The sequence below is a fragment of the Caballeronia sp. LZ033 genome, from assembly GCF_031451265.1.
Classification (GTDB): domain Bacteria; phylum Pseudomonadota; class Gammaproteobacteria; order Burkholderiales; family Burkholderiaceae; genus Caballeronia.
The window spans coordinates 1,238,405-1,296,075 of sequence record NZ_JARUXQ010000003.1; the positions used below are offsets into that span (position 1 = coordinate 1,238,405).

The following is a 57,671-nucleotide window of genomic DNA, read 5'->3' on the forward strand; positions in this document are numbered from 1 at the left end:
GCGGGATGACGGGCGTGATGCTCGCGATTCCCGGCGCGGACTTCGTGCTGCACAACAGCCTGTTCCTGATCGCGCACTTCCATAACGCGATCATCGGCGGCGTGGTGTTCGGCTACTTCGCGGGCGTGTCGTACTGGTGGCCGAAGGTCTTCGGCTTCAAGCTCGACGAGAAGCTCGGCAAGAAGGCCTTCTGGTGCTGGTTCGTGGGCTTCTTCGTGGCTTTCGTGCCCATCTACATTCTCGGCTTCATGGGCGCGACGCGCCGCCTGAATCACTACGACAACCCCGCCTGGCAGCCTTACTTCACGGTGGCGGCGATCGGCGTGGGCATCATCGCGCTGGGCGTGGTGTTCCAGGTCGCGCAGATCGTCGTCAGTGTCTTGCGCCGCAATCAGCCCGCCTATCGCGACGTCACCGGCGACCCCTGGGATGGCCGCACGCTCGAATGGACCATGAGTTCGCCGCCGCCCGCGTACAACTTCGCGCGCGTTCCGGCAGTGCGCGCGCTGGACGACTTCGCTCAAGCGAAGGAAACCCGACGCGTCGATACCCGTCCGTACGCCGACATCCACATGCCGTCGAACACGAGCGCGGGCTTGTTCATTGGCCTCTTCTCGCTGATGTTCGGCTTCGCGGCGGTCTGGCAGATCGCCTGGCTGGCGGCGGCGGGCCTCGTGGGCGCGGTGGCGGTGGTGATCGGCTACAGCTTCCGCGACAACGCCGGCTTCATCATTCCGGCGGCCACGGTCAGGTCGATCGAAGAACCGAACGCGCCGCGACCGCCCGTCAAGGCCGGCGCGGAACGGGAACTGGAAATGGAGGTGCTGTAAATGTCGCAATCGACACTGTCCGCGCACGGCGCGCACGACCACGGGCACGAACATCAGTCGCACTCGGTGTTCGGCTTCTGGGCTTACCTGATGACCGATTGCGTGCTGTTCGCGTCGCTCTTCGCTACCTTCGCGATGTTCGCGATGCAGACCGTGGGCGGGCCTACCGGCAAGGACCTGTTCAACCTGCGCGACGTGGCGCTCGAAACCAGCCTGCTCCTGACGAGCAGCCTGACTTTCGGTTTCGCGATGATCGCCGCGATGCGCCAGCGCACCGGCGCGGTGCTCGGCTGGCTGTTCGTCACGTTCGCGCTCGGCGCGGGCTTCCTGTGGCTTGAGCTTAACGAGTTCGCGCACCTCGTCGCGGAAGGCGCGGGGCCGCAGCGCAGCGCGTTCTGGTCGGCGTTCTTTACGCTCGTCGGCACGCACGGCCTGCATGTGACGGTCGGCTTGCTCTGGCTGGTGGTGCTCGTGATTCAGATGGTGGGCAAGCGCAAGCTGAGCGAACGCGACCTGCGCCGGCTCGCCTGCCTGAGTCTCTTCTGGCACTTCCTGGACATCGTCTGGATCTGCGTGTTTTCCTTCGTCTATCTCGGGAGCATCGTCTGATGGCTCATTCGCACGGCAATTCAAGCGATTTCCCGCACGTCACCGCGCGCGGGTATCTGATCGGCTTCGCGCTGGCGGTCGTGCTGACCGTGGCGTCGTTCTGGGCCGCGACGTCAGGCGCGTTCAGCGGGGAGAAGGCGATCGTCATGCTGGCGGTGCTGGCCGCCGCTCAGGTCATCGTGCATGTGGTGTTCTTCCTGCACGTGAATGCGTCGACGGGGCAACGCTGGCATGCGTTGTCCTTTGCCTACACCATTCTGATGTCGCTGATCCTGATCGTCGGCACAGTGTGGGTGCTGCATAACGTGCATGCGTTGATGATGGCGCGTTGATTCAGCGCACGACAGCGTTTTCCGAGACATTGTCCCGGAAATCGCTGTTCACAAACCGCTCCGCAACTCCGCGATAAACGCCCCGATCACCTCCTCGTTGCGCGACACGATGATGAACTGGCCCACGTGCCGCGCCACGAGCAAGCCGGCCTCGATCATCGCGGCAACGTGCGCGGAAATGGTCGACTGCGACAGACCGCTGCGCGCCTGAATCGCCTTGATTGGCAGGCCGCTGCCGAACGCGCCTTCCGGCTCCTTCAGCCACGTCAGAATCTCGCGCCGCACCGGACTGGCGAGCGCCTTGTGGATCAGATCCGCATTCATCATGTCCCTCGCTCCGCGTCAGAACATGTCGCTGGGAGCGCCAGCCGCGATGCTCCCGGAACGCGCCTCCGGATCCGAGCGCGACGGAATGAACGGGCCCGTAATCATGGCTTCATAGGTCTGCCCTGGACCGACCATCGGAAACACATCGGCATTTTCGTCGATCATCACTTCGAGGAACGCGGGACCGTCGAAGGTCACGAAGGCTCTGAGCCTGTCTTCCAATTCATCCTCCCGCTCGACGCGACACGCAAACTCGAAGCCATCCGCCTGCGCCGCCAGCACGAAGTCCTTGCGATGCAGCGCCTTGTCGCTCACGGACATTCGACCGTCGTAGAACAGGCGTTGCCACTGCCGAATCATGCCGTCGCCGCGATTGTTGAGCAGCAGCACCTTCACCGGCACGCCATAAGTGCTCGCCGTCTCCAGTTCGCCCATGTTCATGCGGATGCTGCCGTCGCCGTCGATATCGATCACCAGCGCGTCCGGCCGCGCAAACTGGGCGCCGATGGCAGCAGGCAGGCCGAAGCCCATCGTCCCCATGCTGCCCGAGGTGAGGAAACTGCGCGGCTTGACGAAGTCAAAGAACTGCGCAGCCCACATCTGATGCTGCCCGACACCCGTGCTGATGATCGCGCGCCCGCCCGTGATCTCGCCGAGCATTTCGATCACGCGCTGCGGTTGGAGCGCCGGATTGCTCCTGTCGTAGTTCATTCCGTGCTCGCGCCGCAGCGCATCAACGTGCGCGGCCCAGGCGGACGCCGGACGCGTAGCCGGACCGCCCGACATGAGGGCCAGCAGCGCATCCTTCGCGTCGCCGACGTGACTCCATTCCACGCGCCTGACCTTGTTGATCTCGGCTTCATCGATATCGATATGCGCGACTGCATGCGCCTTCGACGCGAATGCTTCCGGCCGCCCACCCGCCACGCGGTCATCGAAACGCGCGCCCACGGCGATCAGGAAATCGCAGTCCTCGACCGCATAGTTGGCGCACGCCGCACCGTGCATGCCGAGCATGCCGAGGTTCAGCTCATGGCGCGCCGGCAGGTTTCCGAGGCCCATCAACGTGGTGACGACAGGAATGCGGTAACGCTCGGCGAACTGGCGCAGTTCGGCGCTCGCACCCGACGCGATGACGCCGCCGCCCGCATACAACAGCGGCCGCTGGCTGCGCGCGAGAAGCGCGAAGAACGCGGCGCGCTTTTCATCGTCGAGCCGCGCGCCCTTCGCGACCAGCCGAAGCCGGTCCGAATAGCCGCGATAGTGCAAGGTGCCGTGTCCGCGCCAGGCGCCCTTCCAGTTCTGCACGTCCTTCGGCACGTCGATCACGACGGGCCCGGGTCTGCCCGCGCGCGCAATTTCGAAGGCCGTCCGCAGGGTTTCTTCCAGCTTCGCCGGATCGGTGACGAGGAAGACCTGCTTCGCACACGCCGACATGATGTTGAACACCGGCGCTTCCTGAAACGCGTCCGTGCCGATGGCCGCGCGCGGCACCTGTCCGCAGATCAGCACGACGGGCACGGAGTCGCCGTTGCAATCGGCGATCGGTGTGACGGCGTTGGTCGCGCCCGGCCCGGACGTCACCATGAAGACGCCCACCTTCCCGCTGGCCCGTGCATAGCCCGCGGCCATGAAGCCGGCGGCCTGTTCGTTGGCGGGCACGACGAGCTTGATCTGCCGCTCGGGTTGGTCCGCATGCGTTTCGTTGAAGCGAAACACCGCGTCATAGGTCGGAAGGATCGCGCCGCCGCTGTAGCCGAACAAGGTATCGACACCTTCTTCAGCGAGCACGCGCAGGATGATGTCGGCGCCTGATATGAGTTCGCCGTCGCCTTGCACGGGCTCGATCGGGCGCTTCACTGCTGGATTACGAGTCATGTCAGTCTCACTTCGTGAATGCGTGGGTCAGCGCATCCGCTTGTCTTGCCACGTGCGTGGCGTGATGCCCCGGCGCGGTCGATGCCGACGCGTCCGGCCCGACATACGACAGTGCAGCGCCCGAAGGCAGAAGCTCGCGCAACTGCGGTTCGGCATAGCTCCATGCGCCCTGATTGCGCGCTTCTTCCTGACACCAGAACACGCGCTTCACGTTCGGGTAACGCGCAAGCTGCGCGGCGATCGCTGCGGCTGGAAACGGATACAGCTGTTCGACGCGTATCACGCGTGCATCGTCGATGCCGTGCTTGCGGCGATAATCGATCAGGTCGTAGTAGAACTTTCCCGACGTCACGATGACGCGTTCGACCTGTGCGTCATGCGCTGCATCGGCATGGGCGTGGGCGTCAGGCAGCACTTCCCGGAACTTGCCTTGCGACAACTCATCCAGCGTGCTCACGGCTTCCGCATGCCTGAGCAGCGACTTGGGCGTCATCACGACCAGCGGCCTGGCGTCGAACGCAAGCGCCTGCATGCGCAGCAGATGGAACAACTGCGCGGGGGTCGTCGGCTGAACTACGCGCATGTTGTCCTGTGCGCTCAGTTGCAGGTAGCGTTCGAGCCGCGCCGATGCATGCTCCGGCCCGGCGCCTTCCTGACCATGCGGCAGGAACAGCGTCAGTCGGCTGCGTTGCCCCCACTTCGCCGCGGCCGCCGCGATGAACTGATCAATCACCACCTGCGCGCCGTTCGCGAAATCGCCGAACTGCGCTTCCCAGATCACGAGCGCATCGCGCTTCACCGTCGAGTAGCCGTATTCGAACGCAAGCACGGCCGCCTCGGACAGGATGCTGTTCGTTACCGTGAAGCGGCCTTGCACGTCGTGCACGTGATCGAGCGGAATGAACACGCCATCGGCGCGTTGCGTGCGCTTCTGGTTATGCAGCACCGCATGCCGATGATTGAACGTACCGCGCGCGCTGTCCTGTCCGCTCAGGCGCACGTCGATCCCCTTTCCGAGCAGCGACGCGAAGGCAAGATGCTCTCCCATGCCCCAGTCGACGCCCTTCTTGCCGCTCGCCATGTCACGCCGCGCGGCCATCATCTTGTTGACGAGCGGATGAAGCTCGTAACCCTCCGGCACGCTGGCGATGCGCCGTGCCCAGACGCCCACTAGCTCTCGCGTCGGGGCCTGGTAGCGGTCGAGCTTGCCCACGCCCGCTTCAGCTTCAACAGGAAGCGAATCGCCGCCACGCGCGCCGTCGAACGACGCGCGCTGCGCATCGACATAGGCATCGACCTGCTCGGGCGTCATCACGTGTTGCCGGATCAGCGTCTGCGCATAGAGCGTCCGCACGCCCGGATGCGCGGCGATCGCGCGATACATCAGCGGCTGCGTGATGGCCGGCGTGTCCTGTTCCTGATGCCCATGCTTGCGGAAACACACGAGATCGATCACGACACTGCGCCTGAACTGCGTCCGATAGTCGAGCGCAAGATGCACGGCCAGCGCCACAGCTTCGGGATCGTCGCCGTTGACGTGAAGCACCGGCGCCTCGATCATCTTGACGATATCCGTCGCGTAGAACGACGAACGCGTATCACGCGGATCGGACGTCGTGAAGCCGATCTGATTGTTCACCACGACATGCACCGTTCCGCCCGTGCCGTGGCCGCGCGTGTAAGACAGGCTCAAGGTTTCCATCACCACGCCTTGTCCCGACATCGCCGCGTCGCCGTGGATTTCCACCGGCAGCACGCTGCCGGTGTGGTTCGGGCCGAGTGCGTCGGCCTTGGCGCGCGCCATGCCCTGCACCACCGGATTGACGATCTCCAGATGCGACGGATTGAACGCCAGCACGACTTCCACCGGACCCTGCGCGGTTTGCGTCACGGTGCTGTAACCCTTGTGATACTTGACGTCGCCTTCGGGGAGCGGGTCCGCGTGCTTGCCGTCGAATTCATCGAACAACGCATGCACGGGCTTGCCCGCGATGTTCACCAGCACGTTCAGCCGTCCGCGATGCGCCATGCCCATGACGACCGAATGCACGTTCTTCGCGGCGCCATAGCGGACGAGTTCGTCGAGCAAGACGATCAACGCTTCGCCGCCTTCCAGCGAGAAGCGCTTCTGTCCGACGAACTGCGTGTGCAGATACTTTTCGAGTCCTTCCGCCGCGGTGAGGCGTTCGAGAAAGCGGTGTTTCTCCTCGCGCGAAAACGAGGGCGCGGCGCGCGACGATTCGAGCCGCATCTGCCACCAACGCCGCTCGTTGGCATCGGAAAGATGCATGAACTCCGCGCCCAGCGTGCCCGTATAGGTTTGCTCCAGCGCCGTCACGATCTCGGCGAGGGTCGCGTCTTCGTCGAAGAAGTACGTGTCCGCGGTGCTGAAGCGCGTGGACATGTCGGCCGCCGTGAGACCGTAGTATGCAGGCGTGAGCTCCGGCAGCGCGCGCTGCGGCTCCCGTCGCAACGGGTCGAGACTGGCGCGGCGCGTCCCGATGGTCCGGAACGCAGTGACCAGCGATTGCACGGCCACCTGTTTCCGCGCGAGCGCGAGCGCGCCGTCGGCTTGCACGGCAACCGGCTGCGGATGCCGCGCGAGTTCGACGAAGCCGGAAACGACCGGCGCATGCGGTTCGTCATCGCGGTCGCTGCCGTCGACGGCGGGCGTTTCGCGCAAAGCGTCGAAATAGCCGCGCCATTCGTCCGTCACCGAGGCCGGCTCGGCAAGATAGCGTTCATACTGCTCTTCCACGTAAGGCGCGTTGGCGCCGAACAGGAACGAGTTCTGGCGTTGTTCGATCAACATGATGGATGTCCTTCTTGCCTCTACGGCGTGGGGGCGCTCAAGCCGCTGCACGCCGTGGTTCATCGGAGACAGACCTGTCTACCTCATGAGATGAAGTCTAGTCAGCCGCGTCGTCAAGAGGACGCGCTTCTGGCGCCGTGGCGGGCCAAACGGCGTCGAATTCGGGCCACGCCGGCGCGAGCGCCTTGCGGAAGGCATGAAACGCGCTTGTTACACGGACGCAAAAGTCATTTACCGGACAAGGTGTCACTCGCGCGCGAGGGCTGGGATAGAGTGGGGCAATCGGTCTAAGTTGATCGCTTTTCCTCAGGAAGGTCAGGGCATGAAAGTCGCCATAGTTCTGTTCGACGGTGTGCAGGCACTCGACGTTGCCGGCCCGCTCGACGTGTTCGCGGAAGCCACTACGCATCTCCCCGCGGACCAGCAATATGAAGTCTCGCTGGTCGGACGCGAGGCGGGCCTGGTCACCTGTTCCAATGGCATGCAACTGGTCGTGCCGGTCGGCTATCTCGACTCGGATGTCCAATACGACCTGTTGCTCGTGGCCGGCGGCCCGCAGCTGCCCGACTGGAATCCGCCTGCCGACTTCCTCGCCTGGCTGCGCAGGCAGACGCGGGGCGCGGCCCGCTTCGGCGCCGTGTGTAACGGCGCTTTCGTGCTGGGCCATGCCGGCCTGCTCGACGGCAAGCAGGTCACCACGCATTGGGCCGACGCGGGACGCCTCGCCCGAACCTTCCCGCAAGCGCGCGTGCAGCAGGACAAGATCTTCATGCGCGACGAACAGCTCTTCACATCGGCGGGTGTGTCGGCGGGCATCGACCTGTGTCTTGCGCTGGTCGCCGAAGACTGGGGCCACGAACACGCGATGCGCGTGGCGCGACGCCTCGTCGTCTATATCCAGCGCGAAGGCGGACAGTCGCAGTACAGCCCGTATCTCGCCGAGGTCACGGAGGAAGCGCCGATCATCGCCCGGGTGCATCGTTATGTGACCGAGCATATCGCCGATGCGCTTTCCATCGAGCAACTGGCCAACGCGGTATCGGTGAGCCGCCGGACTTTTTCCCGCGTGTTCGCCCGGTATGCGCAGGTCACGCCTTCGGCGTTTGTTGAACAGGTGCGCGTCGATACCGCGAGAAAGCGTCTCGAATCGAGCGACGCACCCCTCAAGACCATCGCGTTCGAATGCGGCTTCCATAGCGCGACGCACATGCGCACCACCTTCGCCCGTCGTCTGAACGTCACGCCGAAGCAGTATCGTGCGCGCTTCCGGGACGCGCCCATGGCTCAGCACATATCGGCCCGTTCCGATGTGACCGGCTCGGTCTCGTTGCCCGAACTGGAAGAACTGGCGGAGGCCGCATAAGCTTGCCAACGATCCAGCCGCTCCCGGACATACTCGAACCCGGACTGAACGTCGTGTTCTGCGGCATCAATCCGGGCATGCTCGCCGCAGCGACGGGACAGCACTTCGCCGGCCGGGGCAACCGCTTCTGGCGCACGCTTCATCTCGCCGGCTTCACGCCCGAGTTGCTGCGCCCCGAAGACGGGCGCGCGATCCTTCAATACGGATACGGACTCACGACCGCTGTCGAGCGCCCGACTGCGCGTGCAGACGGTTTGTCGCGCGCCGAGATCGCAAGTGCGGCGGCATCGTTCGAACTGAAGATGCGCAGCCTCGCTCCCCAAACCATCGCGTTCCTCGGCAAGATGGCGCTGTCCGCCATGACCGGTCAGCGTGATATCTCGTGGGGCTCGCAACAGCACGGTATCGGCGGCGCACGCGTCTGGGTGCTGCCCAATCCCAGCGGCCTGAATCGCGCATTCAGCCTCGATGCGCTCGTGCGCGCCTATCGCGAGCTGCGTCTCGCCGTGGAATAGCCGAGGGACGTTCAGCGTCGCGCGGCCATCGTCCTGGCCACGCATTGCAGATGCGCGTTGCCGCGCAACTCGTCGGTCACGAATTCGAGGAACGCGCGAATCTTTCCGCTCGCGCCCCGGCGCTCCACATGCAGCAGACTCACCGGCACCGGATCGGGCTCGAAGGCCGACAGGACCGGTGCCAGCGTATGGCCGAGCACTTCCGGCGCCGCCTGATAGGAAAAGAGTTGCGTGATGCCCACGCCGTCGCTGGCAGCAGCGATGGCGGCGGGCGCGAGATCGACGATCATGCGCGGCTGGAGACGCACCGGCAGGCGTGCGCCGCGCTCGGCGAACACCCATTCCAGAGGATGCGTCACACCGGTATAGGACACGCAGTCGTGCTGCGTCAGTTCGCGCGGATGCAGCGGTTCTCCGCGCTCCTTCAGATAAGCAGGCGACGCATAAGTCCTGCGCCTCACGAAACCGAGCGGCACGGCAAACGTCGTCGAGTCGCCGAGATGTCCGATGCGAATCGCGACATCGACGCCTTCTTCCAGCAGCCGCGTCGTGCGGTCGACATACACCGCGTTGATGGTGATGTCCGGATAGCGCTTCGCAAACGCGTTGATCAGCGGCGCCACGAAGCGCTGGCCGAACAGCACGGGTGCCGACACGGTCAACGTGCCGACCGGCCTGACGTGCCACGCACCGAGGCGCGCTTCCGCATCCGCGAGGGCATCGAGCACCTGGCGGCATGCATCGAGGTAGTCGATGCCCGCATCGGTGGGACGCACCGAGCGCGTCGTGCGCGCGAGCAGTTGCGCGCCGGTGCGCGCCTCGAGTGAATTCAGCGCCCGCGATACCGCGGCCGTCGACAACCCCAACCGTTCCGACGCACTGGTAAAGCCACCGCTATCCACGATGGCGACAAAGACTTCCATCTCACGCAACCTGTCCATTTCATTTCCTACGCCGCGAACATCCGCTTCTGAATTCTAGGCGGCGATGCACGACGCGTGAGCGCCCTTGCAGCGCGTTGGCCTGATTCAAGAACGGATTGGCCTATGGAGAGCACAGGACGTGAGCGGATATTCGACGCCGGTCGCCATGGCCCGAGCCGCACACTCATTGTCCCGATTCCGGCGCAGCCCGGACTTCAACCACGCAAGTTGCTCGCCGACAATTCAGCCACCCCTAAGCACATCGCAACCGAACCAAGGAAGAGCCGTCATGTTCTCTGCAATGCTGGAAGTCAATCCCTATCGCGATCAGTTCGACGCCTATCTCGGCATGGCGAACATGCTGCGCCCCGAACTGCAGAAGATCGACGGCTTCGTCGACAACACACGTTACGCAAGCCTCACGCGCGAGGGCTGGCTGCTGTCGCTGTCGAGCTGGCGCGATGAAAAGGCGCTGGTGCGCTGGCGCACGACGAGCCGCCATCACAAGATCCAGGAAGCGGCGCGCGACCGGGTGTTCGAGGACTATCGGCTGCGCATCGGCCAGACGGTCGCGGACTCGCAGATTCCGGACGGACACGTTCTGCTCGAACAACGTCTGGATGTGACCGAGGTCGGCGCGAAGGCAGTGACGCTGCACGATGCAAGCCGCAAGCCGGACTGGGTCAAGGAAGCCGGTGCGCAGGCGGTCGCGGCATCGCTGGGCCTCGATATCGCCGCGCCCGGTCTCATCACATGGGATGTCTTCGATGCGCTGCTCACGCCGGGCGATGTCATCGCGATAGCAACATGGCGCGACCAGGCCGCCGCCGATGCCTACGCACGCGAAGCCGCGCTCCCGAGCGACGTTCGTTCCCGCCAGATTCGCGTGATTCGTGAATACGGCATGTTCGACCGCCGCGAGGCGCCGCAATATTTCGAAGAGGCGCATCGAAAGGCATGAGCACGGCAGAGCATTCCATCGCCGCCGCACAGCCGCATGCAAAGAGTGCCGCGCTCTCGCCTCGTCTCGCCACGGGGCTGGCCGGCATGCTGCTCGCGTCCCTGCTGGCGATCCTGAACGAACAGGTCACGGCGATCGCCATGATTGACGTTCAGGGCGCGCTGTCCATCGGTCACGACGACGGCACATGGCTCACCACGCTCTTCGAAGCGGCCAACGTTGCCACGATGGTTTTCGCGCCCTGGTTCGGCATGACCTTCACGCTCAAGCGCTTCACGATCGGCGCGGTGCTGGCCACGATGTTCTTCGGCGTGCTGTGTCCGTTCGCACCGAACCTGGCTTCGTTGTACGCGTTGCGCGTGTTGCAGGGGATTGCGGGCGGCTGTCTGCCGCCGATGCTGATCATCGTCGCGCTGCGCTATCTGCCGCCGAAGGTCAAGCTGTACGGCCTCGCCGGCTATGCGATGACGGCGACCTTCGGGCCGGCCTTGGGCACCCCGCTCGCCGCGCTGTGGACCGAGTACGTCAACTGGAAGATGGCGTTCTGGCAGATCGTCCCGCTGGGCGCGCTCGCGTGCACGGCAATCCAGTACGGCCTTCCCGCCGATGCACTGAAACTCGACCGTCTGCGCGCCTTCAACTGGACCGGCTTCTTCACCGGCGCCCCCGCCGTTGCGATGCTCGTAACGGGTCTGCTGCAAGGCGAGCGGCTGGACTGGTTCGAATCGGATGTGATCTGCGCGATGTTCATCGGCGGCGGTGCGCTGCTTGCCGTGTTCCTCGTGAACGAATGGTTTCATCCGCTTCCGTTCTTCAAGCTCCAGCTTCTGTCGCGCCGGAACTTCATGCACGGTCTTTCGACGCTCGCCGGCGCGGTGATCCTGCTGGTCGGCGTCGCCGCGATCCCGGGGCAGTACCTCGCGCGCATCCATGCTTACCGGCCGCTGCAAACCGCGCCGCTTTCCCTGCTGGTGGCGTTGCCGCTGCTGGTCGCGTTGCCGTTGACGGCGGCGGTGCTGAACATGAAGCGGGTCGATTCCCGCTGGGTCATGGCGACCGGACTCACGCTGATGGCCGCAACCTGCCTGATGGGCAGCTCGATGACCTCCGAATGGATCCGCGACAACTTCTACCTGCTGCAAGCCTTGCAGATCGCCGCGCAGCCCATGCTGATCCTCGCCATCCTGATGGGCGTCACCACCGGCCTGCCGCCGACGGAAGGCCCGTTCGCCTCGGCCATGTTCAACTCGCTGAAGACCTTCTCCGCCGCCGTGGCGACCGCGCTCATCGAAGGGCTCGGCACCGCGCGCGAACACTATCACTCGAACGTGCTGGTGGATCAGATCGGCAATCGTTCGCTGGTCGCGAATCAGGGCCTCGATGCCGCCGGCGGCCTCGGCGCACTCGCGCATCGCGTGCATGAGCAGGCGCAGGTGCTGACGTCCGCCGATCTTTATCGCGTCATGGCCTGCATTGCCATTGCGTTGCTGTTACTCATTCCGGTGTTACCCGTGCGCATCTATCCGCCGTGGAGCGCGACACCGCCCTCTCCACGCTAAGGGACGTCTGTCATGTCATCCTCAACCCTTTCCCAAACCCGTTCCCGTTCCGTTCGTATCGCCGTGCCGGTGGTTGCGCTCGCGGTTGTCGCAGGCCTGGGCTTCCGGCTGTCGTCTGATTCAAACACCGAATCCACCAACGATGCCTATGTGCAGGCCGATTTCACCCTCGTCGCGCCGCGTATCGCCGGTCAGATCGCCGATGTCCTGGTGCAGGACAATCAGACCGTCAAGGCGGGGCAACTGCTGCTGCGTATCGACGACCGTGATTTCCACGCCGCCCTGATGAGCGCCCAGGCGGATGTCGTCGCGGCCCACGCCGCCGTTGCGAACTTCGATGCCGAAATCGCGCGGCATCCCTCGCTGGTCGACCAGGCGCGCGCCACGCTGCGCTCCGATCACGCCGCCATCGACTTCGCGCGCGCCAATGCATCGCGCTATCAGAGCCTTTCGGAAAACGGCGCGGGCACGACGCAGGAACAGCAGCGCGCATCGAGCACGCTGGCGCAGCAACTCGCGCAACAGGCCCGCGACCGCGCCGCGCTCAGCACGACCGAGCAGAATCTCGCCGTACTGCATTCGCAGCGCGACAAGGCAGCCGGTGCGCTCGCGCGTGCCGAAGCCGCGCTGGAACAGGCCACGCTGAACCTGTCGTACGCGGAGATCCACGCGCCCGTCGATGGCAAGGTGGGACGCCGCTCGGCGCGCGTCGGCGCGTTCGTGACGCCCGGCGCGCCGGTGCTGGCCATCGTGCCGTTGCGGGACGCCTATGTCGTCGCCAACTTCCAGGAGAACCAGATCACGCGGATGCGGCCCGGCGAGAGCGTGCGCATCAAGGTGGACAGCGTTCCGGGCCGCGTCATCACGGGCCATGTGGAGAGCCTTGCGCCCGCGACCGGCGTGAGCTTCGCGCCCATCGCGCCCGACAACGCCACCGGCAACTTCACGAAGATCGTCCAGCGGGTGCCGGTCAGGATCGCGATCGATCGTCCGCAGGAAGCCGCCGATGCGTTGAGCGTGGGCTTGTCGGTGGAAGCGGAGGTGTCGGTGGGCAGGCAGCGTGAAGCGCTCGCTCTTGGAGGTGACGCCAGATGAACCCGAATGACATGCCGCTGCGCACGCTGGCGCTCGCCGTCCTTGCAAGCTTCGTGATAACAGGATGCACGGTTGGCCCTGATTTCGAAGCGCCGAAAACCACTACACCTGACGTGTTGGAACGAACGCACAACGCACAGGCCCCAAGCAAGCCCGTGCAGGCCGACTTCAATCCCGACTGGTGGACGCTGTTCGACGACCCGGTGCTGAACGCACTGCAACAGCGTCTCGCCGATGCCAACCTCGACGTGGCCGCGGCATCCGCGCGCTTGCGGCAGAGTCGCGCCGCACAGCGCGTGGCCGGCGCGGCCGCGCTGCCGACCCTCGATGGCGCGGCGTCTTACAACCGCGAGCGCGGCAGCGAGACCGGCGTGCTGTCGCTGCTGGGCGTCACGCCGACGCAAACCCAGCCGCAATCGGCATCGGGCAGCGCGCCGCTCGGCGTGGCGGGCATGCCCGGGTCGAAAGGCTCGCCTGCCTACGATCTCTATCAGGCAGGTTTCGATGCATCGTGGGAACTCGACATCTGGGGCCGCGTGCGGCGCGGCGTCGAAGCGGCGGGTGCGTTGTCGGAGGCGTCGTTCGAGGACCGCAATGCCATCCTGCTGTCGGCGCGCGCGGAACTGGCGCGCGATTACATCGACTTGCGCGACACCGAGTCGCTGCTCGACATCGCCCGGCAGAATCTGAACATTGCCCGCGATGCAGTCAGGCTCACGCAGATCCGGGTGCGCGAGGGCGTCACGACGGACCTCGATGTCGCCAATGCATCGGCGCAGATGGAGACCATCGAAAGCCTGATTCCGACGCTCGAAGCACGGCGCGATACCACCATCAACGCAATCGGCGTACTGCTCGGCGAACAGCCCGGCGCCTTGCGCGACGTACTCGCCGAAGCGCGGGACTTGCCGAAGCTGCCTGAACAGGTGCCGGTCGGCTTTCCGTCGGAACTTGCGCGACGGCGTCCGGACATCAGGAAGGCCGAGGCGCAACTGCATGCGGCGACCGCTTCCATCGGCATGGCGAAAGCGGACTTCTATCCGCGCATTTCGCTCAATGGCAGCGCGGGTTTCCAGAGCCTGCAACTCTCCAGTCTCGCCGATTGGGCGTCGGGACAATTTGTTGTCGGGCCGTCGATCACGTTTCCGATCTTCGAGGGCGGACGGCTCAAAGGCACCTTGCAATTGCGCGAAGCGCAACAGGCGGAAGCCGCAATCGTCTTCAAGCGCACCGTGCTCGAAGCCTGGCGCGAAGTGGACGATGCACTACTGGTCTACGATGCCGAGCAGCGCCGGCGCGAACGGCTCGCGTCCGTGGTGAGCCTCAACCAGCGCGCGCTTTCCGTGGCGGAGCAGCGTTACAAGGCCGGCGCGCTCGACTATCTCGACGTGCTCAACGTGCAGAAGCAATTGCTGGACGCGCAGAGCAATCTGGAACGCAGCAAGGCGACGGCCGCCGAGAATCTGATCACGCTGTGCAAGTCGCTGGGCGGCGGGTGGGAAACGACTTACGATCATCGTTTCGCCAGTCGTTGAGGGATCTGGCACGCCGCGCGTGCCATCCTTGTTGCTTCGTGCGCCCGGGCGGATCGCACCGCCACGCTACGCCTCAAGAATCTTCACGTCATAGTCTTCGTCCACAAACGCGACGATGAACTCCTCCGGCATCAGCCACGAATCGACGCTGACCGTCTTCGCGCCGATATCGACCTGGACCTGCGCGTCGGCATCGACGGTACGCATCGCGCGTTCGAGTGCGGCGATGTCTTCGGAATGGATCTCCTGCTTGACCGAGAATTTCATGATGTTGCTCCAGTGTTGGAAGGATCAGTTGAATCGTCCGCATGGCGGATCCTTGAATCGAAACCGGGAACTCAGTGACCACCTGCGCCCGCGGCGCCCGCGCCCGCGCCCTTGCCCGGCTTCGTCAGCCAGATCAGCGGCACGATCGTGATGAAGATCACCCCGGACAACCAGAAGATGTCGTTCAGGCCGAGCATCGCGGCTTGCGTCGTCAGCGAGCGTTCGAAGAACGCCAGCGCCTGCACTGGGCTTCCGCCCAGCGCGCGTTGGACCGAACTGATCGCATCGACGAACGTCGGGTTGTGGACGCTCGCCTGCTCGGCGAGTTGCGAGTGATGCAGGATCGTGCGGTCGTTCCAGCCCGTGGTCGCGAGCGAGGTACCGACCGCGCCCGCGAACACGCGCGCGAAGTTCGACAGACCCGCCGCCGCCGGAATCTTCGAAGGCGGCAAGCCCGACAGGATGATGGCCGTCAGCGGCACGAAGAACAGCGCGGTGGGAATGCCTTGCAGCAGGGTCGGCACAACGAGCGTCCAGGTATCGACGCCGGTCGTGTAGTGCGAACGCATGAAGAACACGGCGGCGAAGCCGAGGAACGCCAGCGTGGCGAGCACGCGCGCGTCGGAGCGCGGCATCAGCTTGCCCATGACCGGCGCGAGGATCACCGCGAAGATGCCGAGCGGCGCGGTGGCAAGGCCGGCATCCACGGAACGGTAGTCGAGATATTCCTGCATCCATTGCGGCAGCAGCACGAGGTTCGAGAAGAACACCGCATAGGCGACGGAAATCGCCACCGTCCCGCCCAGGAAATTGCGCCCCATGAAGAGCGTGATGTCGACCACCGGGTTCTTCTCCGTCAGTTCCCAGATGAGGAAGAACACGAAGCTGATAAGCGCGAACACGCCGAGCGCAACAATCACCGGCGAATTGAACCAGTCCAGATCCTTGCCCTTGTCGAGCATGATCTGCAAGGAGGCAACCCATGCGATCAGCGACAGCAGCCCGACCTTGTCGATGGGTATGCGCTTCACCGGCGTCTCGCGTTCGCGATAGATCGCCCAGGTCACGCCCGCCGCGAACAGCCCGACCGGAATGTTGATGTAGAAGATCCACGACCACGAATAGCTGTCCGTGATCCAGCCGCCGAGCGCTGGTCCGGCAATGGGCCCGACCGTTGCCGTCATCGCCCAGAGCGCGAGCGCGGTCGAGCTCTTCTCCTTCGGATAGGAGGCCAGCAGGATGGCCTGCGACATCGGGATCAGCGGGCCGGCCACGGCGCCTTGCAGAATGCGCGCGGCAAGCAGCACCGGCAGGTTCGGCGCGATGCCGCACAACCACGACGAAATGACGAACAGGACGATCGCCCAGACGAACAGCCTGATCTGTCCGACGCGCTGCGTGAGCCAGCCGGTCAGCGGAATCGAGATGGCATTGGCCGCGGCGAACAGCGTGATGACCCACGTGCCTTCATCGACGGACACGCCGAGATTGCCCGCGATGGTCGGAATCGCCACATTGGCGATCGACGAGTCGAGCACGTTCATGAAGGTCGCGAGCGCCACCGCGAGTGTGGCGAGGACGAGCTTGCCGCCTTGCAGCGGAGCGGGTTGAGATGTCGGGTTCATTGCATAACCTGTCTTGTCTGTCACTGACCTGTCAGATAACTAGCTACAGAAAAGTGCGTCAGCGCGACGTCACGTTGTCCGCGATGATCCGCTCGATCTCCGCGTCCGCTTCCTCGCCGTAGCGGCTGAAGACATCGGTCTTGTATGACGTCGTCGTGGCCGCGCCGAGTTGCGTACCGGACCGGTCGCGCGTTTCGACTTCCGTCTGCATCGAGAGGCCGATGCGCAGCGGGTGGGCGTTCAGTTCACGCTGATCGAGCCGGATCCGCACCGGCAGGCGTTGCACGACCTTGATCCAGTTGCCGGTCGCGTTCTGCGCAGGCAGCACTGCGAAGGCCGCGCCCGTGCCCGCCGAGAACCCTTCGACGTGACCGTGGTACTTCACTTTCGAGCCGTAGGCGTCCGCCGTGAGCGTCACCGGCTGGCCGATGCGCATGTGCGCGAGCTGCACTTCCTTGAAGTTGGCATCGACCCAGACGCCGTCGAGCGGCACGATCGCCATCAGCGGCGCGCCGGGCGCGACGCGTTGACCCACTTGCACCGAACGGCGCGCGACATAGCCGGTGACCGGCGCGGGCAGTGTGTTGCGTGCGTACGCCAGCCACGCGTCGCGCACTTTCGTGGCTGCGGCCTGCACGTTCGGATGTTGCGCGATGGAGGTGCGGTCGGTCAGCGCGTGATTTGCTTCGGATTGCTGGCGCGCGGCGTCGAGCGCAGCCTGTGCGGCGCTCACTGCATCGCGCGCATGGGCGACGTCTTCGCCCGACACTGCACCGGTTTCGGCAATCGAGATACGCCGCTTCAGGTCCGCCTGCGCGCGCGTGAGATCGGACTGGCGCTGGGCAATCGTCGCCCCGTAGTACGCGTTGTTGACGTACAGACTGCTCACTTGCCGCACCGTCTGTGCAAGGTTCGCCTCGGCGTTGCCGAGCGCGACCTTGGCGTCGGCGGCGTCGAGCGTGACGACGGGCGCGCCCTGATGCACGATCTGCGTGTCGTCTGCGTTCACGGCGATCACGGTGCCGCTCACTTCAGGCGTCAGTTGCACGAGATTGCCGCTGACATAGGCGTCGTCGGTGGCTTCGAAGAAGCGGCCCGTGGTGACGTAATAGCCGCCCCACCCTGCACCCGCCACGGTCACCGTCGCGGCAAGCAGCGTGAGCAGCAGCTTGCGCTTGCTGCGCGGTGTTGTGTCGGCGGCGGAGGCGGATCGTTCCGTCTCGCCGCGTTCCTTGATGATGGTGTCGCTCATGTCCCTGCTCCTCTACTGTTCAAGATCTCGCTCAGCGTGCGGCGATGGCGTCCGCCTGCGTGTCCGTATAGCCGCCGCCCAATGCGGCCGCGAGTGCGATCTGCTGATCGCGCCGGTCCATCTTCAGGTCGGCGACCGCGCGTTCGGCCGCGAGCGCGTTGGTTTCGGCGTTCAGCACGGTCAGCTGGTTCGTCAGCCCCGCGCGGTACTGCGTGAGCGCAAGCTGCTGCGCACTGCGCGCCGCCTCTTGTGCATGAGTGGCGTCGATAAGTTGCGCATCGGTCGAGCGAATCTGCGACAGATCGGTCGCGACATCGCTCAGCGCCGTGACGAGCGTCTGGTTATAAGTGGCCACCGCGTAGTCGAAGTCGGCATAACGGCCCTTCAACTGCGCGCGCAAAGCGCCGCCGTCGAAGATGGGCAGATGAATCGCCGGTCCCGCCGACATCGTGCGGCTCGCCGCCGTCAGCAGTCGGCCGAAGCCGAACGCATCAAGCCCGAGCGACGCGCTCAGGTTGATGTCCGGATAGAACTCGGCCTTTGCTTCCTTGATGTCGTGCGTCATCGAGTCGACACGCCAGCGCGCCGCGACGAGATCGGGGCGACGGCTCACCAGGTCGGCGGGCAGATTACCGGGCAAACGCACTTCATCGCCGATGCCGAGACGCGGACGTTCGATCGACAGCCCGCGATCCGGACCCTTCCCCAGCAGCGCCGCAATCTGATAGCGCGTGGCGAGGATACGGCCATCGAGCGCCGAGAGCGTGGCGCGACTGGTCGCGAGATCGGCGTCCGCCGTCTTGCGCTCGACTTCGGTATCGAGCCCGTTGGCAATGCGGCCCGCCGTGATCCGCACGATCTGCTCGCGCTGAAGCACCTCGCCCTTCACGATGTCACGCAACGCATAGAGCCGCGCAAGCTGGTTGTAAGCGCGTGCAATCGACGTATCGAGCGCGAGTCGCACCGCCTCGGCGTCCGCCTGGCTGGCCTGCACCTGCGATACGGCGGCGCGCAAAGCCTCACGATTCTTGCCCCACAGATCGAGTTCGTAGGAGGCGGACAGCAGCCCCTTGTTCTCGGATTGCCACGACCCCGCATATGGTGGCGGCACGAGCGCGTTCTCCGAATAGCGTTGACGCGTCCACGAATACGACGCGCCGACTTGCGGCAGCGTGTTGGCCTTCGCGGTTTCGCTATACGCCGATGCCGCCGCGATGCGCGCACGCGCCTGTTCCAGTGTCGGACTGCCTGCAAGCGCTTCGGCGAGCAACGCATGCAATTGCGCGTCGCCGAATTGATCGGCCCAGTCGGGCGCGGGCCAGCGGCCATTGTCGGCGGGAAGGCTCTGCTCCGTCGCGTAGCTCTGCGGCTTTGCCATCTCCTCGTCGCCATGGATGCCCGCGTAATTCGCGCACGCCGCCAGCATGGCAGCGAACGTCAGCGTGATACTGGTCTGCACTGCCCGCGAAACAAAGCGGGCACGATTCGATTGCATGAACATTTTCTGACCTGTCAGATAATTGCGCAAAAAAAAGCACGAACGCACAGCGTCGCGTGTTCAGTCTTCAAGAAACTTGCTCAACAGACGGCGCAGTTCGTTGAATTCGGCGCGCGTGAATTTTCTCAGACGTTTATTGAGGACGGCCGGCGCGATATGCGGCAGTTCATCGGCGATCTTTTCGCCCTCGGGCGTCAGCGTGAGATTGACGACGCGACGGTCTTCCAGACTGCGCGAGCGTTGCAGCAACTCCCGCGCTTCGAGCTTGTCGAGCATGCGCGTCATCAGGCCGGTGTCGATGCCCAGCAGTTTTGAAAGTTCGAACGGCGTCTGCGTCACGCCGCCGCGCATGGACATGAGAATGCCCATTTGCTGCGTGGTGATGCCGAGGTCTTTCAACGCCGCGTCCAACTCCGCGACCAGCAGGTTGCGCGCCTTGTTGACGGCAAAGCCGACGCTCTGGGTCAGCGTGAAGTTCTTGTGCGAGTAGTGGTCCATGGAGATGCTCCGCTGCAGCCAACGTCATTGGACTCTACTTTACTGCAAAGTCAGATTTTGAATAAGTCTGTTTTTGGAATGCTCTTTTGCAGAAGCGCCATGGGCCGGGCGCGACGCGCTTACGGTTGTAGTGAACCGCCGAAGGTAATGCGACCCGCTGGAAGAAAGGTCAGCGAGATCACCGCGCCGCCCTTGACCTCCGGGAAATGGCGGCTTCCAGGGTCCGGCGAGGTCCAGCCGCCGTGACACCAGCCGTCGAGACCGCGGAGCGCGGCGCCTTCGTTAAGCGGGAACACCATGTTGAACTCGCCGTAGGGATGCGCGTGATAGTGCCCTCGGACGCTGTCTTCCGGATTGCCCTGCGTGTTGCCGGTGCTGTCCATCAGCACGACCGTCACACTGAAGAAGAAAGTCTTCTCGCAAGGCGCACTGAGCAAGGAACGGCGATAGCGCGGCCCATCGATCTCGAGGTTTGCTGCCCAGCCCTCTTGTACGCCGCGCTTCACTCCTTGCGCGATCTCCTGATAAAGCGCGCTCTGCACGCTCAATTCGCCGTTGAGCCAATGCTCGACCTCCGCGCTTGCGGTCTTGTCCTTGATTCTCTCGAGCAAGGTGATGAGTCGCGCGAGCAATGCTTCCTGCGGCGGGGGCGCATCGTGTCTTGTTCCGGGCATGGCGATCGGGTTCTCATTCGAAGTCGGCTCCGGATGAAAGCACGGATCGTCTTCGACAGGTACACGATGGCCAGAAGCTGCACGCGATTGGCCAGGAAACACCCTGTCCTTACGGATGACGAAGGTCTGCACGCAAACTGCAACCGCAATTTTCCGCGCGTACACTCGACGCAGCCGAGCCTGACAAGCACGCGTCAGCGCAATATTGCGCGCTCGACCGGGTGCATTAGCAGCATGAAAAAGAGGTTTCGTTCTCCCGGACCCACGATGCCGTGATGCGTGGTCCCGGCATGCGATGTCTGACCGAGCACGCGCAACAGGTCAACCTTCATGATTACCACCGACGTCCACGACAACAGCCGCGCCATCGCGGCCGCCCCCGCGCCGCAAGCTCCGGGGCTGTCGTTGCGCGTTGCGGTGGGGCTGATCGGCATGCTGCTGGCTTCATTGCTCGCGATCCTGAACGAACAGGTCACGGCGGTCGCCATGGTGGATGTCCAGGGCGCCTTGTCCATCGGATATGACGACGGCACCTGGCTCACCACCTTGTTCGAAGCGGCCAACGTCGCCACGATGATCTTCGCACCGTGGTTCGGCATCACGTTCACGCTCAAGCGCTTCACGACAGGCGCCGTGCTCGCCACGATGCTCTTCGGCTTCCTGTGTCCGTTCGCCCCGTCGCTGACGGCGCTATACGTTCTGCGCATCCTGCAGGGGATCTCGGGCGGCTGCCTGCCGCCCATGCTGATCATCGTCGCGTTGCGCTATCTTCCGCCGCAAATCAAGCTATACGGACTCGCCGGCTACGCGCTGACCGCGACCTTCGGACCGGCGCTCGGCACACCGCTCGCCGCGCTGTGGACCGAGTACGTCAGCTGGCAGATGGTGTTCTGGCAGATCCTGCCGCTGGGCCTGGTGAGCTGCATCGCGATCGTGTGGGGACTTCCCGAAGATGCGCCGAAGCTCGAACGCTTCCGCTCATTCAACTGGATCGGCCTGCTCACAGGGTTGCCGGCAGCGGCCATGCTCGTGATCGCGCTCTTGCAGGGCGATCGTCTCGACTGGCTCGAATCCGGTTTTATCTGCGCAATGTTTATCGGCGGCAGCGTGCTGCTCGTGGCGTTCCTGATCAACGAGTATTTCCAGCCGATGCCCTTCTTCAAGCTGCAACTCCTTCAACGCCGCAACTTTACACATGGTCTGGTCACGCTCGCCGGCGCCGTCACGCTGCTGGTCGGCGTGGCAGCGATTCCCGGGCAGTTCCTGGCCCGCGTGCACGACTATCGCGCGTTGCAGTCCGCGCCGCTCTCGCTGCTCGTGGCGCTGCCCTTGTTGATCGTGCTCCCGCTCACGGCTGCCACACTCAATCTGCGGCGCGTCGACGTGCGCTGGGTGTTGTCGCTCGGCCTGCTGTTCATGATCGCCACATGCGCGATGGGCAGCGCCATGACGTCCGAATGGATCCGCGACAACTTCTACTGGTTGCAGTCGCTGCAGATCATGGCCCAGCCGATGGTCATTCTCTCCATCCTGATGGGCGTCACCACCGGCTTGCCGCCGACGGAAGGCCCCTTCGCGTCCGCGATGTTCAACACCGTCAAGACCTTTTCAGCCGCCGTGGCGACCGGTCTCATAGAAGGGCTGGGCACCGCCCGCGAGCGCTTTCATTCGAACCTCCTCGTGGATCAGCTCGGCAATCGCGCGCTCGTGACCAGCCAGAGCATCGACGCGACGCACGGCATCGGCGAACTCGCGCATCGCGTGCATGAGCAGGCGCTCGTGCTGGCATCGGCCGATCTGTATCGCGTCATGGCGTGCGTCGCCGTCGCGTTGCTCGTGCTGGTTCCCATCTTGCCCGTGCGAATACACCCGCCCTGGTACGTGAAGCCGACACCCTCCCAATAAGGGACGTCATCATGTTTTCCACTATCCGCGCTCATTCCAGGCTGATCGTCGTTGCGGGACTGGTCGTCGCATTGCTTATCGTGGCCTGGATCTCGTTCAGGCTGCTGGCGAACCCGGACGTCGAGTCCACCAACGATGCCTACGTACAGGCCGATTTCACGCTCGTCGCACCGCGCATCCCCGGCCAGATCTCCGAGGTGCTGGTCAACGACAATCAGACGGTGAAAACCGGGCAGGTGCTGGTGCGCATCGACGACCGGGACTATCGCGCCGCGCTGATGAGCGCCGAAGCCGATGTCAGCGCAGCCCGCGCGGCCGTGGCCAACTTCGATGCCGAGATCGCGCGACAGCCTTCACTCGTCGATCAGGCGCGCGCGACCTTGCGTTCCGACGACGCCGCTATCGAATTCGCACGGGCCAACGCCTCGCGCTATCGAAATCTTTCGGATGCGGGCGCGGGCACCACGCAGGAGCAACAGAGCTCGTCGAGCACGCTGGCGCAACAACTCGCGCAGCAAGCGCATGACCGCGCCGCACTGAAGACCACGGAGCAAAACCTGCAAGTGCTGCGTACGCAACGCGACCGGGCCGCCGGTACGCAAGCCCGTGCGGAAGCGGCGCTGGAGCAGGCGAAGCTCAACCTTTCGTACACGGAGATCCTCACGCCCGTCGATGGCAAGATCGGCCGACGGTCCGCGCGCGTGGGCGCGTTCGTGACGCCGGGTGCGCCGGTGCTTGCCGTCGTGCCGCTCGCGCAGGCGTACGTGGTCGCGAATTTCCAGGAAAACCAGATCGCGAAGATGCGGCCCGGCGCAAGGGCGCGCATCCGGGTGGACAGCTTTCCCGGCGTCGTGATCCGCGGGCGTGTCGATAGCCTCGCGCCCGCCACGGGCGTCAGCTTCGCGCCCATCGCACCCGACAATGCAACCGGCAACTTCACGAAGATCGTCCAGCGCGTGCCGGTCAAGATCATCATCGATCCGGGACAGGAAGCGGCATCGGACCTGAGCGTGGGTCTTTCAGTCGAGGCGCAAGTCGTCACGGGCCGGCGCAGCGAAACCGTCGCGCAGGGAGTCGAGTCGAAATGAACGCGAAGATTGTGCTTGCCTTGCCCGCATGCCTTGCGATCGCCGGCTGCATGGTCGGACCGGACTTCGAGCGCCCCGCCGCCGTTAAGCCCAAGGTCTTCGACCGCACGCAAACCGCGCAGGCGCCGAGCAAGGCTGTCGAAGCTTCTTTCGTGCAGGACTGGTGGACCCTCTTCGACGATCCCGTGCTGAACGCACTCGAACAGCGTCTCGCCGACGCGAACCTCGACGTGGCCGCTGCATCCGCGCGGCTGCTTCAGAGCCGCGCGCAACGGCGCATCGCGGGCGCCGCGGAACTACCGACGCTCGATGCCGCCGCCTCGTATAACCGCGAGCGCGGCAGCGAGAACGGCATTCTTTCGCTGCTCGGCGTGACGCCCTCGCAGAGTCAGCCGGAATCGGCATCGGGCGGCGCGCCATTGGGTGTATCGGCGATGCCGGGCGCCAAGGGATCGCCGGCCTATAACCTGTTTCAAGCGGGCTTCGATGCATCGTGGGAACTCGACATCTGGGGCCGCGTGCGGCGCACTGTCGAAGCGGCCAACGCGTTGAGCCTTGCGTCGTACGAAGATCGAAGCGCGATCCTTTTGTCCGCGCGCGCGGAACTCGCACGCGACTATATCGATTTGCGCAGCACGCAATCGCTGCTGGAAATCGCACGGCAGAACCTTGCCATCGCACGGGACTCGGTGAAGCTGACGCAAGTGCGCGTGCGGGAAGGCGTCACCACCGACCTCGACGTCGCCAACGCGAGGGCGCAGAGCGAGACCATCGAAAGCCTGATCCCCACGCTCGAATCGCATCGTGATACGGACATCAACGCCATCGGCCTGTTGCTTGCCGAGCAACCAGGCGCGTTGCAATCCATGCTCGCCGACACGCACGCGACGCCAACCTTGCCGCGTCAGGTTCCCGTAGGCTTCCCGTCCGAACTCGCGCAGCGCCGTCCTGACATCAGGAAGGCCGAGGCGCAGCTGCATGCCGCGACCGCGTCCATCGGCATGGCGAAAGCCGATTTTTATCCGCGCATTGCCTTGAACGGCAGCGCCGGATTTCAAAGCCTTCAGCTTTCCAACTTCGCCGATTGGACCTCGGGACAGTTCGTGGTCGGGCCTTCCATTACGTTTCCCATCTTCGAAGGCGGAAGGCTCAAGGGCACGCTGCAACTTCGTGAGGCACAGCAGCAGGAAGCAGCCATCGTCTACAAGCACACCGTGCTCGACGCATGGCGTGAAGTCGACGATGCACTGCTCGTCTACGACGCCGAACAGCGGCGGCATGCGCGCCTGACGAACGTCGTGAGCCTGAATCAGCGCGCCCTCGGCATTGCGCAACAACGCTACAAGGCGGGGGCGCTCGACTATCTCGACGTGCTCAACGTACAGAAGCAGTTACTGGATGCGCAAAGCAAGCTGGAAGAAAGCAAGGCGACGGCTGCGGAGAATCTCATCACGCTGTGCAAGTCGCTTGGCGGTGGCTGGGAATCGAGCTACGCGGCGTCGCTTACGGTCTTCGGGGAATGAAACCGGGGCTGCCGGTCTTGACGACTTCGTTGAAGCGCAGCCTCGTCTGGATGCCATCGATTTCAGCGAACGCTTCGTCCGGCAGCGCGGAGACATTGAAGTTCTCGCGGGCGCGTGCTTCGCTTTTGGGCGTCGTCAGTAACGCGGTGCCGCGTTGCACGGCCCAGGCGAGCAACAATTGCGCGGGCGTCCGGTTCAGTTGCGTGGCAAGCCTGGCGATGACCGGATCATCCAGCGGTCCAGGCTTGATGCCATGTCCCAGAGGCGCGAAGGCCAGAAACACGATGCCGTGTCCTTGGCAGAACTCCAGCAACTCGCGTTCGGGCAGATACGGATGGGCTTCGACCTGCACGACCGCCGGCTTGAGGCGCGCGGCTTCGTAGAGCGGGCGCAGCTCATCCAGCCCGATATCCGACAAGCCAATGGCGCGGCATTTGCCGTCATCGACGAGGCGCTCCATCGCCTTCCAGGTATCCAGCAGCGTCACGCCTTCATCGTAAATGACGTCACCGTTGGCATCGCGCGGATCCTGTTCGTCGCCCGCCTGGAACGCGAACGGCGTGTGGATGAGATACAGGTCGATATAGTCGACCTGGAGCCTTGCGCAGCTTGCATCGCAGGCCGCCGCCACCCGGTCCGGCTGGTGATTCGTGTTCCACAACTTGGTGGTGACGAAGATATCGCCACGCGACAGTCCCTCGCTGGCCATGCCTGCTTGTAGCGCCTCGCCGACTTCGCGCTCGTTGCGATAGCGCTCGGCGCAGTCGAAGTGTCGAAAGCCTGCCTGCAACGCGGCGCGGGTCGCGCCCACCGTGATGGCCGGATCGGCGATGAGGGTGCCGAAACCCATCGCGGGCATCTGACCGGCGCCCTGTGCAAGCGGCAACGTCCTCAGCCGGAAATCCTCGAACGTACTCATGAAGGCCTCTCCTGGTTCACGGCATGCGCTGCACCCACCGGCTGCGCCACGCCGGCGCCTCGAACGCTTCCGTGAAGTACTGGGTTTCGTGCGTGACCTTGCCGTTCGCAAACGACATGATGCTCACCGTCAGCGCCGCACGCTTGCCATACGTGATGACGTATTCCGTCACCCACAGGTCGCCGCTTCCCTGTATGCGCCTGACCTCGAAGCCCGACGGCCGGTCCGGATGACCGGAACGCAGCGCCTGCAGATTGGCTTTCCCGTGAATGCGCTCGCCAGATTGAGGATAGTCGCAGATGGCGTCTTCGTCGTAGATATCGTGCTCCGCATCGAGATCACCCGCCGCCGATGCGCGCCAGTGTGCATTCAATGCTTCACGTATCGTCTCATCGTGCATGACAGGCTCCTGTTGTCGCGAGGACCCGGAAGGCCATCAACGCAGCGACTGGAAACTTGCCCGGATTTCCTGAGTGAAAAGCTGAGGCTGCTCCCATGCCGCAAAATGCCCGCCCTTGGGAAGACGATTGTAGTGAATCAGCTTCGGATAGGCGCGTTCGGTCCAGCTGCGGGGCGCGCTATAGATCTCGTCGGGAAAGACGCTGACGGCGACTGGAATCTCCACGTGTTTCGGCGCGAAGAAGTTGAACTTGTTCTCCCAGTACAGCCTTGCCGACGAGATCGATGTCCCCGTCAGCCAGTAAAGCGTGACGTTGTCGAGCACATCGTCGCGCGTCAGTCCTTCCGGCTGGCCTTGAAACACCCGTGCAATCATCTCCTGGCTGCGGGCGTCGTGATCGAGCATCCACGCCGCCGCGCCGACAGGCGAGTCTTCCAGTCCGTAAAGCGTTTGCGGACGGTTCGCCATTTCCAGCGCGTAACCGAGACCATGCTTGTAGAAGTAATCGAGTTGCTCGAACGCATGCTGCTCGTCTTCGGACAGGCCCGCCGGCGCGGGTTTGCCGTATTTCAGATCGTCGGCGATATCGTCGGGAACGGTGGCCGGCATGTTGGTATGCATGGCAAGCAAACCGGACGGCTTCAGCAGCGCCATCTGTTCGGTCACGGCATTGCCCCAGTCGCCGCCCTGCGCCACATAGCGCGTGTAGCCCACGCGCTCCATCAGCGCGACCCAGGCTCGCCCGATGCGGGCCGGATCCCAGCCCGTGGTCGTCGGCGTACCGGAGAAACCGTAGCCCGGCAGCGACGGAATCACGACATCGAACGCATCCGCCGCCGTGCCGCCGTATGCGGTCGGGTTCGTCAGCGGATCGATGATCTTCATCTGTTCGATGACGGACCCGGGCCAGCCATGCGTGACGATCATCGGCAATGCATTGGCATGGCGCGAGCGCACGTGCGTGAAATGAATGTCGACACCATCGATCTCGGTCACGAACTGGGGCCGCGCATTGAGCTTCGCTTCGACCTTGCGCCAGTCATACGCCGTGGTCCAGTAATGCGCGAGGCTTTGCATCGTCGCGAGTTGCACGCCCTGGGTGTCGTCCGGCACCGTTTCGCGGCTGGGCCATTTGGTCGCCTTCACGCGCCGTCTGAGCTCCGCGAGCTGCGCTTCCGGCGCATGCACGCGCAAGGTCCGTATTGCGGTCTTGTCGCTGCCGGGCGGTCGGGACGTGGTGCTGATCGCGGTATCGGCGAGGACGAATCCGCTTGCGGAACCGGCAGCCGCCGCGGCCACGGCCGTTTGCATGAAGCGCCGACGTGACGACGCGTCGACTTGAGTACTGTCTGCCATGTCATTCCTCTCGGGGTTCGATTTGCCGTTCCCGGCACGCGCTCAACGCCGTGCCGGGATGCCACCGGCGTCATGCCTTGCCGTGCAACACCGCGAGAATTTGCGGCGTGAAGCGAGGATCGTCCGCTTCCACATCCGCCGATAGTCGCGCAGTGATCTCCTGCAGGAACCAGCGGTTGCCGTCCGGGTCGCTGAACGTGGCGAAGGTCGCGTAGCTCTTGCGCTCCGGACTGGCGCCTGCAATGCACCCCGTGCCGTCATGGCGATGGAAGACGCCACCCTCGTCGTGAAAGAGCGGGCCGACCTGCACGCCGCGCCGTTCCAGTTCCGCACGCGTGGCCGCGATGTCGGTGACCACGAGGTAATGCCCGCGAGCGGAGCCCGGCGCGGCATCCGTCATGTTCTGTCCGAACATGACCGAGCATGCGGATTCCGGTGGAGTGAACTGGATCACGCGGTAGCCGTCTTCGCCTTTGAAATCGACGTCCAGACGCCACCCCAGGCCGCTATAGAACGCCTTGGCGCGATCGACATCGGACACCGGCACCACGGCGATCTCCAGTTTCATGCCGAGCGCCCCGGCCCCGGACGTCGCGGATTCCTGCTCGCGCTGCATCGAATCGGTGCTCATGACGTCTCCCGGAAGGATCAGTTGCCCGGTTCATAAATGGTGAGCCGGTTGTCGACCCGCTGGACGCCTGCCACTTTCGCTGCGGCCGCCTGTGCGGTATCGATCTGCGACTGGTCCGGTACGGAGCCTTCCAGCGTGACTGTGCTGCCGCGTGCAAGCACGTTGATGTGCGATGAGTCCAGGCCCTTGGCCTGGGTGAGCGAGTGGCGCACGGAGCGGCCCAGTGCGCGGTTCTCCGCGCGGATCGCCTTTTTGCTGGTCGCGGCCGTGCTGTCAGGCGACGCTTCCGCGGCCGTCGCGCGCGGCAAGGTCACGGTAAAGATGAACATGAATGACGCGGCCGCCGCGACGGTAAGATTCAGCATTCGGGTTCGCATGCCTTGCTCCTTTGGGTAACGAAGTCAGCACCGGCGCAACACGTGACGCCGGTCGCCAAGCTTCATTACAGGACGGCGCGCGCGTTCCTTCAATCGTCGCCGGGTATGTCGAACCTTGCCGCGGGTATAGTCGCGTCAAACGAAGGTCACGCGTCTAGTGCACGGCGCAGGAAATCACGCATGAGGTCGGCGATTTCATCGGCCTTCTCATCGAGCGCGAAATGCCCCGCGTCGAGCAAATGCACCTCCGCATCCGGAACATCGTCCCGGTAGGCGTGCGCTTCGCCGGGCAGGAAGGACGGGTCGTAGCGCCCCCATACCACCAGCATGCGCGGCCGATGACGGCGCAGCCACGCCTGCCACTCTGGATAGGCGGCAACATTGGACTGATAGTCATAGAACAGATCGCTCTGGATGCGCGTCTGGTCCGGGCGCGACAGGAACGCGAACTCGTCGGTCCACAGGTCCGGATCGTATCGATCGACATTCGGGCTCGTGCCGACATGACGCTGCTTCGCGGCCGCGAGCGACATCAGATTCTGTTCGACCGCAGCCTGATACTTCTGCCGATTCGCCCAGAATGCCCGGCGCGTATCCCACAACGGCCCGAGGCCCGACTCGTGCGCCACGGCGTTCTGCACGATCATCGCCTCCACGCGTTCCGGATACGCCAGCGCGAGCCGGAAGCCCACCGGCCCGCCATAGTCCTGCACGAAGAGCGTGTACGAATCGAGGCCGAGCGCGTTGGCGAATCCGCCGATCACCTCGGCGACGTGATCGAAGGTGTAGGCAAACTGCTCCGGCGAGGGCGCGTCGCTATGACCGAAGCCCGGAAAATCTGGTGCAATCAGGTGATATTCGTCGCCGAGTCTGTGCAGCAGCGGTTCGAACATGCGTGAAGACGAGGGAAAGCCATGCAGCAAAAGCACGACGTGTCGATTTTCCCGGCCGGCTTCGCGATAGAAGATCGACACGTCGTCAACAGTAATGGATTGATATCTGACCTGCATGATGAGCGGCTCATGATGTGCCGGACGATGCCAGCGGAAGGTTGAAGGTGAAGCGCGCGCCGCCGTGTACCGATGCGTTGTCGGCATCGATCCGTCCGCCATGCGCCTCGATGATCGACCGGCAGATGGCGAGCCCCACGCCCATGCCGTTCTCGCGCGTCGTGAAGAAGCTTTCGAAGATATGCGTCATGTCCTGGACATCGATTCCGGGGCCGCTGTCTTCCACGCTGCACATGACGCTCGACGGATCGGCGAGTTCGGTGCGTATCGCGACGATCCTGGCGCCTTGGCCGTCCGCCTCCACGGCTTGCATCGCGTTGACGACCAGGTTCACGATGACCTGTTGCAACTGCACGCGATCGACGAGAACCACGGGCGCGGGACGCGCGCACTTGCGCATGATCGTCACGCCGCGCGAGCCGACGTCATGTTGCAGAAACAGCAGCGCCTCGTCGATCAGTTCATCCAGCGGCGCTTCGGCGCGCGTCAGTCCGCGGCGCATCGCCATCGCCCGGATCCGGTCGACGATGTCCACCGCACGCTGCGCATCGATCCTGATGCGCTGATTGACGAGCCGCGCCTCGTCCACGTCCGGCGCTTTCCGGTCGAGCCAGCGGGTGCTGAGCGCGCTGTTCATCGTGATCGCGGCGAGCGGCTGCTTCAGCTCATGCGCAATCGACGCGCTCAGTCCGCCGAGCGTGGCAATGCGCGCCGCGTGGGCGAAGTCGGCCTGAAGCCGCTGAAGCATGTCCTGCGCACGGATGCGCTCCGTCAGGTCGACGAGACTGATCAGCGCAATGCCGAGATCCTCCGCCGCGATGGGACGGGCGATCGTCAGCAGGACGTCGATGATGCGTCCGTCGAGCGTCGGGATTCTGGTCGTCTCCTGAAACACCGATGCCCCGCTGTAACGGCTCTCCAGCGCGCGCCTGAACGTGCCGGGACTTTCGCGCCAGACCCATGGCAACGGACCGAGCAGCATGTGCGCCTCCCGCGCGCCAAACATGCTCGCAGCGTGGTGATTGACTTCCTCGATGACGAGCAGCTCCATCGCCCGGTTCAGCCATCCGGGATGCTCGTCGATATAGTCGGACAGGCTTTCCACGCCCTGTGCGCGCAGATCCGACAGCAATGCGATGAGCGGCTGCGCGTCGATCTGCCAGAGCGCCACGGGCATGTCGAGAAACAGACTGCGATAGCGATGTTCGCTGCGCAGCAACGCGGCATGGGCCTGCTTGCGCGTCGTGATGTCCTTCAGCACGCCGAGCACGCGAATGCCGTCATCGAGGTCTGCCAGCACGTGCGCCACGAGTTGCAGGTGCCGCACGGCGCCGTCCGGCATCAGCAGCCGGTGCTCGATATCGAACGGCTGGCGTTCGCGCATCGCCCGGTCGAGCATCAGGCGCACGAAGGTCACGTCATCGGGATGCACCCGCGCCAGCATCAGTTCGAGGGTCGGCGGCGTGGCGGTGTCGTACTGGAAGATCCGGAAGCTTTGTTTCGACCAGAACAGTTCGCCGCTCGACACATGCCAGTCGAAGCTGCCGGTGTCGCTCAGTCTCTGTGCATCGGCCAGCAGCGCCTCGGCATGTTGCAGATCGGCGTAGAGGCGCGCGGTCTCCAGCGACATCGCCGCCTGCGAGGCAAGCAGCCGCAGGATGGCGCTGCGCGCGGGCGTGAAGACGTTGGACGCGAGCGTGTTCTCCAGGTAGAGCACGCCGATCAGGCGCGTCTGCTTGATGAGCGGCAGGCACAGGATGGAGCGGCAATCGTGCCGCATCACGTACTCGTCGGATGAGTACGGATGGGTGGATGAGGCATCGTGGAGCAGCAGACTGTCGCTGGCGCGCATCACGTAGCGCAGGACCGACCCCGGCAGGTCCACCTGTTCGATGCGCAACTTGAGCGACCGCACGTCGATGCGCTCCGCGCTCGCCGTGGCCTCGGCCTCGACACGCATTTCCTTGCGGCGCCTGAGCAGCAACAGACAGCGATTCGCACCGGCGTGTTCGAGCGCCAGTTTCATCAGCGTATGAATCAGCTGCTCCAGATCGACACCGCTGAAGATGGCGCGCGACACGCTGACCACCGTTTCCAGATCGAGCTGCTCGCTGGTGGTGGCGATGGTTCCGCCGATATCCGTGAGCGCCCGCGAAGCCTGCGCGTGGTCGCGCGCCAATTGGCGCACCTTGCTGTGTGCGCCCCAGCGCTCGTAGCAAGCGCGCGCATTCGCCAGATAGGTGCCCGCGATGGTCTCCAGGCCGCGTCCGGCGAAGAAGCGTGCGGCCAGTTCATGCGCCAGCGCCTGATGCTGGATGAAGCCATGCTCGCGCGCCGAGCGCACCGCCTCTTCGTAGTGGTGCATGGCATCCGACGCGCGGCCTTCGAGACGCGCGGCTTCAGCGGAGATCAGCGCATGACAATGACGGAAATTGCCAGGGCAATGGCTCGACCAGTCCGCGAACTTCGCGCAGATGGCATGCAGCGTGCGGCGCCGCACGATCCGCTGTTCCTCGCTCGCCGACGCATCCAGCGCCGTCAAGGTCAGCGCATGAAAGAAGTGGTACGTCGCTTCTATCGGCAGGGCCATTGCGGCATCGAGATTCGCCTGTGCGTGCCGGGCGGCGTCGAGTGCGTCGTCGTAGCGCCCTTGCAGATACGCCAGCATCAGATCCATGATGTGCCGGAACGCAATGCCGCAACCGAAGTTCGCCTGCATGATGACCGAACACGCGGCGTCGCGATCGAAGCGGGCGTTCGCCGGGGTGTCGTCGGCGGGTTCGCCCAGCAGCGTCGTCACAAAATGCTGTTGCAGGAGAATCGTCTCGTACACGGCGTCGTTGCGGCTCTGCCGTGCAAACGCCGCGTGACGACGGGAGAGCCGCAGCACTTCGGCCAGCGGCGTGCCCTTTTCTATCGTCTGCCAGACGGTGGTGAAGGCCAGATAGCCGGCGAAAGCCAGGTCGCCGACATCGAGACACGCGCTGCTCGCGCGTTCGAGTATCGGCAGGTCGGTCATGATGTGACGACGCCAGAAGTTGATGTGATTGCCGTGCAGATGCAGCAGCTTGCCCTTGAAGCGGCGATTGCCAAACTTCTCGTTCAACGCCAGCGACATCTCCGAGAACTGCACCGCCGAGGCAATATCGCCGATCCGCGAGACCAGCATCAGCGCGTAGTTGCCATAGGCGAAGCTCGACTTGTCGGTATTGCCGGCGCGCAATGACAGGTTCACCGCCTTCAGCGTGATGAGCGGATAGAAAGCCGGCCGGGCGATGAACGCACAAGGCATCGATTCCACGAGCAGGTCGATGATCGTCCGGATGGCGGGATCGGTTGCGACCGGCGCATCGACCAGCCTGTCGATGGCGCGGCCCGCGAGGCCATGGGCAATGTCATGCAGTTCCCGTTCCACTTCGGCGCCGGCGGCGGTGTCATGCGGCGGCAGCAGCACGCCGAATTCGCGCAAGGCGAGCACGGCGACGTCAAAACTCTCATCGAAGCGGCCCGCAACCTGATACAGCTCCATGCGCAAGCCGAAGACCTTGGCACGGTCCAGGCTCGAAGCGGCGCGTTCGAGCAGCATGTCGAAGAGCGCATCGGCCTCCACAAAGCGGCCGGCGAGATACTCGCATTCGGCAAAGGCCAGACAGAGCGCGAACGTGCGGGCGTAGTGCCGGTCCCATGCGTCGCCGGACAAAAGCGCCACGCCTTGCGCGAGATAGTTTCGCGCCGCCGCGAACGCAGCCGAACTCATCGCGCGGCGCCCCGCCTCGTCATTCAGCACGAGGGTGCGTTCGCGTTCGTCGGCATCGGTCATCAAGCCGATCCCGCGATTGAGATGATTGACGATGTCGAAGAGCAGCGCGCCGGTTTCGTCCGGCGCGCTTCCCGCCGCCAGCGCACGGCCGATATGCAGATGCAGCGCGGGCCGCTCATCCTCCCGAATCAGCGCATAAGCGGCTTCCTGCACGCGGTCGTGCACGAACACATAGGCATCGTCGGTCCGACGCACCAGGCCGCTTTTCATGGCCTCCCAAAGCCTCGCATCGATTGCGTCTTCTGGTTCGCCATGAACACGCTTCAATGCGTCGATGCGCGCCACGTTGCCCAGCGCCGCGAGCCGGCTCAACGCTTCGCGCGTCGGCTGCGGCAGGCGGCCGAGCCGGGCGGCCATCAAACTCGCGACGTTCTCAGTGAATCCCTTCGCGCGGATCCGCCCGAGGTCCCACGTCCAGTGGCCGGCGCGATGATCGAATGCAAGCAATCTCTCGTCGGCCAGCATCGTCAGGAACTGGATCAGGAAGAACGGATTGCCGCCGGTCTTTTCGTGCAGCAGTTGCGCGAGGGGCATCGCCTCCTCCGCGGTGCAGCGCAGCGCATCGCCGAGGAGTACCGTCGTGCTGCCGGTCGCGAGGGCTTCGAGATCGACACGCCTTACGTTCATGCCGCTGTCGCTCACCGCATCGATCATGTGAGCCAAGCGATGCCCTGGTTCGACGCCCTCCAAGCGATACGCGCCGATCAGCAGCAGGTGCGTCACGTCAGTATGCGTCGCCAAGTCTTCGATCAGTTCGAGCGTCGCCGCGTCGAGCCATTGCAGATCGTCGATAAACAGTCCAAGCGGATGCTCCGGCCGCGCGAACACGCCCAGCAGGCGGCGAAACACGATATGCAGCCGGTTGCGCGCTTCTTGCGGCGGCAGTGACGGCACCGCCGCATGCTCACCGATGATCAGCGCCAGCTCCGGAATCAGTCCGATCATCAACTGGGCGTTGGGCGCGAGCGCCTCCGTCAGCTCGTGCCGCCAGTGCCGGAGTTCCGCATCGCTCTGGTTGAGCAGGATACGCACGAGCGACTGGAACGCCTGCGTGAGCGGCACGTAGGGCGTATCGCGCTGATACTGGTCGAACTTGCCCGATGCAAACAGGCTGCGCGACGGCGCCAGCGCCTTATGCAATTCATTGACCAGCGCCGACTTGCCGATGCCCGCATGTCCCGACACCAGCACGATTTCGGCGTCGCCCTGCGTTGCCACGCGATCGAACGCCGCGAGCAGCGTGTCGATTTGCGGAGCACGCCCATAGAGCTTTTCGGGGATGCGCAAGTGGTCGGACGCATCGCACGTCCCGAGCGTGAAGGACGGTATGTCGCCGCTCGCTTCCCACGCCGCGAGGCAGGTTCGCAGGTCGGCGAGAACCCCGAGCGCAGTCTGGTATCGATCCTCCGCGATCTTGGCCAGCAGCCGCTCGACGATGCACGCGACCACGGCAGGCAAGCCCTCGACGCATTCCGTCACTGGCACGGGCCGGCGCGCGATGTGGCAGTGAATCCACTGCATGGCATCGGATGCGGCGAAGGGCGGCGCACCCGTCAACATCTCGTAGAGCAGCGCGCCGAACGAATACAGGTCGCTGCGCGCGTCGACCGGCCGGTTCATGCGTCCCGTCTGCTCGGGAGACATATAGGCCAGCGTTCCCGCGATGACCTCAGGCGGCGCCGGCGGCGGCGGCTCGCGCGGCAACAGCGACGCGATCCCGAAGCCGGTCAGGCGAACATGCTCGTCCGCGCCGACCAGCACGTTCGCGGGCTTGATGTCCTTGTGCACGATGCCGAGCGCATGCATTTCGACCATGGCCTGCGCCAGATTCACGGCGATGCGCAAACAGCGCGCCAGTGCAAGCGGCTTGCCCAGCGCGCGGACGAGCGGGTCACCGCCGCTGTCGTCGAGGATCAGCACGGGCGGCACGCGTCCGAGATCGAGCGCGAGCGGCTGCGCGGACCACTCGGGCGCGAGCAACGAAGCCAGGCCGTATTCGTGTTCCAGCCGCATGATGGTCTGCGACGCAGGCTGATTCGCTACGCGCACGAGCAGCGTGACCGGCGAGTCCGGGCGATGCGCGCGGACCATGAGCAGGTCGCCGTCGTTGTGCAGCGGTTCGAGCGCAAAGCCGGTGAGGTCCATGTGATGCTCCCTTTCGCCGCTCTCTTCCGACGAAACCGGTACGCATCCCACCATCCGTACCGCTTCCGAGGCGAAAAGCAGCCTATCACGCGAGGAGCCCGTCTTACCTTCCGCAGCTTGCGCCGCTGTCCGGCCGCAGCACTAGCGCCACAGCGATCCCGTGTAGTGCGCGAGTCTCGCCTCCACATCCGGATCCTCCTGCAAGCCCATCTCCATCAACCGAGCGATCTTTTCGCGCGCGGCCGGCCGCTGCACGGCGGCGATGAAGGCGTCCCACTCGGGTGCGACCGACGTATCGGGCGGCAACGTCTCCGCATTGACATGCCGCTTGATGACCGCGAGCGATTGCTTGTCGAAGGAAGCGATGCGCGTGGCGAGCGCCTCGACGAAATCGTCGAGTTCGTCGTCGGGCAACGCGCGGTTGACGTAGCCGTAGCGTTCCGCGAGGGCGCCGTCGAAGTCGTTTCCGCTCGTCAGCACTTCGAGCGCGCGGCCCCGGCCGATCAAGCGCGACAGCCGCGTCATGGGTCCGCCGCCGGGCACCAGCGCGGCGCCGATCTCCCATTGCGACAGCAACGCCTTGTCGCGGCTGGCGAAGCGCATGTCGCTCGCAAGCGCCAGCTCGCTGCCGACACCGGTTGCACGACCGCGTATCTTCGCAATCGAGATCACCGGCATGCGGCCAATGCGCACCAGCATGTCGGGCAACGGCGGCAGGCCCGTGGGGCCGGGCGCCATGCTCGTCGTTGCTTCGAGCGGCGGTTCGAAATCGTAGTGCGTGAGGAAGAAGCCCGGCACCGCGCTCTCGAATACCACGACTTTCACCTGCGGGTCCGTTTCGAGCGCGGTGACCACGGCGTTGAGCTGCGGCAGCATATCGGGACCGAAGATATTGAAAGGCGGTTGGTCGATGATGACGCGCCAGCAAGACGGGCTACGAGGTTCGATCCTGATCTGCTTGTGGGTGCTATCAGAGGTCATGTCACTCTCCATTACCGTTGTCTTCGGTCGTGTGATGCAGCAACTATAGTGGCCGAAACCTCTGCCCGGCGGCGCGTTCATACCAACGTATAGCGCTCTATACGAGGTGTCACGCACCGGTGTGGACGTCGCAGCATATTTGCCCCGCGTCGTGGCGCCGGAGGCCGGATGGCAACCCACATCGCGCGTAACTCGGCAGAATTTTTTCAGTAAATCCTGCTAGAGTGTTTCGCATCGCTATGTAACGTCTATCCGCGCAAGGTCCCTGCACAGGAGCAAAGATGAACTCCATGCTGCAATCCACGTCCGGCGGCAGCAAGCCGGACGATCAGACTCCGGTGGTCTATGTGGTCGATGACGACGAGTCGATCCGCTTCACATTGCAGAGCCTGATTCGTTCGGTCAGGCTGCGGGTCCAGACCTTCGATTCACCCACCGAATTTCTCGCGTTTCCCAAGTACGCCGTGCCGAGCTGTCTTGTCCTCGACGTGCGCCTGCGCGGCGCGAGCGGCCTTGCGTTCCAGACCGATCTCGCACGCCATGGCGTGCACATGCCGATACTCTTCATGACCGCCTACGGCGACATCGAGATGACCGTCAAGGCGATGAAGGCCGGCGCGCTCGACTTCTTCGAAAAGCCTTTCCGTGACCAGGACATGCTCGACGCCATCGCTGACGCATTGAAGCGCGACGCAGCGCGCCGCGCGGCCGACGCGGCGCTCGCCGTCGTATTCTCGTCGTTCGAGTCACTCACCCTGCGCGAGAAGGACGTCATGCAGCGTGTTGTCGCCGGGATGCTGAACAAGCAGATCGCCTACGACATGAACCTGAGCGAAGTCACCGTAAAGATCTATCGCGGGCAGGTCATGAGGAAGATGGCTTCGCGCAATCTGCCCGATCTGGTCAGGAAAGCAGAAGTGCTCGGCATCGGGACTGCGCGCGATTCGCAAACGGTCGTGCCGTTCGTCGCCCCGGATTCGATAGGCCGCGTTGCCGCGCCGCTGACGGCGCATCACGGCACGGTGTAGTCCGCGTTTCATGCCAGCGTGTATTGCTCGATCACCGACGCAAGGATCATCGCGTGCCCGTTGCACACGCTGGTGGTGCGGATCGGTGCATAGACGAAATCGCCTGCCGCGATCGACTCGCCGCTGATCGCACATCGCCCTCGCTTGCGCGCGCGCCGGATTCTCCACGACTGGTCGCCATAGCTGCAGCGGGTCGGGTCGCGCCAGTAGATCGTGGCGGTCGTCGGCGTGGGGCGTTCTATCACGCTCACCACGAGGCCGGCGCCGCAGGGATCGGCGCTCTGGTCCGGCAGACCGCCCGCCGCGTGGCGCGACGCCGCGAGGCCAGCCGGGTTCATGCACGATCTCATCATCACGATGGTCCGTTCCCACGCATCCACCGTCTTCATCAGGTCCGACATAACCAGGCTCCTTGAGCGCGCAGCCATGTTGATGAACGGCCGTCACAGACTGGCGGCCTGAAGAATCGCGTCCGCAAACGCACGGGGCGCCTCCTGCGGCAGGTTATGGCCGACGCCGCCCTCTATCGTGTGGTGAAGGTACTTGCCGCTGAACTTCCGTGCGTAAGCCGCCGGTTCCGGATGCGGCGCGCCGTTCGCGTCGCCTTCCAGCGTCACGGTGGGCACCGCAATGGCGGGCGCGGCGGCCAGCCGCTGTTCGAGCGCGTCGTATCGCGGCTCGCCTTGCGCGAGGCCGAGACGCCATCGATAGTTGTGAATCACGATGGCGACGTGATCGGGATTGTGGAACGCGGCGGCCGAGCGCCGATAAGTCGCGTCGTCGAACGACCATCGCGGCGAGGCGAGTTGCCAGATCAGGCGGTTTAAGGCATCGAGGTTCGCCGCATAGCCCAGCGCGCCGCGCTCGGTCGCGAAATAGTACTGATACCACCATTGAAGTTCGGCCGATGGCGGCAGAGGCTTGCGGTTCGCGTCCTGACTGCCGATCAGATATCCGCTGACCGAAACCAGCGCCTTGACGCGCTCGGGCCAGAGCGCGGCGACGATGTCCGCGGTGCGCGCGCCCCAGTCGTAGCCGCCGAGCACGGACTGGCCGATGCCGAGCGCGTCCATCAGCGCGACGAGATCGAGTGCCGTGACGACTTGCTGGCCGTTGCGCGGCGTGTCGGACGAGCGGAAGCGCGTGGAGCCATAACCTCGCAGATAAGGCACGATGACGCGATAGCCCTCCGAGGCGAGCAGCGGCGCGACCTCGACATAGCTGTGAATATCGTAGGGCCAGCCGTGGATCAGGATCACCGCAGGCCCCTCACGCGGACCAGCCTCCGCATAGCCGACGTTCAGCACGCCTGCATCGATCTGGCGCATCGATTCAAACGTTCCGGATGCCCTTGTTTGCGCCGGCTGTGCGCTTGTCCTTGACGCCATGCCACATGCCGCCGCGCCCACCATGGCGACAGCCGCACGAAGCGTCCGGCGGCGTTGCCTGCTGATGATGTCGTCCATGTCCGGCTCTCCGCATCGACCTGTTTAACAGTCTATGAAGAGCGGCCCGCATTGACATCCTGCTATTGGTATTCCCGCATCGTCGGTTGATATGCCCGACGCATCCCATGGTATTTCGCCCGTTCACTGAGACGCCGGTTCGCGTTGCGGCAGCACGGCGCCGGCGCTTTCCATCGTCTTTCGAAAGCTCATCCGGCGCGTATCGGCAATCGCTCGCGGATCGAAATGTTCGTCCAGCATGACACCCCAGATCTTCCGCATCTGCATGCCTATGTTGCCCGCATCGTACAGCGGGAACACGGCGGCCTCGCGCAGGAACTTTTCCATTGGATGTTGCCGGTCGAGCGCATTGACACCCATCACCTGAAGCGCCCGGAACACCGCGCCGAACAGCGCTTCGCCGCAGAACACCTTCGCCATCGCAGCGACGGCATGGCCGTCCGAATCGAACTGGTCGAGGTAATGCGCCGCTTTCCACGAGAACGCACGGCACGCCTCGATCTTCATCGCAATCTCCGCGAGCATGTAGCCGACTGCCTGATGATGAATCATCGGTACGCCGCCGCCCGCGCTGCGCGTCTTCGACCAGTTCAACGCGAACTCGTATGCCGATCGCGCCACACCCACCGCCGCAATCGCCGCCACCGGTCCCGACCACGTGAATGCCTTGCTGATGACGAGGTCGCCGTCTCCCGCGGCGAACACGTTCTCTTCGGACACGCGGCAGTCCGAGAACGTCATCGCATTGTTCTGGCACAGGCGATGCCCCAGCTTGGAGATGGGCGGGGCATAACTGACGCCCGCTGTTCCGCGCGGGACGATGATCGCGCTGAGTCCCTCGCGGCCGCCTTTCGAAGCGTCGGTGCGTACGATGCAGACGTTCACATCCGCGCCCTTCAGATCCCAGCCGCCCGCATTGCACGGCCAGTACTTGGTGCCGTTCAGCACATACTCGCCGCGCCCCTTGTCATGCTTTGCGATCAGGCCGATGCCTGCCGGACTCGCGGCCGGGTGATCGAAGTTCGCCGTGCCGCCGGTTTCACTGACCGCCTCACTGACCGTCCATCCCGCGATGTATTCCCCACGCGGATCGCTGGTTGCCCGTGTCAGCCACTTCTGCTTCTGTACATCCGACCCGAACCAGACGAGCGGCATGAGCGCAAGCCCATTCACCAGCAGCACGGTGGCGAAGCCCGGGTCCACGGCCGTGATTTCCTCCGCGACGATCTGCAAGTCCAGATTGCTGATGCCGCCGCCGCCGTATTCCCGCGGCAGGAAGCCCATTGCAAAGCCGAGCTTGTAGCACTCGAGGTAAGCGCTCTTCGTGATGGCGAACGCCTTTTGCGTGTCAGGCTCCTCGTCCGCCCGCCTGACCACCGGCTGAAGAATCTCGATGGCGAATTCGCGGGCGTTTTTCTGCAACTTGCGTTGCGCGCCCGTCAGTGTGAAGTCGATTGGCATGAGATGAGCCCCTGACGTCTGCATCGTTCCAGGCATGGCGAGCGTTCGCTCGCTCCGTTAATTTCGATGACATGGCAGGCCGCGCGCTTCATCCGACGCCTTCGGCAAGGGACAGGGAATAGACGGCCTCATCGTCGAGGGCGGCGCGCGGGTTGAAGCGTTCGTGCGCCATGATGCCTCGCACACGGCGCCGTTGCGCAGCCATGTTGCCGCTGTCATGGATGGGCAGCAGCGCCGCATCGTGCAAATGTCTGCTGAAACTGAATTCATCGTCGCCCACGCGCGTGCCCACGAGTTGCATGCACTTGAACACGCAATCGAACATCATCTCCGTGACGTTGATCTTGCACATTGCGCCGAAGATCTCACCATGCTGATCATGCTTGTCCAGATAGTCGGCGGCGCGCCACGCGAAGTAGCGAGCCGATTCGATCCTGGCCGCGACCTCGCCCAGAACATTGCCCACGTTATCGAACCGGCTGATGGGCGCAAGCGAGCTGCCTGCATGGCGTTTCGCGAAGCGCAGGGACACCTCATAAGCCGCGCGCGCCACGCCGGCCGCTGCAATGGCCGCCATCGGTCCGAACCATGCAAAGTTCCGGTCGATGACCCGATCTCCATTGCTCTGGCTACCCGGAAGCAGATTCTCGACGGCGACTTCGGCATCGTGAAACTCGATGGTCGCGCTCGTTCCCATTCGATACTCGTCTCGCGGCGACGCATGACACGCAATGCCCGATGTGCCGCGTTCCACGACGATCGCGGAAAGCCCTCTTGCGCCCACAGTTTGAGTGTCGGTGCGGACGATGACGGTCTGGGCATTGGCGCCGAGTCCGTCCCACCCGGCAGCCGACGACCACTTCTTGCGTCCGTTGAGTACGTAATGGTCGCCGCGCAGCGTTGCGGTGAGGGTGATATCGGAGAGCGAACGCGGATCGTCGATGTCATTCACCGCGAGCGCCGACCGATGCGGCTCGGCTGCCGTCCAGGCGCCGAGATACTGCTCGCTCGGATCCGACGTGGCCGCACCGACGAAGCGTCGCTTCTGGTCCTCCGTCCCGTACCAGATGACCGGCATCAGGCCAAGGCCATTGCAGAGCACGGTGCACGCGAAACCAGGATCGATGGCGGCGATTTCTTCCGTCGCGATGGTGAAGTCGAGACAGGAATAGCCGCCGCCTCCATAGGCGGCGGGCAGCATCGCGGTGGCAATGCCTTGCCGATAGGCTTCGATATACGCCGGCTTCTTCTTCCCGAATGCCGTGGTCAGATCGGATTCCTGTTCGGCTTTGCAGAGCAAGGGGGCAAGGACGTTCTCGGCGAACGCCCGTGCTCTCGATTGCACCGCCTTTTGCTCGCACGACATGGTGAAGTCAATGGCCATCTTGAGCCTCTTGATAGATGCAGATCACGCGTGTCACTGGGCGAGTCACACGCGGCCTGTGGGATCAAGATAGGCACAGCTTTTGGCAGGCGCAATAGTCAAAAGTGTTGAAAGCCCCGACTGTTACAACTTCGTCGTGCAAGCGGGATTGCGACTGATCAATCGCTCTGCAAGCTCAGGGAAATGGCTTGAAGCGGAAGCGGCAGGCTTCGCCGCCGCGCTGCATGCAGGCCTGATGTTCAACCTCGGTGCCCATCAGCCCGGTGAGAAAGCCGATATCGAAACGACACACCTCGGGATAGTCTTTCGTCAGATCATGGTAGACGCAGTTGGTGCACTCGACGCGCGATAGCGTGGACACACGGTCCGGACCAATCTCCATGGCCCGGAAGCCTGCCTCGTTCATGATCTTCACAGTTTCGGTGACGCGCTCGGAACGCGTCTTCCCGACCAGACGCGGAATCATGCCCGCCGACGTCCTGACGCCCAGATCGAACATATAGTGGTCGAGGCGCTCGGGGCCGAGCTCATCGCGCAGCGTCGACACGAGCAACGCGGAGAACCACGAATATTGTTTGGGAAACTGATTGGTGCCCTCTTGAGTGAGGACATAGACCTGAACCGGCCGTCCGCCGGTTTTTCTGGGAGCGCCCTTCTCGATGAAGTTGCGGCGTTCCAGCGCAATCAGATGCTGATTGACCGCTGTCCTGCTCAAGCCGATAGCCTCGATGATTTCATCGACCGTCAAACCGCTCTTGCGCTGGAGCAGGATGTCCAGAATGCCCTGACGGGTGCTGGACAACGGATCGGTAGCCATGTCGATCGGAGGTCGTTTGGAAGGGGCCGTGGGACTTGCACAAGGATATACCCTTCTTTGAAACCACATCAATGCGGCGTGGCCTGATGGGCCATTGCGACGCTGTCGGCCGAGCACACTTCGTCCCGGCAGCGTCATCATGTCATGAACGCGCGTGACCACAGTGAATGCCTTCCGGAAGCTTCGCTCAGGCGTTGAGCAGCTTCAGCAATTCCCTCGCGGTCGGTCCGGACGATGCAGGGTTTTGCCCCGTGATCAGCCGCCCGTCGGTCACGGTGAGGACGTCCCAGTTCCTGACCTTTTCGAAGCGTCCGCCCAGACGCTTCAATTCATCTTCGACCAGGAACGGCATGACCTTCGTCAAGCCGACCGCTTCTTCTTCGTCGTTGGTGAAGCAGGTAACGCGCTTGTCCTTCACGAGCGGCTGCCCCTGAAAGGTCGTGTGACGGAATACGCATGGCCCGTGACAGACGGCGGCAACCGGCTTGCCGGCGTTGTAGAAACTTTCGATCAACGCAATCGAAACGGGATCCTCCGTGAGATCCCACATCGGCCCGTGGCCGCCCGCGTAGAAGATCGTGTGGTGATCTTCTGCCCGCACATCGGAGAGCTTGACGGAGTTGGCGAGAACCTTCTGCGTATCGGGATCCTTCTTGAAGCGCTGCATCGTGTCCGTCTGATTGTCGGGATCGTCGCTTCTCGGGTCGATCGGCGGGTGGCCGCCCTTCGGCGATGCAACGGTGACCTCCACACCCGCATCCTTGAACGTGTAATACGGCGCGGTGAATTCTTCGAGCCAGAAGCCCGTTGGCTTGCCCGTGTTGCCAAGAATATTGTGTGACGTAAGAACGATGACGGTCTTCATGTCCGATCCTTCAAAGGAAGCGTTACGAAGGCAAACGCGTCGTGTCGACGCGGCCGACGCTTCCATTAAAGGCGAAGCAACAGCCAGCACCATCAGACGATGGTTTCTTGGCGGCATCTGCTGGTATAGCGGCGGTGCGACGGGGTCATTGCGCAAACCACTCAACGCATCGACACCGGCTCCCCCGCCCTACGCGCCGACACCCCACCCGCCCTCGCGCTTCTCGCGCTTCTCGCGCGTGCATCCTGCTTCAACCCCCAGATCCACGTCACCGCGAGACACGGCAGCAGCGAAGCAATCGAATACCCGACGCCCGCAAGCGAATTACCCGTGAGCTTGACGAGCGAAAGACTGATGAGCGGCAGAAATCCGCCGAACACCACATTGCCGAGTTGCTGCGCGAGGCCGAATCCGGTCGTGCGGCTTTGCGGCGGGAAGCACTCGGCGATGAACGCGGGCAGCGGCGCCATGATCATCGCGGTGAGAATGGCGAGCACCGCGATCAGCAGCGAGACCGACACCCACTGCATCGAAGCCACGCTCGACCGGATGCCCGCAAACGCCGGATAAGCCGCCGCGATCCACAGCACGATGCCGATCAACATCACGCGCGCCCGCCCGATCGCATCCGACAGCTTGCCGAAGACGGGATACAGCGGCGCCGCGATCAGTATGCCGAAGCCGAGACACAGGTTGGCCTGCATCGGCTCGACCTTGAGTACGTTCTGCAGGAAATACAGCATGTAGACGATCGACGTGTAGAGCGAGACCGACGTACCGCCCTGCGCGCCGAACATGGCGACGAGAATGGCCTTCCACGACGTGCGGCTCGACAGCGTCTCCTGCAATGGCCGCTTCGAAAGACGCCCCGCTTCCTTCATTTCGGCGAAGACCGGCGTCTCGGTCATGCCGAGCCGGATCCACGTCGCGACGGCCACGATCGGCGCGGAGATCACGAACGGCACGCGCCATCCCCATGAAACGAAGCTTGCCGCATCGAGCGACAGCCGCAACGCACCCACGATGACCAGCGCGAGCAGCAGGCCGATGCTCGCCGTGCTTTGCAGCACGCTGGTTGCCGCGCCCTTGCTGCCTTCCGGCGCATGCTCCATGACATAGACGACGGCCGACCCGTACTCGCCGCCGAGCGCGACGCCCTGCACGATGCGCAGTGTGAGCAACGCGATGGGCGCGGCGACGCCCGCCACGGCGTAAGTCGGCAGGCAACCGATACCCACCGTCGCAATCCCCATGATCGCCAGCGTGATGACGAAGGTCTTCTTCCGGCCGATGCGGTCCGACATGGGACTGAAGATGACCGTGCCAAGCGGCCGCGCGACATAGGCGATGCCGAACGTCGCGACACCGGCGAGCGCGGCGACGGTGCTGTCGGTGGAAGGCAGGAAGAGCTGCGTCAGGGTCGCCGTGAGCGCGACATAGACGAAGAAGTCGTAGTACTCGAGCATCGTGCCGAGACTCGATGTCGCGATGATCCGCAACATGCCGGGGCCACGATGATGCGCGTGAGGTCGGGATGTCATGCCTGTCTCCATCGTTGATTGTGTGCGTCCGCTTCAGAGCCGGGACGCCTTCTGTCGTGCCTGTTGCTCCAGAAAGCCGGACACTGCCTGCTTGTGCTCGCTGCCGCACAGGAGGATGGCCTGCATGTTCGCCGCCAGTTCGAGCGACGCGGACAGCGTGCCGTGCGCCGACTCCTGCACGAGCTTCTTGGCCATGCGCAACGCGCGCGGCGGATTCGCGGCGATGCGCCTGGCAAGCGCACGCGTTTCGTCGTCGAGCGCGGCATCCGGATGAACGTGGGCGACGATACCCAGCTGCTGCGCCGTTCCGGCATCGATGAACTCGCTGGTGAGCGTCAATTCGAGCGCCTTCGCGGGTCCGACGATGCGCGACAGGAACCACGCGCCGCCGATCCCCGACACGAGACCGAGGCGCAGAAAGCTTTCCGCGAACACGGCCCGCTCGCCGGCCAGCCGGATGTCGCACATCAGCGCGAGGTCGCAGCCCGCCCCCACTGCCGCGCCATTCACGGCGCAGAGCGACGGCACGTCCATCGAGCTCAGCGCCCGCGTGATCCGGTGCAGACCGTGGCGCAGACGCTCGCGCACCGCTTCGATGCCACCGTCCATCAGATCCTTGCCGCTCTGCATGTCCTTCACGTTGCCGCCCGTGCAGAAGTGCTTCGACGATGAACGCAGCACGACGCACTGCACGTCGTCCCTGCCGTTGACGCTTTCGAGCACGTCAGAGAGCGCCGTGGTCATGGCGAGCGTGAGCGCGTTGCCGTTCGAAGGTTCGTCGAGCGTGATGGTCATCACGCCCGCTTCCACTGCATGGCGCACCAGCGGCTTCGCGCTTGCATTGGCTTCGTTGTCATTCATGGGTCGTCTCCTCTTTGTTTCATCGATTGACGAAGTTGGCGGTGCGCCGCTCGAGAAACGCGGCCATGCCTTCTTTCTGGTCCGCCAGCGAAAAGCCCGCATGAAACAGGCGCCGCTCGAACAACAGCCCTTCGGCCAGCGACGACTCGAAGGACCGGTCCACCGCCTCCTTGACGGCCACGATCACCGGCAGAGAATGCCGCGCGATCTGCTGTCCGATCCGCAACGCTTCCTCGATCAGCGCGTCCGGCTCGACCACGCTCGATATCAGGCCGCACGCCAGCGCGTCGGAGGCCGAAAGCGCTTCGCCTGTGAGGCACGCGAGCATCGCGGTCGACTTGCCGGCAGCGCGTGGCAGACGCTGCGTGCCACCCGCGCCCGGCACGATCCCGAGCCTGATTTCCGGCTGGCCGAACAGCGCATCGCTGGCTGCAATGGCGATGTCGCACATCATCGCCAGCTCGCAGCCGCCGCCGAGCGCATAGCCCCTGACCGCCGCAATGAGCGGCTTGCGCAGCCTGCGCAGGCGGTCCCAGTTGCGGCCGATGAGGTCTTCCGAGAACGCCGTCGCGTAATCGAGCGGCGCCATCGCGACGATATCCGCGCCCGCCGCAAACGCCTTCTCCGATCCGGTCAGCACGGTCGCATGCACGGCGGGGTCCGCCTCGATGCGCTGCATTTCGCCGACGAGCGCGTCGATCAGCGCATCGGTCAGCGGGTTCAACGGGTTGTCGGAAGCAAGCCGCACGAGCGCGACGCGACCATGCATTTCCCTGTGTACGATGGGTTGTTCCATGCGGGATCTCCTAAACCGTTCCGGCATGTGCCGCGGCGGCACGGATCACGCCGGCATTGAGCAAGGCGGCGATGGCGTCTTCATCGAACCCGTACAGGCCGAGCATGTCGAGCGTGTGCTGGCCGGTCATCGGCGCGGGCGTTTCATCGCCTGCGGGAGGATCCGACGGCCCGAGCGCAAAACCATGGGTCCTGATGGAACCCGCTACCGGATGCTCGACAGTGCGCGCAATGCCGCTCTGCCGATACTCCACCGTCTCCATCACCTCGCGATACGTCGTGACGGGCGCGCAGAGAATGTCCCTCGCCGAGAGCAGCCTGATCCACTCGGCCGTGGTCCGCTTCTCGAAGCGCGCCGCGAGAATCTCATGGAGTTCGGCGCGATGCCGCACGCGCGCGTCGTTGCCGGCGAAGCGCGCATCAGCTTCGAGTTCCGGCGCGTCGAGCAGCTCGCACAGCGCGCTCCAGCGTGCCGCGTGATAGGCGACGACCATCATCCAGCCATCGCGTGTGGGGAAGGCTTCGTTCGGGCAGGCATAAGGCGCCGCGCTGCCGACCTTCTCCGGTTCCGAACCCGAAGCGAAGAACGCGGCGAAGCCGATCTGCTGCAACATCAGCGTCGCGTTATAGAGGCTCACGTCGAGGTGCTGGCCCTTGCGCTGCGTGCGCGCCGCGTGCAGCGCGCCCAGCACGGCGATGGCGGCGAGATAGCCGCCCATCATGTCGGCGACGGGCACCGGCACCTTCAGCGGATCGCCCTGCGCCGTGCCGAGCGTGCTCATGAGTCCGCTCACGGCCTGGATCACGCCGTCGACACCCGGCCGGCGCGTGCTCTCACCACGCTGCCCGAACGCCGAGATCGAGCAGTAGACCAGTTGCGGATTGAGCGTGCGAAGCGTCTCGTAGCCGAGTCCCATCGACGCCATCACGCCGGGACGGAAGTTCTCGACCACCACGTCCGCCTGACGCGCCATCTCGGTGACGGTGCGGCGTCCAGCGTCGGTCTTGAGATCGATCGCCACGCTGTACTTGCCGCGATTGACGCTCATGAAAGCCGGGCTCACGCCGTTCACCCACGGCGGGCCGATCTGCCGGCCTATTTCGCCGCCCGGCGGCTCGATCTTCACCACGTGCGCGCCGAGATCGGCGAGCGTCATCGAACATACGGGGCCAGCCAGCACGTGCGAAAAATCGAGCACGCGAACGCCCTTCAAGCTGTCTCGGATCATGTCGTTGTCCTGTCTCCGGGTTCGACGCTGCATCGAACCATGGCCGCAGATTAGAGTTGCGCGACCGGCGGAACAATCGACTTTTTGGAAACGGGGCTTTGACTTTTTGTTAAAGGGTGTTTAAAGGGTGGCGTCCGTCTTCACCAGCGACACCAGCCAGTCACGGAAGGTCGTGAGCGCCTCGGAGGCGTGCCGGGCCGGCCAGGCGAAGTAGTAGGTATAAGCGCCCCGGTCCAGCTCGAAACGGAACGGCGCGACCAGTTGCCCGCTGTCGAGTTCGGCGCGCACGAGCGCCTTCTGCGCGACGGCGACGCCATGTCCTTCGATGGCCGCCTGATACGCCAGCAACGACGTCTCGTAACGCATCTCGCGGCGGCGCGGATCGCGTGCGAAGCCGGCCGCTTCCATCCAGATGGCCCAGTCGTCGGCGCGCGCGAGCGAATGCAGGAGCGTCTCGCCGGTCAGCTTGCTGCGCGCGCGGATCTTGCGCGATGGCGCCGCGACCGGCACGAGTTCGTTGGGAATCAGCCGCTGCACCGAGAGGCCGGGCCAGCGGCCATCGCCAAGCTGGATCCCGCCGTCGATGTCCTCGCGCCTGAAATCCAGCGGCGCCGATGACGTGGTGAGCTGCACGTCGATTTCGGGGAACTGCCGATGAAAGCTCGCGAGCCGCGGAATCAGCCAGCGCACGGCGAAGGTGGCGGGCGAGCGGATCTTGAGGACATGGGAGCGTCGGCCTGCCGTGCGAATGCTGTCGGTGGCCTGGCGCAGGCCGGCGAACAGCGGCATCAGTTCGGCGAGATAGCGCGCGCCCGCCGACGTCAGTTCGAGCCGTCCCCTGACGCGCTCGAAGAGTTGCAGCCCGAGGAAGCCTTCGAGGGCCTTGACCTGGCGGCTTACCGCTGCCGGCGTGACCGCGAGCTCGCTTGCCGCTTTGGACACGCTCAGCGTGCGGCCCGTCGCTTCGAATGCCCGGATCGCGTTGAGCGAAGGAAGAGTGACGGCACGGTTCATGGCGGTTTGCGCGGGGTCTGACGTGACTTTTCGGAAAGTTTTTCAGCGGGCGTGACGGGGCGAGGGAGCGATCGCGTCCAGACGTTACCACGGCGGCCGCGCAACGCCTGATTGCGCCTGATGCTCAAAAGCCCGCGTCTTCGGGTCTCGATCTTGCTGCAGTCCAGCGTCTGAGAAAGCGCTTGAATGCGCTAATGTGGCGGCCGCCGCACTTTAAAGGTGACGCTGAGCGCGGTGCTCGAACACGCTGAGATCGGTCTGGACTTCGTCATGACGCAGAGGAACCAGATTGCGACGTCGATCATCCTGCCGTTCCGAGCACGGGTGCGCAACCTGACCGGATAGACGGACGGGTTACGAGTTTCAATGACGCCGACTTCAACGAAGTGGACTTGCTCGTCGAGGCAAACGGCAACGACACGACTACAGGGATGATTACGTCGGCGGAACACATGTTCTATACGATTCTGTCGCTGACCGCGTCGCACGACGCAAACAGCGGCGAAGCGCGTCCGCCCGTCACGGCGATGCAGCAGCAACGCGCGATCCGGGCCATGCACTGTCCGCAGCGCTTCGGCCACAAGCTGGCAGTAATCGATGCCGAACCCGCCCGCCGCGACGGCGAGGTCCGACGCGCGTTACAGCTTTATCGTGCGGCTATCGAAGGCGCGGAACGCGAAGGCTTTCTTCAGGACGAGGCCATCGCCAAATGGCAACGGCGATGAAAGCCGGGTTGATCGCATTTCACCGAGCCAGCCGATATTCCGAAGCTGGAGGCGTTTGTGGATGAGGTGAGCGATTTCAGCCAGGTTTTGACGACACGTTGCCGCCGGTCGAGCGTTCGTCCGACGGCTTCGACTGTACCGACCAGCATTTCTGGAAAACAAGAGGACCCGTGACACATCCTGCGCGCATTGTCATTGTTGGCGGCGGCATCGCCGGAATTCTGCTGGCGACCAAGCTCGGCAGGGAAATCCGCAACGGCCTGGCTGCGACGGTCACGCTGGTCGACATAAGCGCGACCCACATCTGGAAACCCATGCTGCATACCATTGCAGCAGGCACCCGTGATGTGAACCTTCAGCAAGTCAGTTTCATCGCTCACGCCGCCGCGCATGGCTATGCCTATCAGCCCGGCGCAATGTGTGGTCTCGACCGCGAGCGAAAGCAGGTCCAGGTCGCGGAAATACGTGCGGCCAACGGGGAAAAGGTGCTGGACGCGCGGACCATCGACTACGACGTCCTGGTACTCGCTCTTGGCAGCCGCGCCAATGACTTCGGCACTCAAGGCGTGGCGCAGCATGCGCATTTCATCGACAGTCAGGCGCAGGCCGAGGCATTCAACGAAATCCTGCGGGCTCGCCTCTTCAGGAGCATTGCGCGTGATCAACGGTTCCGTGTCGCGATTGTCGGCGGCGGCGCAACCGGCGTCGAACTGGCGGCGGAACTCAGCTCGCTGCTGGATATCGCGTCGGGCTACGGCGATCCCACGGTGCGTCAGCGGCTGGAACTGACCCTGATCGAAAGCAGCCCGCGCATTCTTGCAAGCTTTCCGCCCAACATCTCGGCTTCCAGCGAAACCTTGCTCACGCGAATGGGCTTCAGTGTGCTCACGCAAACGCGCGTGACCGGTGCGACGGCACACGGCTTCTTCCATGGGTCCGGCGACCTCGTTCCTGCCGACTTGATGGTCTGGGCCGCAGGCGTCAAGGCGCCCGAGTTCCTGGCCGGTCTGGCAGGGCTGGAGACCACGCATTCCAACCAGCTCGTCACGCGCGCCACGTTGCAATCCACTCGCGATGACCAGATCTTCGCGCTCGGCGATTGTTCCAGCCTCACCTTGCGGAATGCCGAACGGGCGCTGCCGCCCACCGCACAGGTCGCCACGCAACAGGCAGAGCATCTCGCGAAGACGCTACCCGCGTGGTTGACGGGAGCGCCGCTTCAGGACTTCGCGTATCACGACTTCGGCTCGCTGGTATCGCTCGCGAACTACGATGCCTTCGGCACACTCGGCAAGTTCGGCTTCTTCAAGGGTGGTTTCATCAAAGGGCGGCTTGCTCAACTCAGCCACGCGATGCTCTATCGACGTCATCAACAGGCGATACACGGCGTCGGCAAGGCCACCCTTCTCCTGGCCGCCGATGGATTGAACCGGCTGACGCAACCGCCCATCCGTCTCGCCTGAGACGGTCGGACAACCCATTCCCGATACGGCTCATTCGGCGAAAGGCAGACCGGTTTGCCCTTCGGCGCGCATGTCGAAGGTGTTGAGCGTCATCGCGACGAGCGCGTAATACCCGAGCAGGCCGACCAGATTCACCACCACCGCATGGCCGAAGCGCGCGACCGCTGCGTCATACGTCGCATCGCTCACGCGCTTCGTTTCGTAGAGCTCGGTTGCGAAGTCGAAGATCAGCTTGTCATCGGCATCGGCGAAAACCGGCGGCTGGCACGTGCGCAGCGCTTCGGCGAGATCGGCGGGCACGCCTGCATCGAGCGCGATTGGAAGGTGTATGTGCCATTCCGCCTGCGAGCGCCAGCGCGCCGCCGTCACCAGAATCGCGAGTTCGGACTGGCGCAGCGGCAGGCCCGTCTTGTAGCGGCAGAACGCGCCGAGTGCCTGCGCATTCTGCGCAAGCTCCGGACTGAAGATCCAGCCGAGGAACGGACCGTTGAGGTTGCCGCGCGGGCCGCTCAGGATGCTCTGCAACACGGCTTTTTGTTCGTCCGATGCGCTAGCCATGTCGAAGTCGGGAAGTCTCTTGCTCATGTTTCGATCGCTGTTCCTGATGAGTTGCTGAAGCCGCGCTCGATGCGCCGCGCTGCTGCGAAGCACGCGGTTTCATCGAACGCAGCGCCGATGATCTGCACGCCCAGCGGCATGGCGCCTTCGCGCAAAACGGGCGCGACGATGACGGGAAGACCCGCGAAGGAAACAGGTTGCGTCAACATGCCTAGGTGCTTCGCGGGTTCGAGTGCGTGATCGCCGACCGCGATGGTCGCGTCGGTGAAGCGCGGCGCCGGGAAAGGTGTGCACGGTGCGAGCAGGATATCGAATCGGTCGAAGAGCCGTGACATGCGTGCGCGAAAACGCTGCTGGTAACGCAGCGCCCGCGCGTGCCAGGTGCCCGGACTCAACGCGCCGGCCAGCAGGCGCGTACGCAGGCGTGGCGATAGGTGTTCCTCGGGCGCTTGAAGAAGATTGCCATGCGCCTCGGCAACTTCGACGTTCGAGATGATCGTCGCCGCGCTGCGGACGCGTTGCATCTCGTCTTCCGGCATATCGATGATCTCATGCGGTCCGAAGACCCACGCGCTTTCGATGACGGCGTCCCACGCGTCGCGCGAGGCGTAGGTACGAAAATACCCGCCGAGCACGGCGACCTTTGGAACCGCGCGTGAGTCATCTGCCGCGCCGCCGTCGAGCGCCGCATACAGGGCGGCAAGGTCATCGACATTGCGCGCAAAGCCGCCGATGCAGTCGAGTGAATCGGCATAGGGCAGCACGCCGCGTCGCGACAGCCGTCCGAAGGTCGGTTTCACGCCCCACACGCCGCACAACGCGGCGGGCGCGCGGATCGAGCCGTTCGTGTCACTGCCGAGCGAAAGCGGGACGCAGCCCGCCGCGACAGCCGCCGCCGATCCGCCCGACGATCCACCCGTCATGCGCTCGATGGCGCGCGGATTGCGCACGTTGCCGAAGAAGGGATTTTCGCCGGTCGCGCCGCACGCGAGTTCGTCCATATGCGTGGTGCCGACCAGTACGGCGCCCGCCTGTTTCAGACGCGCGATCGCGTCTGCATCGCGCGTTGCGGCAGGGATATCGAGCCGCGCGCACGAGCCGGCAATCGTCGCGCGGCCTTCGACATCGAACAGGCTTTTTGCGGCGAACGGCACGCCTGCGAGCGGACCCGGATCGATGCCGCCTGCGATGCGTTCATCAATGCGCGTTGCCTGGGCAAGCGCTTCGTCGTGGAACACGTGATGAAACGCGTTGATTGCAGCATCTTCGCGTGCGATGGCCGCAAGCGTGTCGCGCGTCACGTCGATCGCCCGGCGTCGCTGCGCCCGCACGTCGGCGGCGATGTCAAGCGCGCGCTTCATCGCAGTCGGGTTCCGCTGGGTCTGGTGCCACGTCGAGTTGCCGCGCGCTCGCGTGCATGGTGTCGAGCAGCGCGGCGATATCGCCCAGCAATGCGTCAGGCAGGGCGATGCCGAGTGTCGTCGCCCATGCCTGCAACGAGGCCTCGTTCATGCCGCCTTCGCGCCGATTGCGGCAAGCGCGCCGTCGATCGCATCCGAAAGACGCTCGACGATGATCTCGATCTGCTCGCCTGTCGTGATGAAAGGCGGTGCGATCAGGACGTGATCGCCCATCCGGCCATCGACGGTGCCGCCCATCGGATACACCATCAGGCCGCGCTTCATCGCCTCGCTCTTGATGACGCTGTGCAACTTGTGCTTCGGATCGAAGGGCGTCTTGAGCTCGCGATCCTGCACGAGTTCGACTCCGGTGAAAAGGCCACGCCCGCGCACGTCGCCAATGAACGGATGCTGTGCGTGCCGCTCGCGCAAGGCTGCGCGCAGTTGCTCGCCGCGCGCCTTCACGTTGTCGAGCAGCCTGTCTTCGACGATGACCTTCTGGACTTCGAGCGCAGCCGCGCACGCCGTGGCGTGGCCGATATACGTGTGACCGTGCTGGAAGAACCCCGAACCGCCGACGATCGCATTGAAGATCTCGTCGCTCACGAGCGTCGCGCCGATCGCCTGATAGCCCGCGCCGAGCCCCTTCGCGATGGCGATAATGTCGGGGGAGACACCGTCCTCCTCACAGGCGAAGAGATAGGCCGTGCGGCCCATGCCCGACATCACTTCGTCGAGGATCAGCAACACGCCGTACTTGTCGCAAACCGCGCGGATCTTGCGGAAGTACTCGCGCACCGGAGGCACGGCACCCGCCGTCGCGCCGACGACCGTCTCCGCGACGAACGCGGCCACCGACTCCGGCCCGAGTTCGAGAATCTTCGCTTCTAGTTCGTCGGCGAGCCGTTGCGCAAAGGCTTCGTCCGATTCGCCCGCGTGCTGCTCGCGATACGCAAAACACGGCGTGACGTGATGCGCTTCGATCAGGATCGGCAGGAACGGTTCGCGACGCCATGCGTTGCCGCCAATCGCGAGCGCACCGAGCGTATTGCCGTGATAGCTCTGCCGCCGCGCGATGAAGTGTCGGCGCGCCGGCTGTCCCTTCTCGACGAAGTACTGGCGCGCGAGCTTGAGCGCGGCTTCCATCGCTTCTGAGCCGCCCGAGACGAAATAGACATGGGCGAGATGCTTCGGCGCGGCATCGACGAGCAGGTCGGCGAGTGCTTCGGCAGGCTCCGTCGTGAAGAACGACGTGTGCGCATAGGGCAATTGCTGCACCTGACGCTGAATGGCTTCTATCACGCGGGGATGGCTGTGGCCGAGACATGAAACGGCTGCGCCGCCGCATGCATCGATATAGCGTTTGCCGGTCGAATCGACGATTTCGATGCCGTCACCGCGCACGGCGACGGGAAGCCTGGCGCGCGGCGCGCGATGAAATACCGTGGTCATGGTTCTGCCTTTCAGGTTCGATCAGATGCAAAGAGCGAGGTCTGTGTGCAACTCAGTGCGCCGTCTTGATGTAGCGCGCCGGAATGGCGAGGATCAGCAAGGCGGCAAGAAACAGCGTGATGGCGAGCAGCGCGACGCCGGCGGTCGTGCTGCCGGTGATCTGCTTGAGAAAGCCCATGATCGACGGCCCGACGAATCCGGCGACGGCCGCGCCCACGTTGACCAGACCCGCGCCGCCTGCCGCTGCCGTGCCTGCGAGTATGCGCGAGGGCAAGCTCCAGAACATCGCCAGCGTGCTCATGATGCCGGCGACAGCAACCGTCAGGCACGCAACCGCCGCCACCGGCGCACCCGACGCCACCACGCTGCCGATCAGCGCGATGCCGCCGATGAACACCGGCGCGGCCGTGTGCCAGCGGCGCTCGCGGGTCTTCACGGAATGCTGCGCGTTGATGACCATCGCGGCCGCCGCGACCAGATAGGGAATCGCGCTCACCACGCCGATCTCGAAGTTGGAGCGATGGCCGAGCGCCTTGATCATCGTCGGCATCCAGAAGACGAGGCCGTAATTGCCGACGTTGTAGAGAAAGGAGATCGCACACAAGAGCCACAGCGTCGGCTCTTTCAACGCGGGAAGCAGCGACTGCTTCTTGTCCGACGACTCCCGCGCGAGCTCGCTCTTCACGACCGAGAGTTCCTCGGGCGTGAGCCAGCTTGCGTTCTCGATGCGATTCACGACCATCGCGAACAGCACGAAACCGAGCACGACGGCAGGCAGGCCTTCGATCAGGAACATCCACTGCCAGCCGTTCATGCCCCAGCCGCCGTGCGTCGCGTCCATGATCCAGCCCGACAGCGGACCGCCGACGATCACGCCCAGCGGCATCGCGAGAAACAGCAGGGACATCACCTTGCTCAGCCGGTACGACGGAAACCACACGCTGAAATACGCGATGACGGCCGGGAAGAAGCTTGCTTCCGTCAAGCCGAGCAGGAAGCGCAGTGCATAGAAGGTGGTCTGGCTGCGCGTCGCCAGGGTCGCGATGGAGACGATGCCCCACGCGACCAGCGAGCCGCCGAGACAGACGCGCACGCCGATACGCCTGACGAGATAACCCGCCGGCACCTGGAGCAGCAGATAGCCGACGAAGAACAAGCCCGCGCCGACGCCGTACGCGGCTTCGGTCAGGTTCAGGTCGGTCATCATCTGCAGCTTGGCGAAGCCGACGTTCACGCGGTCGAGATAGCCGAAGAAATAGCACAGCAGGATGATCGGCACGACGTGCAGCGTCACCTTGCGATACACGGTGTCGGCTGACAGCGCGAGCGGCGCGGCGGCGTGCGGGCTTGCCTGATGGGGAGTGGCCATGTCGGTCTCGGGTTTAGCGGCGGTTCTTGCGCAACGCGCGGCCGGGTCGCGCGCCGGTCGGCTTGCCGTGAGCGATGACGGGCGCGCCGTTCACGATCACGTGCTCGATCCCTTCCGGCGCGAGCCGGGGTGCTTCGAACGTCGCGCGGTCGATGACTTCGGCGGGATCGAACACGACGAGATCCGCGTAGCTGCCGACGGCGACATGACCACGCTCCTCGATGCCGAATTGCTCGGCCGTGAGGCCCGTCATCTTGCGCACGGCGGTTTCGAGCGGAAACAGCTTCAGTTCGCGCGAGTAGTGGCCGAGCACGCGTGGAAACGTGCCCCACAGGCGCGGATGCGGCGCGCTGTCGTTGGGCAGTCCATCAGAGCCGACCATCGTCTTTTCATGACGGAAGATGCGCTGCACGTCCTGCTCATCCATGACGAAATAGATGGCGCCGGCCGGCTTCAGGTCTTCGATGGCCGCCTCGACCGAACCGTCGTAGAGCGGCAGGATCTCGCTGAAATCCTTGCCCGCGAGTTCCGGCCGCTTCGCCGACCATGCGAGCATCACACGCGAGGACTGGCGGATGCGGTCCGCGCGCAGCATCGTCGAGGTCGCCGGATACGGATGGCAGTCGAGGCAGAGCGGCTGGCGTTCGCCCTGCGCGTCGATGAGCGCGAGCGTTTCGGCCGAGCGTCCGTGATTCTCCTTGCCCGCGACCTTGTGATGCGAGAGCACGAGATTCGCGCCCACCGCCTGGCCGATCGCGAACGCTTCCTCCATCGAGGGGACGATGTCGGCGGTTTCGTCGCGCAGGTGCGTGGCGAAGACGCCGGGATAACGTGCAAGCGGCGCGCAGACGTCGATCAGTTCCTGCGTGCTTGCCGCTGCCGCCGGCGGATAAAACGTTCCCGACGATACGCCGAACGCCCCTGCTTGCATCGCGGCTTCGACATCGGCCGCCATGTGTGCGCGTTCCCCTGCCGTGGCTTCGCGCGCGAGATCGTCCATGTGACGTACGCGCAAGGTCGAATGTCCGATCAGCGCCGCCACGTTCACGGCGGCAGGCGACCGGTCGAGCGCATCGAGATAGTCGGCGAAGCTGTCGTAGGCGAAGCGCTCGGGCACGCCGAGAAGATCGAGCGGCTGGGGAACGGCGTCGGCGCGCAAGGGCGCGAGGCTGATGCCGCAATTGCCGGCGATCACCGTGGTCACGCCCTGCACGATCTTGGGCATGACGTCCGGATGGGTGAGCACGAAGGCATCATCGTGCGTGTGGCTGTCGATGAAGCCCGGCGCGACGATCTTTCCCGTGGCGTCGATGGACCTGTCCGCGCTCGCCGCCGACAGATCGCCGATTGCATCGATGCGCTCGCCGTTCACGCCGACATCGGCGCTGAAGCGCGCGCTGCCGGTGCCGTCGATGACTTCGCCGTTTCGAATGATCAATTGAAAATGCATGAGCCCTGCCCGCTTGGTGATGACTTTTTGTTTCGGTCACAATGCTCGTCGTCCAAAATAGCGGCGTCCAATGCCGGTTTCTCAC

Annotated in this window: 50 protein-coding genes (1 of these 50 cut by a window edge); 15 read left to right on the top strand and 35 right to left on the bottom strand. The window is 64.3% G+C overall.

Going from position 1 to position 57,671, the window contains the following annotated elements:
• The 3 genes in view from cyoB to cyoD are tightly spaced (each overlapping or abutting the next) and all read left to right on the top strand, a layout consistent with a single transcriptional unit that may run on beyond the window.
• Positions 1–830, top strand: partial view of a cytochrome o ubiquinol oxidase subunit I gene (gene cyoB / locus QCE62_RS26875; protein WP_309925062.1) — the final stretch only. It extends 1,177 nt beyond the left edge of the window; the window shows 830 of its 2,007 coding nt (coding positions 1,178–2,007); the start codon falls outside the window, past its left edge; its stop codon occupies positions 828–830.
• Positions 831–1,439 carry a cytochrome o ubiquinol oxidase subunit III gene (cyoC, locus tag QCE62_RS26880; RefSeq protein WP_309925064.1) on the top strand — a complete coding sequence of 203 codons (609 nt, stop codon included), beginning with the start codon at positions 831–833 and terminating at the stop codon, positions 1,437–1,439. It begins immediately after the preceding gene.
• Positions 1,439–1,771, top strand: a complete 333-nt coding sequence (cyoD, locus tag QCE62_RS26885; protein WP_309925067.1) for a cytochrome o ubiquinol oxidase subunit IV — start codon at positions 1,439–1,441, stop codon at positions 1,769–1,771. Before cyoC ends, cyoD begins: the two co-directional genes overlap by 1 nt.
• A 48-nt stretch (positions 1,772–1,819) precedes the next feature.
• On the opposite strand, the gene QCE62_RS26890 is transcribed toward cyoD, so the two are convergent.
• From QCE62_RS26890 to QCE62_RS26900, 3 genes are read right to left on the bottom strand one after another with little or no spacing between them, the layout of a single operon-like run.
• Positions 1,820–2,098 carry a helix-turn-helix domain-containing protein gene (locus QCE62_RS26890; protein WP_309925068.1) on the bottom strand — a complete coding sequence of 93 codons (279 nt, stop codon included), beginning with the start codon at positions 2,096–2,098 and terminating at the stop codon, positions 1,820–1,822.
• A 15-nt stretch (positions 2,099–2,113) separates the two neighbouring features.
• Entirely contained in the window at positions 2,114–3,976 is a 1,863-nt protein-coding gene (ilvB, locus tag QCE62_RS26895; RefSeq protein WP_309925070.1) for a biosynthetic-type acetolactate synthase large subunit, read from the bottom strand.
• Positions 3,977–3,983: 7 nt separating this feature from the next.
• A complete protein-coding gene (locus QCE62_RS26900; RefSeq protein ID WP_309925073.1) occupies positions 3,984–6,788 on the bottom strand; it encodes a 2-oxoglutarate dehydrogenase E1 component in 2,805 nt (934 codons plus the stop codon).
• Positions 6,789–7,110: 322 nt separating this feature from the next.
• Between QCE62_RS26900 and QCE62_RS26905 the strand changes: the two genes are divergently transcribed.
• Together QCE62_RS26905 and mug are read left to right on the top strand one after the other, a co-directional pair.
• Positions 7,111–8,151 (top strand): GlxA family transcriptional regulator, encoded by a 1,041-nt coding sequence (locus QCE62_RS26905; RefSeq protein ID WP_309925074.1) that lies wholly within the window; start codon positions 7,111–7,113, stop codon positions 8,149–8,151.
• Between the two features lie 2 nt (positions 8,152–8,153).
• Positions 8,154–8,666, top strand: coding sequence for a G/U mismatch-specific DNA glycosylase (gene mug / locus QCE62_RS26910; RefSeq protein ID WP_409017918.1), 513 nt, complete (start codon positions 8,154–8,156; stop codon positions 8,664–8,666).
• 11 nt (positions 8,667–8,677) lie between these two features.
• Here mug and QCE62_RS26915 read toward each other — a convergent pair whose 3' ends face one another.
• Positions 8,678–9,607: a LysR family transcriptional regulator gene (locus QCE62_RS26915; RefSeq protein ID WP_309925077.1), complete on the bottom strand. Its 930-nt coding sequence runs from the start codon at positions 9,605–9,607 to the stop codon at positions 8,678–8,680.
• Positions 9,608–9,878: 271 nt separating this feature from the next.
• Here QCE62_RS26915 and QCE62_RS26920 point away from each other — a divergent pair, with 271 nt between their 5' ends.
• Genes QCE62_RS26920 through QCE62_RS26935 form a run of 4 tightly spaced genes read left to right on the top strand, consistent with a single transcriptional unit; the run spans position 9,879 to position 14,739 of the window.
• On the top strand, positions 9,879–10,550 hold the full coding sequence (locus QCE62_RS26920) for an antibiotic biosynthesis monooxygenase (RefSeq protein WP_309925080.1): 672 nt from the start codon (positions 9,879–9,881) through the stop codon (positions 10,548–10,550).
• A complete protein-coding gene (locus QCE62_RS26925) occupies positions 10,547–12,109 on the top strand; it encodes an MFS transporter (protein WP_309925083.1) in 1,563 nt (520 codons plus the stop codon). Before QCE62_RS26920 ends, QCE62_RS26925 begins: the two co-directional genes overlap by 4 nt.
• Positions 12,110–12,121: 12 nt before the next feature.
• Positions 12,122–13,204 (top strand): HlyD family secretion protein, encoded by a 1,083-nt coding sequence (locus QCE62_RS26930; RefSeq protein WP_309925085.1) that lies wholly within the window; start codon positions 12,122–12,124, stop codon positions 13,202–13,204.
• A complete protein-coding gene (locus tag QCE62_RS26935; protein ID WP_309925087.1) occupies positions 13,201–14,739 on the top strand; it encodes an efflux transporter outer membrane subunit in 1,539 nt (512 codons plus the stop codon). Before QCE62_RS26930 ends, QCE62_RS26935 begins: the two co-directional genes overlap by 4 nt.
• A gap of 66 nt (positions 14,740–14,805) precedes the next feature.
• Here the strand turns inward: QCE62_RS26935 and QCE62_RS26940 are convergent, their stop codons facing one another.
• The 6 genes from QCE62_RS26940 to QCE62_RS26965 form a co-directional block, all read right to left on the bottom strand.
• Entirely contained in the window at positions 14,806–15,006 is a 201-nt protein-coding gene (locus QCE62_RS26940) for a copper chaperone (RefSeq protein ID WP_309925089.1), read from the bottom strand.
• Positions 15,007–15,077: 71 nt separating this feature from the next.
• Entirely contained in the window at positions 15,078–16,631 is a 1,554-nt protein-coding gene (locus QCE62_RS26945) for a DHA2 family efflux MFS transporter permease subunit (RefSeq protein ID WP_309925091.1), read from the bottom strand.
• Between the two features lie 58 nt (positions 16,632–16,689).
• A complete protein-coding gene (locus QCE62_RS26950) occupies positions 16,690–17,883 on the bottom strand; it encodes an HlyD family efflux transporter periplasmic adaptor subunit (RefSeq protein ID WP_309925093.1) in 1,194 nt (397 codons plus the stop codon).
• 31 nt (positions 17,884–17,914) lie between these two features.
• Complete coding sequence (locus tag QCE62_RS26955; protein WP_309925095.1) at positions 17,915–19,384, bottom strand: efflux transporter outer membrane subunit; 1,470 nt, start codon at positions 19,382–19,384, stop codon at positions 17,915–17,917.
• Between the two features lie 57 nt (positions 19,385–19,441).
• Positions 19,442–19,879: a MarR family transcriptional regulator gene (locus tag QCE62_RS26960; protein ID WP_309925096.1), complete on the bottom strand. Its 438-nt coding sequence runs from the start codon at positions 19,877–19,879 to the stop codon at positions 19,442–19,444.
• 119 nt (positions 19,880–19,998) lie between these two features.
• Positions 19,999–20,553 carry a DUF4863 family protein gene (locus QCE62_RS26965; RefSeq protein WP_309925340.1) on the bottom strand — a complete coding sequence of 185 codons (555 nt, stop codon included), beginning with the start codon at positions 20,551–20,553 and terminating at the stop codon, positions 19,999–20,001.
• A gap of 330 nt (positions 20,554–20,883) precedes the next feature.
• Here QCE62_RS26965 and QCE62_RS26970 point away from each other — a divergent pair, with 330 nt between their 5' ends.
• Genes QCE62_RS26970 through QCE62_RS26980 form a run of 3 tightly spaced genes read left to right on the top strand, consistent with a single transcriptional unit; the run spans position 20,884 to position 25,069 of the window.
• Complete coding sequence (locus tag QCE62_RS26970) at positions 20,884–22,458, top strand: MFS transporter (RefSeq protein WP_309925098.1); 1,575 nt, start codon at positions 20,884–20,886, stop codon at positions 22,456–22,458.
• Between the two features lie 11 nt (positions 22,459–22,469).
• Positions 22,470–23,546: an HlyD family secretion protein gene (locus QCE62_RS26975; protein ID WP_309925101.1), complete on the top strand. Its 1,077-nt coding sequence runs from the start codon at positions 22,470–22,472 to the stop codon at positions 23,544–23,546.
• Complete coding sequence (locus QCE62_RS26980) at positions 23,543–25,069, top strand: efflux transporter outer membrane subunit (RefSeq protein WP_309925103.1); 1,527 nt, start codon at positions 23,543–23,545, stop codon at positions 25,067–25,069. Before QCE62_RS26975 ends, QCE62_RS26980 begins: the two co-directional genes overlap by 4 nt.
• Here the strand turns inward: QCE62_RS26980 and QCE62_RS26985 are convergent.
• The 8 genes from QCE62_RS26985 to QCE62_RS27020 form a co-directional block, all read right to left on the bottom strand.
• A complete protein-coding gene (locus tag QCE62_RS26985; RefSeq protein ID WP_309925105.1) occupies positions 25,050–25,988 on the bottom strand; it encodes an aldo/keto reductase in 939 nt (312 codons plus the stop codon). The genes QCE62_RS26980 and QCE62_RS26985 overlap by 20 nt on opposite strands.
• 16 nt (positions 25,989–26,004) lie before the next feature.
• The gene (locus QCE62_RS26990) at positions 26,005–26,388 is read right to left on the bottom strand and encodes a nuclear transport factor 2 family protein (RefSeq protein WP_309925106.1); all 384 of its coding nucleotides are present in this window, start codon (positions 26,386–26,388) and stop codon (positions 26,005–26,007) included.
• Between the two features lie 36 nt (positions 26,389–26,424).
• Positions 26,425–27,744, bottom strand: coding sequence for an epoxide hydrolase (locus QCE62_RS26995; RefSeq protein WP_309925107.1), 1,320 nt, complete (start codon positions 27,742–27,744; stop codon positions 26,425–26,427).
• Between the two features lie 70 nt (positions 27,745–27,814).
• A complete protein-coding gene (locus QCE62_RS27000; RefSeq protein WP_309925108.1) occupies positions 27,815–28,375 on the bottom strand; it encodes a VOC family protein in 561 nt (186 codons plus the stop codon).
• Positions 28,376–28,392: 17 nt separating this feature from the next.
• Positions 28,393–28,752 (bottom strand): BON domain-containing protein, encoded by a 360-nt coding sequence (locus tag QCE62_RS27005; RefSeq protein ID WP_309925110.1) that lies wholly within the window; start codon positions 28,750–28,752, stop codon positions 28,393–28,395.
• 146 nt (positions 28,753–28,898) lie between these two features.
• The gene (locus QCE62_RS27010) at positions 28,899–29,762 is read right to left on the bottom strand and encodes an alpha/beta hydrolase (protein WP_309925111.1); all 864 of its coding nucleotides are present in this window, start codon (positions 29,760–29,762) and stop codon (positions 28,899–28,901) included.
• Positions 29,763–29,772: 10 nt separating this feature from the next.
• Entirely contained in the window at positions 29,773–35,727 is a 5,955-nt protein-coding gene (locus QCE62_RS27015) for an AAA family ATPase (RefSeq protein WP_309925112.1), read from the bottom strand.
• 141 nt (positions 35,728–35,868) lie between these two features.
• A complete protein-coding gene (locus QCE62_RS27020; protein ID WP_309925113.1) occupies positions 35,869–36,708 on the bottom strand; it encodes an enoyl-CoA hydratase/isomerase family protein in 840 nt (279 codons plus the stop codon).
• 281 nt (positions 36,709–36,989) lie between these two features.
• Here QCE62_RS27020 and QCE62_RS27025 point away from each other — a divergent pair, with 281 nt between their 5' ends.
• Complete coding sequence (locus QCE62_RS27025; RefSeq protein ID WP_309925116.1) at positions 36,990–37,736, top strand: response regulator; 747 nt, start codon at positions 36,990–36,992, stop codon at positions 37,734–37,736.
• 8 nt (positions 37,737–37,744) lie between these two features.
• On the opposite strand, the gene QCE62_RS27030 is transcribed toward QCE62_RS27025, so the two are convergent.
• The 11 genes from QCE62_RS27030 to QCE62_RS27080 all read right to left on the bottom strand — a co-directional run bounded on the left by QCE62_RS27030 (position 37,745) and on the right by QCE62_RS27080 (position 49,169).
• Complete coding sequence (locus QCE62_RS27030; protein ID WP_309925117.1) at positions 37,745–38,137, bottom strand: DUF3331 domain-containing protein; 393 nt, start codon at positions 38,135–38,137, stop codon at positions 37,745–37,747.
• A 42-nt stretch (positions 38,138–38,179) separates the two neighbouring features.
• Positions 38,180–39,202 carry an alpha/beta hydrolase gene (locus QCE62_RS27035; protein ID WP_309925119.1) on the bottom strand — a complete coding sequence of 341 codons (1,023 nt, stop codon included), beginning with the start codon at positions 39,200–39,202 and terminating at the stop codon, positions 38,180–38,182.
• Positions 39,203–39,325: 123 nt separating this feature from the next.
• Positions 39,326–40,663, bottom strand: coding sequence for an acyl-CoA dehydrogenase family protein (locus QCE62_RS27040; RefSeq protein ID WP_309925121.1), 1,338 nt, complete (start codon positions 40,661–40,663; stop codon positions 39,326–39,328).
• Positions 40,664–40,751: 88 nt separating this feature from the next.
• On the bottom strand, positions 40,752–42,047 hold the full coding sequence (locus QCE62_RS27045) for an acyl-CoA dehydrogenase family protein (protein WP_309925123.1): 1,296 nt from the start codon (positions 42,045–42,047) through the stop codon (positions 40,752–40,754).
• Positions 42,048–42,222: 175 nt separating this feature from the next.
• Positions 42,223–42,864: a winged helix-turn-helix transcriptional regulator gene (locus tag QCE62_RS27050; RefSeq protein WP_309925125.1), complete on the bottom strand. Its 642-nt coding sequence runs from the start codon at positions 42,862–42,864 to the stop codon at positions 42,223–42,225.
• A gap of 187 nt (positions 42,865–43,051) precedes the next feature.
• A complete protein-coding gene (locus tag QCE62_RS27055) occupies positions 43,052–43,729 on the bottom strand; it encodes a type 1 glutamine amidotransferase domain-containing protein (protein WP_309925342.1) in 678 nt (225 codons plus the stop codon).
• 161 nt (positions 43,730–43,890) lie between these two features.
• On the bottom strand, positions 43,891–45,270 hold the full coding sequence (locus tag QCE62_RS27060) for an MFS transporter (protein WP_309925126.1): 1,380 nt from the start codon (positions 45,268–45,270) through the stop codon (positions 43,891–43,893).
• 33 nt (positions 45,271–45,303) lie between these two features.
• Positions 45,304–46,131 carry an enoyl-CoA hydratase-related protein gene (locus QCE62_RS27065; RefSeq protein WP_309925128.1) on the bottom strand — a complete coding sequence of 276 codons (828 nt, stop codon included), beginning with the start codon at positions 46,129–46,131 and terminating at the stop codon, positions 45,304–45,306.
• Positions 46,132–46,150: 19 nt separating this feature from the next.
• Positions 46,151–46,927 (bottom strand): enoyl-CoA hydratase-related protein, encoded by a 777-nt coding sequence (locus QCE62_RS27070; protein WP_309925130.1) that lies wholly within the window; start codon positions 46,925–46,927, stop codon positions 46,151–46,153.
• 10 nt (positions 46,928–46,937) lie between these two features.
• Entirely contained in the window at positions 46,938–48,155 is a 1,218-nt protein-coding gene (locus tag QCE62_RS27075) for a CoA transferase (RefSeq protein ID WP_309925131.1), read from the bottom strand.
• Positions 48,156–48,275: 120 nt separating this feature from the next.
• A complete protein-coding gene (locus QCE62_RS27080) occupies positions 48,276–49,169 on the bottom strand; it encodes a LysR substrate-binding domain-containing protein (protein WP_309925134.1) in 894 nt (297 codons plus the stop codon).
• A gap of 392 nt (positions 49,170–49,561) precedes the next feature.
• Here QCE62_RS27080 and QCE62_RS27085 point away from each other — a divergent pair, with 392 nt between their 5' ends.
• Positions 49,562–49,894: a hypothetical protein gene (locus tag QCE62_RS27085; protein WP_309925138.1), complete on the top strand. Its 333-nt coding sequence runs from the start codon at positions 49,562–49,564 to the stop codon at positions 49,892–49,894.
• 170 nt (positions 49,895–50,064) lie between these two features.
• A complete protein-coding gene (locus QCE62_RS27090; RefSeq protein WP_309925139.1) occupies positions 50,065–51,357 on the top strand; it encodes an FAD-dependent oxidoreductase in 1,293 nt (430 codons plus the stop codon).
• A gap of 30 nt (positions 51,358–51,387) precedes the next feature.
• Here QCE62_RS27090 and QCE62_RS27095 read toward each other — a convergent pair whose 3' ends face one another.
• Genes QCE62_RS27095 through QCE62_RS27120 form a run of 6 tightly spaced genes read right to left on the bottom strand, consistent with a single transcriptional unit; the run spans position 51,388 to position 57,586 of the window.
• Positions 51,388–51,942 carry a carboxymuconolactone decarboxylase family protein gene (locus tag QCE62_RS27095; protein WP_309925141.1) on the bottom strand — a complete coding sequence of 185 codons (555 nt, stop codon included), beginning with the start codon at positions 51,940–51,942 and terminating at the stop codon, positions 51,388–51,390.
• Complete coding sequence (locus tag QCE62_RS27100) at positions 51,939–53,276, bottom strand: AtzE family amidohydrolase (protein ID WP_309925142.1); 1,338 nt, start codon at positions 53,274–53,276, stop codon at positions 51,939–51,941. Before QCE62_RS27100 ends, QCE62_RS27095 begins: the two co-directional genes overlap by 4 nt.
• Entirely contained in the window at positions 53,260–53,427 is a 168-nt protein-coding gene (locus QCE62_RS27105; RefSeq protein WP_309925144.1) for a hypothetical protein, read from the bottom strand. The genes QCE62_RS27100 and QCE62_RS27105 overlap by 17 nt, the downstream gene beginning before the upstream one ends.
• A complete protein-coding gene (locus tag QCE62_RS27110) occupies positions 53,424–54,767 on the bottom strand; it encodes an aspartate aminotransferase family protein (protein WP_309925146.1) in 1,344 nt (447 codons plus the stop codon). The genes QCE62_RS27105 and QCE62_RS27110 overlap by 4 nt, the downstream gene beginning before the upstream one ends.
• A gap of 52 nt (positions 54,768–54,819) precedes the next feature.
• The gene (locus QCE62_RS27115) at positions 54,820–56,136 is read right to left on the bottom strand and encodes an MFS transporter (RefSeq protein ID WP_309925149.1); all 1,317 of its coding nucleotides are present in this window, start codon (positions 56,134–56,136) and stop codon (positions 54,820–54,822) included.
• A 13-nt stretch (positions 56,137–56,149) separates the two neighbouring features.
• Positions 56,150–57,586, bottom strand: coding sequence for a D-aminoacylase (locus QCE62_RS27120; RefSeq protein WP_309925151.1), 1,437 nt, complete (start codon positions 57,584–57,586; stop codon positions 56,150–56,152).
• Positions 57,587–57,671: the final 85 nt, after the last annotated feature.

Excerpts from the sequence above, each read along its gene's own strand:
- QCE62_RS26935 (WP_309925087.1), top strand. The coding sequence starts at position 13,201 with ATGAACCCGAATGACATGCCGCTGCGCACGCTGGCGCTCGCCGTCCTT.
- QCE62_RS26970 (WP_309925098.1), top strand. The coding sequence starts at position 20,884 with ATGATTACCACCGACGTCCACGACAACAGCCGCGCCATCGCGGCCGCC.
- QCE62_RS26975 (WP_309925101.1), top strand. The coding sequence starts at position 22,470 with ATGTTTTCCACTATCCGCGCTCATTCCAGGCTGATCGTCGTTGCGGGA.
- QCE62_RS26890 (WP_309925068.1), bottom strand. The coding sequence starts at position 2,098 with ATGATGAATGCGGATCTGATCCACAAGGCGCTCGCCAGTCCGGTGCGG.
- QCE62_RS27110 (WP_309925146.1), bottom strand. The coding sequence starts at position 54,767 with ATGACCACGGTATTTCATCGCGCGCCGCGCGCCAGGCTTCCCGTCGCC.
- QCE62_RS27095 (WP_309925141.1), bottom strand. The coding sequence starts at position 51,942 with ATGAGCAAGAGACTTCCCGACTTCGACATGGCTAGCGCATCGGACGAA.
- QCE62_RS27025 (WP_309925116.1), top strand. The coding sequence starts at position 36,990 with ATGAACTCCATGCTGCAATCCACGTCCGGCGGCAGCAAGCCGGACGAT.
- QCE62_RS26920 (WP_309925080.1), top strand. The coding sequence starts at position 9,879 with ATGTTCTCTGCAATGCTGGAAGTCAATCCCTATCGCGATCAGTTCGAC.
- QCE62_RS26995 (WP_309925107.1), bottom strand. The coding sequence starts at position 27,744 with ATGGCAGACAGTACTCAAGTCGACGCGTCGTCACGTCGGCGCTTCATG.
- QCE62_RS27065 (WP_309925128.1), bottom strand. The coding sequence starts at position 46,131 with ATGAATGACAACGAAGCCAATGCAAGCGCGAAGCCGCTGGTGCGCCAT.
- QCE62_RS26955 (WP_309925095.1), bottom strand. The coding sequence starts at position 19,384 with ATGTTCATGCAATCGAATCGTGCCCGCTTTGTTTCGCGGGCAGTGCAG.
- cyoD (WP_309925067.1), top strand. The coding sequence starts at position 1,439 with ATGGCTCATTCGCACGGCAATTCAAGCGATTTCCCGCACGTCACCGCG.
- QCE62_RS26930 (WP_309925085.1), top strand. The coding sequence starts at position 12,122 with ATGTCATCCTCAACCCTTTCCCAAACCCGTTCCCGTTCCGTTCGTATC.
- QCE62_RS26915 (WP_309925077.1), bottom strand. The coding sequence starts at position 9,607 with ATGGACAGGTTGCGTGAGATGGAAGTCTTTGTCGCCATCGTGGATAGC.
- QCE62_RS26990 (WP_309925106.1), bottom strand. The coding sequence starts at position 26,388 with ATGCACGATGAGACGATACGTGAAGCATTGAATGCACACTGGCGCGCA.
- QCE62_RS27055 (WP_309925342.1), bottom strand. The coding sequence starts at position 43,729 with ATGAAGACCGTCATCGTTCTTACGTCACACAATATTCTTGGCAACACG.
- QCE62_RS26940 (WP_309925089.1), bottom strand. The coding sequence starts at position 15,006 with ATGAAATTCTCGGTCAAGCAGGAGATCCATTCCGAAGACATCGCCGCA.
- QCE62_RS27015 (WP_309925112.1), bottom strand. The coding sequence starts at position 35,727 with ATGGACCTCACCGGCTTTGCGCTCGAACCGCTGCACAACGACGGCGAC.
- QCE62_RS27045 (WP_309925123.1), bottom strand. The coding sequence starts at position 42,047 with ATGGCCATTGACTTCACCATGTCGTGCGAGCAAAAGGCGGTGCAATCG.
- QCE62_RS26985 (WP_309925105.1), bottom strand. The coding sequence starts at position 25,988 with ATGAGTACGTTCGAGGATTTCCGGCTGAGGACGTTGCCGCTTGCACAG.
- cyoC (WP_309925064.1), top strand. The coding sequence starts at position 831 with ATGTCGCAATCGACACTGTCCGCGCACGGCGCGCACGACCACGGGCAC.
- ilvB (WP_309925070.1), bottom strand. The coding sequence starts at position 3,976 with ATGACTCGTAATCCAGCAGTGAAGCGCCCGATCGAGCCCGTGCAAGGC.
- QCE62_RS27120 (WP_309925151.1), bottom strand. The coding sequence starts at position 57,586 with ATGCATTTTCAATTGATCATTCGAAACGGCGAAGTCATCGACGGCACC.
- QCE62_RS26905 (WP_309925074.1), top strand. The coding sequence starts at position 7,111 with ATGAAAGTCGCCATAGTTCTGTTCGACGGTGTGCAGGCACTCGACGTT.
- QCE62_RS26950 (WP_309925093.1), bottom strand. The coding sequence starts at position 17,883 with ATGAGCGACACCATCATCAAGGAACGCGGCGAGACGGAACGATCCGCC.
- QCE62_RS26960 (WP_309925096.1), bottom strand. The coding sequence starts at position 19,879 with ATGGACCACTACTCGCACAAGAACTTCACGCTGACCCAGAGCGTCGGC.
- QCE62_RS27030 (WP_309925117.1), bottom strand. The coding sequence starts at position 38,137 with ATGTCGGACCTGATGAAGACGGTGGATGCGTGGGAACGGACCATCGTG.
- QCE62_RS27060 (WP_309925126.1), bottom strand. The coding sequence starts at position 45,270 with ATGACATCCCGACCTCACGCGCATCATCGTGGCCCCGGCATGTTGCGG.
- QCE62_RS27115 (WP_309925149.1), bottom strand. The coding sequence starts at position 56,136 with ATGGCCACTCCCCATCAGGCAAGCCCGCACGCCGCCGCGCCGCTCGCG.
- QCE62_RS26980 (WP_309925103.1), top strand. The coding sequence starts at position 23,543 with ATGAACGCGAAGATTGTGCTTGCCTTGCCCGCATGCCTTGCGATCGCC.
- QCE62_RS27050 (WP_309925125.1), bottom strand. The coding sequence starts at position 42,864 with ATGGCTACCGATCCGTTGTCCAGCACCCGTCAGGGCATTCTGGACATC.
- QCE62_RS26945 (WP_309925091.1), bottom strand. The coding sequence starts at position 16,631 with ATGAACCCGACATCTCAACCCGCTCCGCTGCAAGGCGGCAAGCTCGTC.
- QCE62_RS27075 (WP_309925131.1), bottom strand. The coding sequence starts at position 48,155 with ATGATCCGAGACAGCTTGAAGGGCGTTCGCGTGCTCGATTTTTCGCAC.
- QCE62_RS27105 (WP_309925144.1), bottom strand. The coding sequence starts at position 53,427 with ATGAACGAGGCCTCGTTGCAGGCATGGGCGACGACACTCGGCATCGCC.
- QCE62_RS27020 (WP_309925113.1), bottom strand. The coding sequence starts at position 36,708 with ATGACCTCTGATAGCACCCACAAGCAGATCAGGATCGAACCTCGTAGC.
- QCE62_RS26925 (WP_309925083.1), top strand. The coding sequence starts at position 10,547 with ATGAGCACGGCAGAGCATTCCATCGCCGCCGCACAGCCGCATGCAAAG.
- QCE62_RS26900 (WP_309925073.1), bottom strand. The coding sequence starts at position 6,788 with ATGTTGATCGAACAACGCCAGAACTCGTTCCTGTTCGGCGCCAACGCG.
- QCE62_RS27010 (WP_309925111.1), bottom strand. The coding sequence starts at position 29,762 with ATGCAGGTCAGATATCAATCCATTACTGTTGACGACGTGTCGATCTTC.
- QCE62_RS26965 (WP_309925340.1), bottom strand. The coding sequence starts at position 20,553 with ATGCCCGGAACAAGACACGATGCGCCCCCGCCGCAGGAAGCATTGCTC.
- QCE62_RS27070 (WP_309925130.1), bottom strand. The coding sequence starts at position 46,927 with ATGGAACAACCCATCGTACACAGGGAAATGCATGGTCGCGTCGCGCTC.
- QCE62_RS27000 (WP_309925108.1), bottom strand. The coding sequence starts at position 28,375 with ATGAGCACCGATTCGATGCAGCGCGAGCAGGAATCCGCGACGTCCGGG.
- QCE62_RS27035 (WP_309925119.1), bottom strand. The coding sequence starts at position 39,202 with ATGGACGACATCATCAGCAGGCAACGCCGCCGGACGCTTCGTGCGGCT.
- QCE62_RS27040 (WP_309925121.1), bottom strand. The coding sequence starts at position 40,663 with ATGCCAATCGACTTCACACTGACGGGCGCGCAACGCAAGTTGCAGAAA.
- QCE62_RS27100 (WP_309925142.1), bottom strand. The coding sequence starts at position 53,276 with ATGAAGCGCGCGCTTGACATCGCCGCCGACGTGCGGGCGCAGCGACGC.
- QCE62_RS27080 (WP_309925134.1), bottom strand. The coding sequence starts at position 49,169 with ATGAACCGTGCCGTCACTCTTCCTTCGCTCAACGCGATCCGGGCATTC.
- QCE62_RS27005 (WP_309925110.1), bottom strand. The coding sequence starts at position 28,752 with ATGCGAACCCGAATGCTGAATCTTACCGTCGCGGCGGCCGCGTCATTC.